We start from the raw sequence: 57,671 nt of genomic DNA on the forward strand, positions 1-57,671 counted from the left end.
GGGGCTCCTTTTGTTGAGTTCTTGCAAACGAAAGAAGATCCGCGGCTACGGTACATCGCCGTAAAGTATGAAAACCCGGTGAATCCCTTGGAAACGGCAGGGGCCGAAAACACAAACCCAGCCGAGCAGCAGGGGATGCCTTACGGTTTTGATGAAACGAACATCGCTACAGCACCTGGCTTCCCTGGTAAGATCGGCTCGGCCTTCGCTTACTCACAGCTAAACCGAAGAACAGTACTGCGGCTCGACAGACCGGAGTTTCTGGTTACTTATGCCCAAACGTCCCTACTCTTGGCTGAGGCTGCACACAGAGGCTACCTGCCGGGTGGTGAAGCAGCGGCCCAGGACTATTACGAGACGGGTGTGAAGGCGCACATGAAGCAGATGGAAGCTTATAGCGGAGAGACTGAAAGCTCCACTATAAACATCTCTTCTGAGCAAGTAAGCGCTTATCTGGCGCAGCCTGGCGTTGCCTATGATCCTGCCCATGCTTTGGAGCAGATAAACGAACAGTACTGGGTAGCTTCTTTTCTTCAGTTCCAGGAAGGGTGGTCTAACTTCCGCAGATCAGGTTTTCCAGGGCTAAAGCCAATTAACTACACCGGACAGGACCCTTCTGTAAACGCTACCGGAGGTGGTTTTATCCGCAGGTTAACTTACCCCCTCAGAGAGCGGTCAGTAAACACGGCCAACGTGGAGGCGGCCATTGCGCGCATGGGTGGTAATACCCTTGGCACCCGGATTTTCTGGGATGCCCAGTAAGAGCATGGCGCAGCTTAAGCCTTACAGGTGCTGATTTAAATATTTTGAGAAGGGCTTTGTTAAACGGAGGGTAGAGCAGTCAGAAACTGTTTTACTCTCTGTTTAAGGCCCTGTTTAGCCGCAAGTGCCGTGTTGCCTTTGAAACACCCCATAGCCACAGTTGTGGTTGTATCCCTGGTAAAAGTTATAGTATCTGTTGAAAGTATTGATAAATCTAAAACTGGACTATTGTATGATAAAGCTTTACTTGTGCGCTCTCTTCGTATTGCTATGGAGCACTTCTACTGTATCGGTGGCGCAACAGATTTCCCGGAACGAGCTCATCTTTCTGACCCCGGAGTGGAAAGGGGAGCGGTTTGCGGATGGCCGCCCGAAAGTGCCTGACGCTATCATCCAGCGAATGAAGCTGGTGACGCACGAAGAGGCCTGGGCGGTGATGAAAGGCGAAAACTATAAGTACCAGTATGCCGAGGGTTGGTTGGTGGTGAACCCTGACAGCGTGCTCGTAGGGCGGGCGCTCACGGCCACCTTTATGCCTGGTCGGCCCGACATCCATCGCGTGATAGACAAAAAAGGCCATGAGAAAGACGGCCGGATCAAATCACAGAATTCCTGGCCCATCGACATGCTGGTGAAGGGGGACGTGTACGTGGTAGACCAGTTCGGGGCACATGAAGACGGCCCAACCATTGGGGATAACCTGGCCAACTCTATCTATGCGAAGTCTGGGAACGGTATTGTTTATGAAGGCGCAGTCCGGGACATAGCCGGGTTAAAAGAGCTTGGCTCCTTCACCTCCTTTGTGAGAAGCTACCATCCGTCGCATCACCTGAATAATCCGGACGGAGAGCTTAACACGACCCTGGTCGGCATTAACACCCCCACCCGCATCGGCAAGGTGATGGTAATGCCCGGTGACATCGTGCTAGGGCGCGATGGCGGGGTCACCTTTATACCTCCCCATTTGGCCGAGAAGGTAGTCAAAACATCCGAAGTCGTCAGACTCAGGGACATGTTCGGCCACCAGCGCCTGCGTGAGCAGAAATACACGGCTGGCCAGATCGATACCCGTTGGTCGCCTGAGATAGAGAAAGACTTCTCTGCCTGGCTGAACGACCATATTAACGAGCTACCGGTTCCGAAAGAGCAAATCCAGGAACTGTTAAAAACCCGCACCTGGTAAGGGGCATTGTATCACTAAAAGATGAATAAAAGAAACATGGCAACGAAACAATCCAGACGTTCATTTCTGGCTAAAAGCAGCATGGCTGGCCTGGCTAGCTTTACGCTGATGTCCTCGTTCGGGCAAGGGTTAGAAACAGCAATTGATAAGGCGCCTCTGGCGTCAAGCCCCTCAGACCTGAAGATAACAGATATCAGATCGGCCTATATCCGAAACGGGCATAGTCTTTTTGTAAAGATACACACAAACCAGGGAATCTGGGGCTGTGGCGAAGCCGTGGATGCCACTCCCGGTACCTACCACCTGGTAAAGATGTTTGGGGAGCGCATTAAGGGCAAGAACCCGCTGAACGTGCACCGCATCTTTGAGGACGTACGGAAGGCAGGCTTTTTTGAAGGAGCACAGGGCGGCATGTACGTCGCGGTGCTGTCAGCGGTTGAAACCGCCTTATGGGACCTGGCTGGAAAATCCCTGGGGGTGCCCGTGTACCAGTTATTGGGCGGTAAGTTCAGGGACAAAATCAGGGTGTATTGCGACACCGCGGCTTACCGGGAGCGAAACCCAACACCAGAGATGTTTGGTGCCGCCGCCAAAGATGTGGTAAACAGAGGGTATACGGCCGTGAAGCTGGATATCGACGAGGCAAGCGATCCTAATAAATATGACCACTATAACTGGACCGCTAGTCCAGCAGAACTGGAGCGGATGTATAATCAGATTGCCGCAGTGCGAGAGGCGGTAGGGCCTCATATAGACATCTGCGTAGACATGCACGGGCGCTACGACGCAACTACCGGGCACCGGGTAGCTAAAATGATGGAGCCGCTTAACCTGATGTTTTTAGAGGAACCTGTTCCTGCAGAGAACGCAGACGCGCTCAAGCTCATTACCGATTCCACCAGTACCCCAATTTGCGTGGGCGAGAACCTCTACCTGGCACACGGCTTCCGCCGGTTGCTGGAGATTGGCGCCGCGGATATGATCATGCCGGACATACAAAAGGCTGGTGGGCTAGGGGAGGCGCAAAGAATAGCCAACCTGGCGAACCTGTACTATGTGCCGTTTTCCCCGCACATGGTGGGCTCTTATTTAGCCGCCATGGCGTCCTGCCATGTTTGTGCCTCGGTGCCAAACTTTGCTATCCTGGAGTGGCAGCTGTATTTCCACACAGACCCTATGTTTAAAGAAATTGTAACATTCGACGGTCCTATGACAGTGGACGGGCACATCATGCTCTCCAACAAGCCTGGTATCGGTGTGGAAATAAACGAGGAGGGGATGAAAAAGTACGCTACGAAAGGCTATCCCTTCTTTGCCTAGCTACCTTTCAAAAAAAGCCACCCAAGATCTAATGATATGTTGAAAGTAGATAGTGGATAGCCTCAGACTGAGGTTTCGTAACAGGGGGTGTAAGTTATCTGCGCGCAGATGTAGTGGTGCTATTTGTAGTAACGATAGCACTGCAGGTGTAAAGCCAGGAGCTGACGGCAGGCATCTCACCTGATGGAAAACGGACATCTGCTGTTTGATCTGCAGGCAGGGATGTATAGGTAGGCTGTGTTCTGCTTATTGTTCAAATTGAATCATGTAAAATAATAAGTACTAAAAGCTTTAGATCCTTATGAAAAGCATCATCAACCAAATTACAGAGAAGTTTAAAGCAGAGGAAAAAGCAGAGGCAGCTGCTATGCAGGCAGAAATGCAGAACCCCTCTACGGGTGAGGACCGGCGCAACTTTCTTAAGAAGGCAGCCCTGGGCGGGCTTGCTCTGGGCGGGCTTATGTCTGCCCCTATAGAAGATGTTATGGCCCACACCACCTCCAGGGTTAACCGTAACTCAAAGCCTTCTGAGCTTAAAATTACGGATATGCGGGTAGCTGTACTAAACGTGACAGGTCGCCAGCCCGTGATCCGGATTGATACTAACCAGGGCATTTACGGCTTAGGTGACGTCCGCGATGGAGGTGACGAGCGCTATGCGCTTATGCTCAAGAGCCGCCTCTTGGGCGAAAACCCCTGTAACGTGGAAATGCTTTGGAAGAAGATCCGGCAGTTTGGCTATCACGGCCGGCAGGGAGGTGGAGTGTGTGCTGTAGAAATGGCCCTTTGGGACCTGGCAGGTAAGGCTTACGGAGTACCTGCCTGGCAGCTGCTCGGTGGCAGGTACCGCGATAAAATACGGTTATATGCCGATACGCCGGGAGCTAGGAATCCTGAAGAATTTGCCAAGACCATGGACAAAAGGGTGAAGGACCAAGGGTTTACCTGGCTAAAAATGGACCTGGGCATACATGTGGTTGCTGAGCAACCAGGTGCAATAGTTAACAGCAAGTTCTGGTCGGGTGAGGATGGAAAGATGAAGGGGCAATATGACACAAGAGACTACATGAGTTATGGCAGCACCCTGCATCCTTTTACGCAGGTGCAGATTACCGAAAAAGGGCTGGAAGGTCTGGCTGAGTATGTGGAGCAGGTGCGTAATGCGGTAGGTTATGAAATACCGCTATCATCTGATCACTTCGGACACTTTGATGTAAATAACTCTATTCGCTTTGCCAGAAAAATGGAGCCTTACCGATTGGCTTGGGTAGAAGATATGGTGCCATGGTTCAACACAGAGCAATGGAAGGTTGTGACGCAGGCTATTGAAACGCCTACCATCACAGGGGAGGACATTTTCTCACTGAAAGGGTTCAAGCCACTTATTGATGCACAGGCAGTAGATCTGATCCACCCTGATTTGGGAACCTCCGGTGGTCTTTTGGAGACAAAAAGAATTGGAGATTATGCCGAAGAGAATGGAATAGCCATGGCGATGCACCAGGCTGGTTCTCCAATCACGTTCATGGCTAACGTGCATTGTGCCGCCGCTACCCAGAACTTCCTGTCCTTAGAACACCATTCCGTAGATGATCCGTGGTGGGAAAAACTGGTGAAGCCAACAGGCAAGCAACCGCTGATAACCAAAGGTTTTGCAAACGTTCCACTGGATGCTCCGGGCTTGGGTATTGAACTGAATGATGAGGTGATGAAGCAGCACCTACACCCAACTGCGAAGGGCTATTTTGAGCCTACCCCTGAGTGGAATGAGAAGCGTTCGCACGACAGGCTCTGGAGCTAAGCTTACAGGGGAAGCGTCGTAGCGTGCAAGCATGCGACGGAGCTTTCTTTTCTCCTGATTGATGGTAAATCATGATTTCTTACAGGTGTGGAGGGAGCCTTATGTAAGCTTCGCTCCGCTCCAGGCCTGCTACTACTTCTTATTCGGAAATAAAACGGTAATATCATGAGGAAGAATGCCCTGTTACTTATTGCCTTCATCTTTTGCGGGCTTGCTGCCCATGCCCAGCGTGTGGGGGCCTCGCCTGATTATGTTAAAACGCTGACTTCGCAATGGCAAGGAGAGCGGTTCGCGGACGGCAGGCCCAAAGTACCTGACATCGTGCTGGAGCGACTGCAAAATGCGACGCTGGAGCAGATTTGGGGATACCTGGGGAACAGAGGGTACCGCAACCAGGTGGCCAAAGACTGGGTGATCCTGAATCCGGGGCAAACCATGGTGGGCCGGGTGGTAACGGCGCAGTTCATGCCTTCCAGGCCGGACCTTGACAGCCTGGTAAGGGCCCAGGGCAAAGCGGAAGGCCGTTCCCAGAAGGGCGGGATAAACATTTGGCCGATTGACGTCCTGACCCAGGGCGACATTTATGTGGCAGACGGGTACGGCAAGGTGAAAGACGGAACCCTGATCGGCTCGAGCCTGGGCAACGCCATTTACGGTAAAACAGGCAAAGGTGTGATTTTCTACGGCTCAGTAAGAGACATGCAGGAGCTGAAAGACACCGAGGGCTTCAATGCCTGGGTGAAAGGGCATGACCCTTCCTACATAAAAGACATGACACCCACCTCCATTAACGCTCCCATCCGCATTGGTGAGGTGACCGTGTTTCCCGGTGACGTCGTTTTTGCGAATGAGTACGGCGTGGTCTTTATTCCGGCTCACCTGGTGGAGGGGCTTGTGTCTGCCTCTGAAATGACGGCCCTGCGTGATGAGTTTGAGCGGCTGCTCTTGCAGCAGGGGAAATACCCCTCCGGAGAGATTCACGGCACCTGGTCCGACAAGATCAAGAATGAGTTCAGGGCATGGGTTGGCAAGTATCCCAAGAAACTGGCCATAACCTCTAAAGACGTGGAAGCTTACCTGGCAAAACAAGATCATTAATTCCGCCTTTAGCTTGTCGGGCAGGTGCCTGCACCTGCTGCTTCAGGCGTTTAGATAGCGCTAATCCCTTTAAAACCACAGACAATGAAATTTAATATTGCAGCACTTTTACCTCTTTTCTTCTGCCTTAGCTACAACACTCCTTCGTTTGCGCAGACGATCCCAAAAGAGGAGTTGATCTTCCTCACTTCTGAGTGGAAAGGAGAACGCTTCCCGGACGGGCGCCCTAAAATCCCTGACGCGCTACTCGAAAGGGCTAAGAGAATCGGCATCGATGATGCCTGGACAGTCCTGAAGAACGAGGGCTATACCAATCAGTTTGCCGGAGAGTGGAAAATGGTGAAGGAGGACGTGCCGGTGGTTGGCCGTGCCGTTACCGCCATGTTTTTGCCCAGCCGCCCAGACGTGGAGAAGAATGTCAAGGAGCGTGGGATCACCAAGCAGGGCCGGAAGGGCAACACAAATGCCTGGCCCATCGAGGTGCTGACGAAAGGGGACGTTTACGTGGCCGATGGCTTTGGAAAGATTGGCGGAGGCACACTCATGGGGGCAACCCTGGCAAACTCCATCTACAGCAAGTCGGGCAACGGCGTGGTGTTTAACGGCAGCGCAAGAGACCTGCAGGAAATACAGAATATTGAAGGTTTTAATGCTTTTGTGCGTGACTTTCACCCTTCTTTCTTAGAGGAAATGGTACTCATGGGGCTTAACACCCCTATCCGGATCGGGAGCGCCATTGTGCTGCCCGGAGACCTGGTGATTGCGCAAAGAGAGGGAGTCCTTTTTGTGCCGGCGCACCTGGCAGAGCAGGTCGTTGGCACGGCAGAGTTCGTGACGCGGAAGGACAAGTTCGGCTTTGAGATGGTCAAGTCCGGGCGCTACACCACGGGCCAGATCGACAGCCAGTGGAACGACCAGCTGAAAACTGAATTTCTTGACTGGCTAGGCAAGCACCCAGAGCTAGGACCCATGACGAGGGCTGAGCTTGACAAGGTCATGAGCAAGAGAACCTGGTAGTTAGATTAAAATTTGGCTGTATAGTTTCATCGTTGAAAAAGAAGATCATGAAGAGTATTCTGCAACAAATCTCTGAGAAGTTCAGAGCACAGGAAAAAGAAGATACCGCTGCTATACAGGCAGAGATCAGCAATCCGGCAACCAGTAACGACCGGCGAAACTTCCTTAAAAAAACGGCCCTGGGCGGAATAGCCCTGGGTGGCTTTATGGGAATGTCACTGGAAGACACGCTGGCCCAGACGACATCCAAGGTTAGCAGGGCCTCCAGTCCTGCGGATCTGAAGATAACGGACATGCGCTATGCTGTAGCGTTCATCAAAAATGAACCTGCTGCCAAGGGGAGCACCTCCGGGCAGTGTGCCATTATCCGTATCGACACGAACCAGGGTATTTATGGTTTAGGCGAGGTGAGAGACGGCGCAGACGTACGCTATGCGCTCATGCTTAAAAGCCGGCTTTTGGGCCAGAACCCCTGCAACGTAGAGCAAATATTTAAGTCTGTTAAGCAGTTTGGAGGGCATGGGCGTGCTGCCGGAGGTGTCTGTGGGGTGGAAATGGCGCTTTGGGATTTATGCGGGAAAGCCTACGGCGTGCCTGCCTGGCAGCTGCTAGGGGGCAGGTACCGGGACAAAGTACGCCTGTACGCCGACACGCCCGAGTCGACAGACGTTTCTGAAATGAAGGAGAAAGTCAGGGTGCGGCTCGAGGACCAGGGCTTTACCTGGCTCAAGATGGACCTGTCGATCCGGTCTTTGCAGAATATAAAGGGAGCTACTGTAAACACCGGGTTCTGGAATGCAGGAACGGCTTCGCAGTTCAATGATCCATCCATTACCTCTTATGCCAATACCCTGCATCCTTTTACCCAGATCCAGATCACTGATAAGGGGTTGGAGCACATGGCGAGCGTGGTGGAGAACGTCAGGAGCGTTATAGGCTATGAGGTTCCCCTTTCATCAGACCATTACGGGCATTTTGATGTAAACACTTCTATTCGCCTGGGCAGAGCAGTGGAGAAGTATAGGCTGGCGTGGTTGGAGGATATGGTGCCCTGGTTTTACACAGACCAGTGGATCACAGTTACGCAGGCACTTGAAACGCCTACCATTACCGGCGAGGACATTTTCCTGAAAGAGGAGTTCAAGAAGCTGGTCGACAAGCAAGCCGTCGATCTGATCCATCCTGACCTGGCCTCCTCCGGTGGGCTGCTCGAGACCAAAAGGATAGGGGACTATGCAGAAGAGGGAGGTGTTGCCATGGCCATGCACTTTGCCGGAACCCCGGTCTCTTTTATGGCTAACGTGCATTGTGCCGCTGCCACTCAAAATTTCTTGGCCCTGGAGCACCATTCGCCGGATGTGCCTTTCTGGGAGTCTCTGGTAAAAACCACCGATGGCCGAAAGTTATATGAGAAGGGTTTTGCGAAGGTGCCGGATATGGCTCCCGGCCTTGGCGTGGAGTTAAACGAAGAGGTCTTTAAGCAGCATTTACACCTGGCCGACAGGAGCTATTTCAGGCCTACTCCGGAGTGGGATGAGAAGCGCTCGCATGACAGACTGTGGAGCTGAGGCAGCTAAGAGCCTTGCTGGCCTTGTATTCCCTTGATCAACTTACCCTTTAGAATAAACATCAGACAGGATAGCTTATGAAAGATACCCGCTTACACTCACCTTAAGGGCTACACTTAAAGAACTTCTTTAGACCCTTAACGGGAGCCGAACCTGGAGGCGGCTAATTGAATTCTTCCTATCAAACTTAACTGAATAAACTGTGAGAGACATCAACGTTTATAAAATAGCCCTGGGCTTGGCTACAGTGTGCCTGGCAGCAGCCTTGTTTCTGGTCGTAACCGGAAACACAGGACAGGCAGGTCCTTTCTTTATCGCTTTCTTTGCTGCACTGGCCCTTGGCTTTAGGGGCTATGCCCACCTGAAAGGCTTTGCCTATACCGTCATGATTTTCGCTGCCGTGACAACGGCCCTTTATTACCCCGGCTACTTTGTGGAGGTAAACGGGGTTAACCTGGCCGTGCTTATTACGCCGCTTATTCAGTTGATCATGTTCGGGATGGGCACCTCTATGAGCGTGCAGGATTTTGTGGGGGTGGCCAAAATGCCCAAAGGCGTATTGATCGGTATTCTGTGCCAGTTCACGATCATGCCTTTTTTAGGTTTTACCCTCGCCAACCTGAGTGGGTTCTCTCCTGAAATAGCCGCGGGTATTATTCTGATTGGCTGCTCCCCCAGCGGCTTAGCTTCGAATGTGATGAATTACCTGGCGAAGGCCAACCTCGCTTTGTCGATCACTATCACGGCAATCACCACGTTACTGGCACCGCTCTTCACGCCGCTGCTGATGAAGTTGCTGGCCGGGGCAATGGTCGAGATACAGATCCTGGATATGATGTGGGACATCTTCAAAATGGTGATCATCCCCATTGGGGCCGGGCTTCTGTTTAACAAGTTGCTAAGCGGCAAAGCAAAGTGGCTGGATGATGCGATGCCTGTGGTCTCTATGCTCGGCATTGCCTTTATCATTGTCATCATCACAGCGGCAGGCAGAGACAGCCTCCTCGACATTGGCGCGATGCTCATACTTATTGTAATGGTGCACAACATCGCGGGCTATATCCTTGGGTACTGGGCCGGGAAGCTGTTCCGAATGGATGAACGCGATTGCCGTACGATCGCCATTGAGGTAGGCATGCAAAACGGAGGCCTGGCATCCGGAATTGCCAAGGGAATGGGAAAGATCGCCACAGTGGGGCTGGCTCCGGCGGTGTTTGGTCCGCTCATGAACATAACCGGCTCCATCCTGGCCTCTTACTGGCACCGCAGGCCGCCGGTAGGGGAACATGAGGAGAAAGTAGACAAGGATGCTGCCGAACTAGTGAAGCAGTAGCCTGTCGTCCCCGCTGCTATATCCTTGTCCTAACATAGGGCGCAAGCAGGAACTCCTGTCTCTGTAGTTAAACTATAAATATAAATAGTCATATGAAAAATTATATGTTTTATAGTCTCCTGTTTCTTCTGCTACCCGTAATTGGCGTTGCCCAATCCAAAGATGAAAGTGACGTGGCTGCCTTGGTCGAAAAGTTCAACCGGGCCATGGTAAGTGCCGACAGAGGGCAGTTGGAAGAGCTGACGGCTGAGGAGCTGAGTTATGGCCATTCCAGCGGAAAGGTGCAGGATAAGGCAGCGTTTGTAGATGACGTGGTAACGGGGCCTTTCGACTTCCTGACAATAGAGGTAGCGGAACAGTCTATCAGAATGGCAGGGGAAACAGCCATCGTGCGGCATGTGTTTTCATCAAAGGCTACAAATAACGGGGCTCTAACAGACATTAGGATCGGGAACGTGCTCGTGTGGCAGAAACAAAAGGGACAGTGGAAATTGATCGCCAGGCAGGCATTTAAGATGTAGTGTTATTCTTGGGGGCCTTGCTGTTTCTTGTTTCTTTATATAGTACAAGGTTTGTATGCTAGGCCCCTCCCCTTGAGGATAGCACCATGAACGGCAGAAGTCTGTTGCGACATTGAACAAAACAAGTAATTTATATAAAAATACTGCCTCGTAAAATTTTTTATTTCGAAATAAGAGGCTATTTTAGTATGTCTTCTGCAACAAGTGATTAATCACGAATTTAATGTGCCGTGCCAAAGCTTTAGGCTTTAAAGGATAGTTGTTTCTGTTTTTGTTAAAATTTTAAATGCCTATATGAAAAGACTTACTCAAAACTGGCAGAAGGCTTTCTGCGGGCTGGCTATAGTCAGCACATTTAATGTGGTTGCGGAAGCAGCTGTGTTAGATCTAAAAGAGCCGACATCATCTAAGGCCAGCCCCTTTAAGCTAAAGGATGCTGGATCATACTTTGATTGGCCGCTGACAGGAAGGGTTGTCTCTGCCTCGGGGGTCCCGCTACCCGGTGTAACAGTACTGGTAAAAGGAACGACCAGAGGGACAGCAACAGGCCCTGACGGCTCTTTCAGTATTGAGGCACCTGAGCAGGCAGGTACGCTGGTCTTTTCATTTATTGGTTTTACTACGGTAGAAAAGCCTTTTACAGGGCCAGGAGCCATCAACGTTACCATGACGGATGACACGAAAGCCCTGCAGGAGGTTGTGGTAGTGGGCTATGGCGTGCAGAAAAAAGAGGCTGTTACCGGTGCTATCACCTCCGTGTCTTCCAAGCAAATAGCCGAACTGCCGGTGCCAAGTGTGGCGCAGGCGATGCAAGGAAGGGCAGCAGGCGTAACAGTAGTGAACACCGGCACGCCCGGTACATCTCCTATTGTACGCATCAGGGGCATTGGTTCCGTTAACTTTAACGCGGAGCCCCTTTATGTGGTAGACGGTGTGCCTACTGGTGGCCTTAACGGTATCGACACGAAAGACATTGAGTCGGTGGAGGTGCTGAAAGATGCTGCTGCAACTGCTATTTATGGATCACGGGCAGCGAACGGCGTGGTGATCGTCACGACCAAGTCTGGAGGCAAAGACGGTAAAATGCGGGTGTCCATCGACTCGAACGTGGGTACACAGCACGCCACCAAGAGGCTCGACCTGTTAAACACAGAGCAGTACGTGCAGTATGCCACCATGCTGATCAAAAACTCGGATCCCAATGCGAACTTACCCGCCAGGTTAAGCCCGGCCGAGTTTAACAAGCCTATCTATGAGGGAGCCACGCAGACCTACGCCCAAACCAATACCGACTGGCAGGACGAGCTCTTTACCTCGGGCATCATCACACAGAACAACATTACCTTGTCGGGCGGCAACGAGCGGTCTCAGTTCTTTACGAATGCCGGCTACTTTAAGCAGGATGGCATCATGCATGGCGTTGGTTTCGAGCGTTACAGCCTGAGAATCAACTCAAGCCACGTCTTAGGGAAGATCTTTACGGTAGGGCAAAACCTGATGGGCTCTTTCGGGGATCAACGCTATGACAATGCCGGTAACAGAAGCAAGCTGGTCAACGCGATCCGTTCCCAGCCTTATATACCGGTTTATGACCCAACCAAACTTGGCGGTTTCAGAGAGTCCGACGCCCTGGATAGCTCTGACCCCACTAACCCGGTGCGGGAAGCGATCATGGACGAGTACTACAACCGCAATGTGAAGATATTGGGTAACGTCTTTTTAGAGGCGAAGCTTACCGACTGGCTGCGTTTCCGGTCGACAGGCGGTATAGACTACTACAATAACCTGAATGCCGTTTACCTGCCCATCTACAACACAGGGGGCTTGGTTTCAAGACCGAACGCAACCATTCAGAACAACAGAGTTACAGGCCGCTCTTTGCTGATCACAAACCAGCTGACTTTTGACAAGACCTTTGGCGACCATTACGTGAACGCCATCGCCGTGCAGGAGCGCCAGGGCTTTAAGAACATCTTCGAAAACATGTCTGGCAGCCAGCCAAACAACACTGTAAAGACCCTGACAAACGCCGCTAACCTGGCTGTGAACGGAGGCTACGAGGAAAGCCTGATCATCTCCTACCTGAGCCGTGTTAACTACGAGTACAAGAGCAAGTATTTGCTTAGCGCCTCCATGCGATACGACGGTTCTTCTAAGTTTGCGCCAGGAAACAAGTGGGGCGCTTTCCCGGGTGCCTCTGTTGGCTGGCGTCTGACAGAAGAGGAGTTTATGAAGGGCATTACACCCCTGTCTGAGCTTAAGCTAAGAGCGAGCTACGGTAAAGTAGGCTTTAACGGCTTGGGTAACTACCCTTGGATGGTGCTGGCACAGGTGAACGCCGCGGCTTATCCATTCACTTCGGACGGTAACCCTGTGTTAGGCTCTTTCTATTCTGGCATAGCGAACCGGGACCTGAAATGGGAGATTACCAGCATGGTCAACGGTGGTATCGACGTGGGTTTGTTCAACAATAGAGTCACCTTCTCTGCAGAGTATTTTGAACGAACCACGGATGACCAGTATGGCCTGATTCTGAGTGTGCCTACTCCTAACTCCTTCGGTTTTGGTGGCGCCGGTGTGTTTGCCAACGTGGGTACCATGAAAAACAAAGGGTTCGAGTTCCAGGCGGGCTATAACGAAAGCGAGAAAGAGTTTAAGTGGAGCGTGAACGCGAACCTAAGCCGAATCAGAAACGAGGTGGTAAAGCTAACCGCTGCGAGTGCCGTGATAGATGCCGGGGGTAACCAGGACTTCGGGTCTAACCAGATTACCCGCACCATGGCCGGCCAACCGATACAGTCGTTCTACGGCTGGCAGGTAGACCGCTTGTTCCAGAGTGATGACGATGTCGCCAACTCACCGAAGCAGGAGAACGGTACAAAGGCCGGGGACATCAAGTTCAAGGACCTTAACAACGACGGTGTCATCAACGATGCGGACAGAACGTTTTTGGGAAGCTACCTGCCCAACTTCAGCTATGGCCTTAATGCCACTGCGGGTTACAGAAACTTTGACTTAACCCTGTTCTTTCAGGGGGTGCAGGGGAATGAGATCTATAACGCCAGCCGGGTAATTATTGAAGGAGGACAGCGCTTGTTTAACGCCGGCACGCAGGTACTGGATGCCTGGACCCCTACCAACACTGATACAGACATTCCCCGCATGGTCGCAGGTGACCCTAACCGCAACAACCGCGTATCCGACAGGTTTATCGAGGATGGCTCTTACCTGAGGTTAAAGAACCTGGTGATCGGTTATACGATTCCGCAGGAGACGCTTAGCGCGTTTACAGGAGGAAGAGTAAGCGGTGTAAGGGTATACTTCACGTCTCAGAACCTGTTCACCATTACCAAATACAGTGGCTTAGATCCGGAAGTTGGAACCCTGCAGGGCGGGTTGCTAACAAACGGTATCGACTTTGGCCAGTATCCGACCCCTAGAACCTTGATGGGTGGCATTCAGATCACTTTATAGTTTCTTGTTCAAGACATCAGAAATAGCCTTTTAATTTAACCTAAACTGATAATGAGAAAAATATATATATCCGCATGCTTGCTGGGGGCCTTTTTCCTGACAAACTGCCACGACGAGTTAGACAAGGTGAACCCTAACTACCTAACCACCGAGTCCTACTTTAAAACTGTAGAGGAATTAGATAAAGGGGTAGTTGGTATTTATTCTGTTGCCCACTCTAACCTCCTGGTCGCAAGAGAGTGGTTCTTTACGCACGTGTTGCGAAGCCCCGACTTTGCCACAGGAGGTGCCCAGTTGGAGGCACCCAGAGCCCAGATCCTAAACGGGGGCACCTCCCCCGATAACTCCGTGGTGGGCTCTATCTGGACGGGGTTCTATACCCTCATCCACAGGGCAAACACTGTGATTCTTAACGGCCCCAACGCCAGCGGCGATGCTGCCAAAAGAGACCTGATAGTGGCCGAGGCGAAGTTTTTAAGAGCCTGGGCCTACTATGAGCTTGTGAACTTCTTTGGTCCTGTTCCGCTGTATACAGAGCCGGTAAACACCGTGGACGGCTTTAAGCCGAGGACAGCCGTTGCCGACATTTACAGCCTGATTATGGCGGATCTGAAGGTGGCGCAGGAAACTTTGCCAGCCACGCGCGATGGCGCTGAACAAGGCCGGGCTACTTCTGGTGCCGCCACTTTCTTGATGGGAAAGGCTTACATGCAGCAGGGGGACTATGCAACTGCAAAAGCTGAGTTGGAAAAGCTGCTGGGCAGGTATACCCTCACCGACAACTACCTCGACAACTTTATGGAAGAAACAGAATATAATTCTGAGTCTATTTGGGAGATAGGTTTTCAAGGCAGGAGTGACAACGGGTATAACTGGGGTAACGGAGACGGACCTACAGCACCACAGGCCTCTGTGCGCAACCAGGAGATCAACCCGATTTCGTGGCGTAACCTGATCCCCTCAAACGACTTCCTGAACGAGTTCGAGACACCGGAGAACGGTGCCGCTAAGCGGGATCCGCGTTTAGACTATACGGTTTACTTCCCGGGCGACACGTTCAACAACGGCAACAGTGTGCTGACAGAAGCCATGCAGGGGGGAGCCGGCTCGTCTATAATAAACGGGACGCCCATTAAAGTTAGCTGGCAGAAATACACCAACCTCTACAAGTCTGACTTAGGGTACCAGCCAGGCGGCATCAACACCAGAATCTTCCGTTTTGCCGAAGCGCTGTTATTGTTGGCTGAGTGTGAGAACCACTTAGGGAACCAGGAAAAAGCCGTGGAGTACCTGAACATGATCCGCGACCGGGCAGACGTGATGATGCCGCACTATCCTACTGCCCAGTACCCAACAGGAACCAAAGAGCAGGTGTTTGCGGCTATCATGCACGAAAGCCAGGTAGAGCGTGGCGGTGAAGAAGGACGCGATATTGACATATTGCGCTGGATAAAAGAAGGAAAAGCTTCGCCTCCGTACACGACCTATACCTTTAACCCTGCCCGGGATTTTGTGCTGCCCATTCCGCAGGACGAGATAAGCCGGAATCCGCAACTTGGCGCGGGGGGGATCAGCCAGCAAAATCCTAACTATTAAGTTATAGGCTACAAGAGCCCCTGACGCGAGTCGGTCAGGGGCTCTTGTACAATGTGCTCTGTTCTGTTTATGGTTTTAAATGAATGTAGAGCCGCAGCCAAACCCTGGAAGCTGGCTCTTACGCACTTCCCAAAAGCATCCTTTAACTAAAACAGAGGCTTCTTCGCTATGTGTTCCTGTGATGCTGTTGCTAAAAACAGGGCAGGTTTAGCGTGTAGCCCTTGGTTTTAGGGAAAGGCCTTTTTCATGATTGAACTCTTGCATGATGAAAGTAAAGTACCTGTTGTTTTTTTCTCTATCTATCTTCCTGTTGCCTGGCTGTAGCATGCTTCAGCAAGAAGAGCCCTTGTTTTCTTTGCTGGAGCCGGACACCACTGGTATTGCCTTCTCGAACTCCATCACAGAAACAGACTCTTTTAATGTGCTTACCTATGGCTATATCTACAACGGAGGTGGGGTTGCGGTGGGTGACGTTAACAACGATGGCCTGCAGGACCTGTACTTTTCCGGCAACATGGTCTCAAGTAAGCTGTACCTGAACAAAGGAGACTTCCGGTTTGAAGATGTTACCCTTACGTCCGGAACAGGAACCAGCGTTTGGGCAAATGGGGTGACCATGGTAGACATCAACCAGGATGGACTGCTGGACATTTATGTCTGCACCGTGAATCCGGTTCTGGGTCAGCCTCAAACAGCAAATTTGTTGTTTATTAACAAAGGCGTGGGGAAAAATGGGCTTCCCACCTTTAGAGAAGAAGCGCAGGCGTATGGCCTGGGGGAAGTGGGATTTAGTACACAGGCCGCTTTTTTTGATTACGATAAGGACGGAGACCTGGATGCCTACCTCTTACGCAATGCCCCTGATAAAAATTTAAACCCCAACATCTCACGGCCCAAGATTACCGACGGCACCTCGCCCAGTACCGATAAGCTGTTCCGGAACAATGGCGACGGGACCTTTTCAGACGTATCGGGTGAAGCAGGGATACTGATCGAAGGCAGGGGGCTTGGGCTGGCCATCAGTGACGTAAACCAGGATGGTTGGCCGGACGTGTACGCCTCAAACGACTTTTTAAGCAATGACCTGCTTTGGATAAATAACGGGAATGGCACTTTTACGAACAAAATAGCCCAGTACCTGAAACACCAGACCTACAACGGGATGGGAACAGATATTGGCGATTATAACAATGACGGGCTACCGGATATCATAGAAGTAGACATGATGCCCGAGGACAACGCGCGGCAGAAAACGACGATGGAGTCTCCCAATTATGACCGCTTTCGCCTGAACCGCCGCTTAGGGTACGAAGATCAGTATGTGCGCAATACCCTGCAGTTAAACAACGGCGACGGCACCTTCAGCGAAGTGGGGCAGCTGGCTGGCGTGTATGCCACCGACTGGAGCTGGAGTGCCCTTTTCGGGGATTACGATAACGATGGCTGGCGCGACCTGTTTATTACCAATGGCTATCTGAAAGACATGATTGACCTAGACTATGTGCGCTATAACTCGGAAGCATCTATGTTCGGTACGGAGGAAGACGTAGAGCAAAAGATACAGGAGGAGTTTAAAAAGTTAAAGAGCATTGTTGTCCCGAACTATATCTACCAGAACCAGAAGGACCTGACCTTTAAGAACAAAGCACAGGAGTGGGGCCTGGAAGAGCCGACAACCTCTAACGGCGCGGCTTACGTGGACCTGGACAATGACGGGGACCTGGACCTGGTCGTAAACAATATCAACAGCCTTGCTTCTGTTTATCAGAACAACGCCGATAAGCTTCTTAAGCAAAATAACTACCTGCAAGTAAAGCTAAAAGGCCAGGCCCCTAACCGGAGCGGTATTGGCGCTACTATCAGGATTAGAAAAGACGGAGCGCAGCAGTTTTACGAGTATTACCTAACGCGCGGCTTTCAGTCGTCGGTTGACCAGACCCTCCATTTTGGGCTAGGGCGGGCAACTGTCGTGGACTCTGTGGAAGTTACCTGGCCAGATGGCAAGTATCAGCTGCTGACCAATATCAGTAGTAACCAGCTTTTGCAGGTAGACTACAAAAATGCAGTTGAGCAAAAGGCAAGCCCGGCCCCTGGCCCCGGACCCTTGCTGCGGGAGGTAGCCGGGGAGTATAACATAGCCTATATGCACGAGGAGGACGATTACGTCGATTTCAAGAACCAGCCCTTGTTGCCTCATAAGCTCTCGCAAAATGGCCCTGGACTGGCTGTAGGAGATGTGAACGGCGACGGCCTGGACGACTTTTACGTAGGGGCATCCGCCAGGCGCACCGGATCCGTTTTTATACAGAACAGGATGGGGAAGTTCAGCCGGCAGCCGCTGGGAGAGGAACCGAACAGAGAAGATGACATGGGCGCCCTGTTCTTTGACGCTGACGGGGATGGAGATCAGGACCTCTACATCGCAACAGGTGGAAACGAGTATGTTGCGGAGTCGGAAAATTACCGGCACCGGCTTTACAAGAATGACGGGAACGGAAACTTTAGGCTCGATGAGCAGGCTTTACCTGCTCTCGTCTCCAGCAGTTCCTGTGTTGTTGCAGCAGACTACGACCAGGACGGGGACCTGGATTTATTCATCGGGGGCAGAAACACACCCAGAAAATACCCAATGCCCGGGCAAAGCGCAATGCTGCGTAACGACGGGGGCACCTTTACCAATGTAACGAAATCGGTTTGCCCTGAGCTGGAGCAGATCGGTATGGTTACCTCGGCTATCTGGACCGACTTTGATAACGACAGCCAGGCGGATTTAATACTTGTAGGGGAATGGATGCCTATCAGCTTTTTCAGAAATGAGAAAGGAAAGCTGACAAACGTTACTTCCTCCATCGGGCTCACGCACACAAATGGCTGGTGGAACAGCATCATTGCAGGCGATTTCGACAATGACGGCGACATGGATTACGTGGCCGGTAATCTGGGCTTAAACTCACGTTTTAAGGCTTCTGTAGAGGAACCCACCAGTATTTATGCGAAGGACTTTGACAGGGACGGAAACATAGACCCGGTGATCGGATACTACCTACATGGGAAAAGCTATCCTGCTGCAGGCCGGGATGCCCTCGTTGATCAGATGGTTTCCATGCGGCGCAGGTTTACAAGCTACGCTGACTATGCCAAAGTAACGCTCGAAGAGTTATTCAGCGAAGACGAGTTGAAGGATGCCTATGCAGGCTATAGCTACACGTTTAGCAGCAGCTACTTGGAAAACCTGGGGAACGGGAAGTTCTCTATGATGGCTTTGCCCATGCAAGCGCAGTTTGCCCCAACCTTCGGGATGCTAACCGCAGACATGAATCAGGACAGTAACCTCGACCTGGTGCTGGTCGGTAACTCTTACGCTACCGAAACAGGCACGGGGTATTATGACGCCTCTTACGGCACGGTGCTCTTTGGCAATGGCAGGGGGGGCTTTGTGCCTGCCTCCTGTAAAACAACAGGTTTTTCGGTGGGAGGAGACGCGAAGGGGATCACACGCCTTATGGCAGCAGGAGACAGACTCTTGCTACTGGTTAGCAGAAATTCGGACCGTCTGAAAGTATTTGAAGAAGTCAGTGCTGTAAGCCACCAGGCAGTGCCCTTGCAGCCTGCCGATGCTTTTGCTGAGCTCTACTACAAGAGCGGCAAAAAGAGAAGAGAGGAGTTTAACTACGGGGCAGCTTACCTGTCTCAGTCCTCCCGCACGCTTCTTCTCAACCCCAAGACAATAAAAGAAGCGTTTGTTACCGACTGGCAGGGAAACAGGAGAAAACTACAGCTAGGGCAGGACCTGCTTGTTGTGAGGTAACAGGCGAGCTAGTAACGCAGGGGGCTGTAGGCAGAAACAAAAGGAAGGGCCTTAGAAAAGCCCTTTGCCAGGAGGTATTAGGGGTATTTCGCTCAAGTGATGTTACAAAAAGGTAGTCTCATGAGAATAAACCAGAACATGTTAATCCTGCTTTCCCTGGCTGTTGTGTTGCCTTTAACTGCTCAACGTCCTGTTGCTAATAGCGTGGTGTCTGACCAGGAGGCGGTAAGAGCTAAGCTGGCCGCGGTAATTGAGAACTCCATCAAAAGCGAGATGCTCAACAAATGGTACCCGCAGGTAGTGGACAAGCAATATGGAGGCTTTACCAGTACGTACACCCATGACTGGAAGCCAACGGGCACACAGGATAAAATGATCGTGACGCAGGCCCGCCACATCTGGTCAAATGCCAAGGCAGCTCAGCTGTACCCGGAGGTGTCGCACTACCTGAGCAGTGCCCGGCATGGTTTTGCCTTTTTACGAGACAAGATGTGGGACAAGCAGCATGGCGGCTTCTACACCTTGGTTGATCAGCAGGGAAATGTGAGGGCGCAGGCTGGCCGGCATGGCTATGCCGGTGCTGCCAAAACTGCTTACGGGAATGCCTTTGCCATTTATGGCCTTGCCGCCTATTACCAGGCCTCCGGAGACACAAGCGCCCTGGGCCTTGCCCAAAAAACATTCCGCTGGCTGGAGGAGCACAGCCACGACCCGGTGCACAAAGGCTATTACCAGGCGCTGGAGGAGAATGGCACACCGATACAGCGAACAGCGCAAATGCCTGCCGACTCAAACGTGGGGTATAAGGACCAGAACAGCTCCATCCACTTACTGGAGGCGTTCACAGAGCTGTACCAGGTATGGCCCGATCCCTTGGTGCGGGAACGCCTGCAGGAAATGCTGGTGGTAGTCCGCGATACCATCGTGGCGGACAAGGACTATCTAACCCTGTTCCTGACACCGGATTGGCGAGCTGTTTCTTTCCGCGACTCTACAGAAGAGGTAATCCGAAAGAATTACCACCTCGACGAAGTGTCCTTTGGGCATGACATCGAAACAGCTTACCTGATGCTGGAGGCGTCCCACGTGCTGGGCCTGGAGGATGACAGCAAAACCATGCAGGTGGCCAAAAGGATGGCAGACCATACGGTCAGAACGGGTTTTGACAGGACTGTCGGCGGCTTTTATGATGGCGGCTATTATTTCAAGGGTAAAAACGACATCACCATTATCAGGGATACCAAGAACTGGTGGGCACAGGCAGAAGGACTCAACACCCTGCTATTGATGGCTGACCACTTCCCGGAGGATGAGTTGCGTTACTTCGACCTGTTTCAAAAGCAGTGGGACTACATAGACAAGTACATCATCGACCATGAGCATGGCGACTGGTACCCCGGTGGCCTGGACAAGGAGCCGCAGCAGAAAACTGCTCTCAAGGCGCAGATATGGAAAGCCTCTTATCACCAGTTCCGGGCACTTGCCAATGTGGTGCAACGCTTAACCCCTGATACAGCTGTACCCTCTACACCACAGAACCTGAGGGCAAGTACCAACAAAGGCACACTAGTTCTGCAATGGGACAAGGCAACAGACAATAGAAACATGCTGGGTTACAACCTGTACCTGGACGGTGCGAAAGTCGGCTTCACCCCGCGGACAAACTTCTCTCTCCCTGCCGTTGCCAGACTGAAGGGGAAAAAGCTTACGGTGCGGGCTGTGGATTTACAAGGCAATCTGTCTGCTTTCAGCAAGGTGCTCTCCATTTAAGAGCGTCTTAAAAAAACCTTTTTGTTGCCTCCTGGGCTTGCTGCCCAGGGGCTATGTCTTCTCCTAATAAGAAACAATTTATGAACCGGACGCTAAAGTATCTTATCGTGTGCCTGTTACTAATAGGGAGTTGTAAATCACTGGAAAAAGAAGAGGAAACGCACATTCAGGAGCTGGACTGGCCAGCCTATGGAGGCAATACCGCGGGCAACCGCTATTCGCCCTTAACGCAAATTAATAAAGACAACGTACAGCAGTTACAGGTAGCCTGGACCTACGACACAGGAGAGAACAACAATCCGGAAGAAAGAGGCATCAACATACAGTGCCAGCCTATCATGGCCAACGGCATGGTGTATGCCACAAGCCCTAAGCTGAAGCTTTTCGCGGTGCGGGCCACCACCGGTGAGGAGGTGTGGAAGTTTGACCCTTTCAAGGACAAGACTGCGAAGTACCATCCCAACCGGGGTGTGCTGTACTGGGAGGATGGGGATGACAGGCGGATTCTGTTTACTGCCGGTCCAACTCTTTACGCGCTCAATGCCACGACAGGGGAACTGGTGCCAAGCTTTGGCGTGCATGGGGAGGTAGATCTGCACGAAGGCCTGGGAGATGTAGAGACCCTGGGGCATGATGTAAAGCAGTTGACGGTGGATGTCACTACCCCTGGCGTTATTTACAAAGACATACTGATTATTGGCTCCCGGGTATCAGAGTACGGGGATGCGGCTCCCGGCTATATCCGGGCTTTTGATGTGCGTACAGGTAAGTTGAAGTGGGTGTTCCATACCATTCCGCAGCCCGGTGAATACGGCTACGAAACCTGGCCCAAAGATGCTTACAAGCGCGTAGGAGGAGCCAATGCCTGGGGTGGGTTGGTGGCCGACCTGGAGCGGGGCGTGGTGTATACTGGTACTGGTTCAGCTTCCTTTGACTTCTATGGTGGTAACCGGCACGGGGAAAACCTTTTTGCCAACTGCATCTTAGCGCTGGATGCCGAAACGGGCAAGCGCTTGTGGCATTTCCAGACGCAGCACCATGATATCTGGGACCGCGACCTGCCATGCCCGCCAAACCTGGTAACCGTAACCCACAACGGCAAAAAGATAGATGCCTTAGTGGCTGCTACCAAAGACGGGCTGGTGTTTGTGCTCAACCGCGATACCGGCGAACCTCTGTTCCCCGTGGAAGAAGTGCCTGTAACCACAGAAGGAGCTTTGCCTGGCGAACAGCCCTGGCCCACGCAGCCTATCCCGACAAAGCCGGCCCCGCTTTCCCGGCAGGAGATAACACTGGATGATTTGACGGACATCTCTCCGGAAGCGCATGCTTATGTAAAAGAAAGGTTCCTGGCCAGCCGCTACGGCAGCAAGTACATTCCCCCAAGCGAGCAGGGCACTTTTTACGTAGGTATTGGAGGAGGGGCTGAGTGGGGAGGTAACGCCACGACCCCGGATGGGATACTGATACAAAATGCGAATGAGACCCCTTACGACCTGAAGATGTCGTCCACGGCCTTGGCAGACGGAAGCGATTCACCGGGCAAAGCCCTTTTTGCTACCACCTGTGCCCCTTGCCATGGGGCTGATAAAAAGGGAAGTGAAGCCTTCCCGAGCTTAGTGGATGTGGGCAAGCGGCTTACACGGGATCAGATCACGGCTGTCGTGAAAACCGGGCGAGGCAGAATGCCCTCTTTTCAGCACATGCCCGACCATGACCGCGAGACGATAGTAAACTTCCTGATGGAAACGGAGCCTCGGGCACCAGTCGCCGCTTTAACAGATTTCCACAGTGCAGTCCCCACTGCTAAGGCAAAGCCAGACACCGATTTCCCGTATACGCCGCCTTACATTAACAACGGTTACAAAAAGTTTCTGGACTCAAACGGATATCCTGCTGTAAAGCCACCTTGGGGTACGCTAAATGCCATCGACCTGAATACAGGAGAGTACCTGTGGCGGGTGCCGTTGGGTGAGTATCCGGAGTTAACAGCGAAAGGAATTCCCCAAACAGGTACAGAAAGCTATGGCGGTCCTGTTGTAACAGCCAGTGGCTTGATTTTTATTGCCGGAACTTATGACGAGAAAATAAGGGCCTTTGACCGGCACACAGGCAAAGTGATGTGGGAGTACAAGCTGCCGGCAGGAGGATTTGCCACCCCCATTACCTATATGGCTAGCGGTAAACAGTACGTTGTGATTGCGGCAGGAGGAAGCAGGAATGGTTTGAAGCCAGGAGGTTCTTATGTAGCCTTTGCCTTGCCCTAGGTATAAATACAACATAAGACTGATTGAATAGGCAAAGGCTGTAAAGGGAATAAAGTGTCTGAAGAGGCTATACTTTAGGGCTGTTACCTTTGGGAAGTCAAGGAGCTTGGTAGTTATTCCCCATGTGGAAAGGCATCCTTATCCTTATACCACACTCCGGAGGCTTGTCTTCATTGCCAAATGTTTTTAAATTGATGTACCGGCGGCTAAGAGAGTCGCAGAGGTTAAAATCTGAAACATGCCGCTTCGCCCTTCTGTTAATACCCTTCTAAAATTACTCTTATACTGCACGTTGGCGCTTCTTTCCCTAGGCTGCGCTAACGAAAAAGTGAACCGTGTCCTTGTTTTTTCGAAAAACAGTCAAAACCAGTTGACCGCTGATGAGGCCGCCACTGCTTTGGCTGCTTATGTTTCGAGCAATAACATAGAGGTAGACACTACTACCAATCCCGCTTATTTTGTGGAGGACTCGCTGAAGCGGTACGGCACTGTTGTTTTTCTGAGCACATCGCAGGACGTGCTGGCAGTGCGGCACCAGAATGAGATAGAACGCTTTGTACAGGCAGGGGGTGGCTTTGTAGGCGTGCATGCAGCAGGCAGTTCCCGGTACCAGTGGCCCTGGTACAATAGCATGCTCGGTGCGAGTTTTGAAAAGCAGCCAGACAGTTTGGTAAGTGTTGTGGATGTACAGATGCAATTGGTAGGAGAGGACAAGATGTTGACAGAGGGCCTGTCCAAAAGCTGGCAGCAGCAGGATGCGCCCTTTAAGCTCGCCTCTTTTGATCCTGGTGCCACTGTGCTGGTAGAGTCGGAGCAGGGTGAGCCGATTTCCTGGTACCGCGCGTACGACGGCGGACGCACTTTCTATACCATAGCCGGAGGAACAACTGAAAGTTACGAGAACGAGGACTTTCTGCGCCATGTGCTGGGCGGCATCCGCTATACCTTGCAGGGACCTGAGCTCGACTATGGCAAGGCCTACACACAGCAGGTGCCGGAAGATAATCGGTTTCTACCAGTGGTACTGGATACTTACCTGCACGAGCCGATCGAGATGGAGGTGATGAGCGATGGCCGTGTGTTGTTTATTGAGCGCCTGGGGAATGTAAAACTGTACGATCCGGAGCAAAAAGAGACGAGGGTACTGGCCAAACTGGATGTGCACACCGAAGGCAATTACGAGGACGGTCTCCTGGGGCTGGAGTTAGACCCTGACTTTGACCGCAACAACTATATTTACCTCTACTACTCGCCTGTTGGCGACAAGGCCGTACAGAACCTATCACGGTTTAAGTTGCTAGGTGGCGACAGCCTGATCATGCGTTCAGAAAAAGTGGTACTGGAGGTGCCTGTACAGCGGGAAACCTGCTGCCACTCTGCCGGCAACGTATACTTCGGGCCTGACGGCTACCTCTACCTGACCACCGGCGATAACACCAGTTCGAAAGAATCAGACGGTTTTACGCCAATTGATGAGCGCCCGGGAAGAGCCCCTTTTGATGCACAGAAGTCTTCGGGCAATACCCATGACCTGCGCGGCAAGATCCTGCGCATAAAAGTAAACCCTGATGGCACTTACGCTATCCCCGACGGTAATCTGTTCCCAAAAGACGGGTCGGAAGGAAGACCGGAGATCTATGTGATGGGTGCCCGCAACCCTTACCGCATGACAGTAGACAAGCGTGGCTATGTGTATTGGGGCGATGTAGGTCCTGACGGGGGAATCGCTACAGAACGTGGCCCCCTGAGCCAGGACGAGTGGAACCAGGCCCGAAGGCCGGGGAATTATGGCTGGCCTTATTTTGTGGGAGATAACAAGGCCTACGCCGACTTCAACTTCGCCACGAACGAGGTAGGGCCGAAGTTTAACCCAAGGCGCCCTGTCAACGAGTCGCCAAATAACTACGGTTCCAGGGTGCTCCCTCCGGCGCAAAATGCTATGATCTGGTATCCGTATGGAGAGTCGGAGGAGTTTCCGATGCTGGGCACTGGCTCACGCTCTGCTATGGCGGGTCCTTTCTATTACTTCGGCGATTACCAGAAGTCCCGTAGCAAGTTCCCTAAGTACTACGACAACAAGATGTTCATCTATGAATGGGCGCGCGACTGGATGAAAGTGCTGACCTTTGACGAGAAAGGAAACCTGCAGAAAATAGAGCCTTTCCTGCCAAGCCAGGAGTTTGCCCATCCGATTGATGTGAAGTTCGGGCGCGACGGGGCGATGTATGTGCTGCAATATGGCGCCAACTACTTTGCCCGTAACCCTGATGCTTCGCTTATCAGAATCGAATATGCAGAAGGAAACAGGCAGCCTGTCGCCCAGATAGAGGCAGAAAAAACAGTGGGGGCAGCGCCATTCAAAGTAACTCTTTCCGGCAAAAAGTCTTTCGACTATGACAAAGGAGATGCGTTACGCTACACCTGGGAGTCAGGGGCAGGTGAGGAGTCGGAAGAGGCAAGCCCTACCTTCACGTATAGCAAACCCGGCGTTTACCGGCCTAAGCTAACCGTAACGGATAAAGAAGGCGACAAGGCCACTGCTGAACTAGAGCTAAAAGTTGGCAACGATGTGCCCCAGGTAACGATTGCCATGGCAGGTAACCGCAGCTTCTACTTCGATAATAGAACTTTAAACTATAGGGTGCAGGTGCAGGACAAAGAAGACGGGCAACTATACAAAGGTATCCCGGCCAATCAGGTAAACTTTAGCGTTGATTACCTTCCGGAAGGAAAAGACCTGGCCCTGCTAACATCCAACAGCCAGAATGCAGAAGCAGGGTCTGTGAAGTTCCTGAGAGGGAAAACCCTGATAGCCGGAAGCGACTGTAAGTCCTGCCATGCTATTGATAAAAAGTCCATTGGGCCGACGTATAAGGCCATTGCCGCCCGCTATGCCGGTAAGAAGGGGGCAGTACCGCAGCTGGTGAAGAAAATCATAGCCGGGGGTAACGGCAACTGGGGCACGGCCATGATGGCAGCACATCCGCAGTTATCAGAAGAGGAAACAACAGCCATGGTGCAATATATTCTGTCTCTTACTGATGGCGCACAAGCCTCTCTGCCTCTGGCCGGCACCTACCCACTGAAAGAGCATAAAGGGGTTGGCGAAGCTGGTAGTTATGTAATTTCTGCCAGTTATACTGACACTGGGGACAAGATAACAGGACCCTTAACCGGACGGGAACTTGTTGTTTTGCGCCACCCACGGGTGCAGGCCGAAGACTTTGACTCGTTCCGCAATGTGGGGCGCCAGCAGCCACACGGCGATGGCCCTTCGGTAATTAGTGATATCAAAGATGGCTCCTACATATCCTTTAAGAACATTGACCTGACAGGTATTAAAGAGTTGGTGTTTCAGGTCGCCTCCGGAACAGATGGCGGCACAATTGAGGTACGTGCAGGCTCTCCGACCGGGAAGTTGGTGGGCACAGCCAATGTAAACCCCGGCATAGACAATTCAAGCTGGCGAGAGTGGAAGACTGTGACCGCTCCGGTTATTAACAACCCAGGGGAAACGGACGAGTTGTTCTTTGTATTCCGAAACAAAGTGGCAAAGGACAGAGCCTTTATGCTCCTGGATTGGATTTATTTTTATGATGGCGCCGGCCAGGGTGTCGCGACTAAATGAGTATGATTTACAAAAACAGAAGGGCTTCCTGTGTAGCAGGAAGCCCTTCTGTTTTTGTAAATGTTTTACTTAAGTAGACTAGCTTAGCAGACCAGTCAGGTTTTATAGCTTGTGGCGATACTTGCCAGTGGGTCACCTGGGGTTACATCCTGTTCCACAAAGAAGCACTGCACACCGGCAAGCGCTGCCTTCGTTTGCCTACAAGATGTTCTTTAGCTATAGCAACCCTATGCCGAGATTAATCCCAAAAAGGCTTGCCGGATGGTATCATGGCGATGTGCAAGCTGGCCAGATTACTTTACCACAGTGGCAATAACACGCTGGTAGCGGGTTAACCTGGGAGACCCGGCATCGCTTACTTCCAGAATAAGGTGTATCGTGTCGCCGTTTTTCGCATCTGCCGGAACGGTGAAAGCTGCTCTCTGTTTGTTTGCATCCTGAATAGCTACTTTCCCTTTGTATGAGTCTACCTCTTCGTACTGCCACCACCTGTAGTTGAGGGCATCTCCGTCTGGATCACTGGCCGTACCCTTCAGCTTTACTTTCTTCCCCGGCTTCACCACAATGTCCTGTGGGTGGCTAAGTTTGACAAGGGGAGCATGGTTGGCTTCCTCATAACTCATAACAGACCAATCGGCCCGCGCGGCAAAGCCGTTTTGCAATACATCTATCCACCGCGTCTGCGGATAGGTAGTATCTTGTTTCTTGGTGTAAGGGTTATAGTCTGTCACGTGCTGGCCATCTTCCCAGCGGTTAGGGTTTTTCTCGGATTGTACCATGCGTCCGCCCCAGCCACCGTAAGAGGCATCCTCCATGCTTCGCAGGCCAACATCTAACAGGTAAAAGAAAGCGGGAGAGTCGCCTTCTGAGATAAAGTCGTGTTGGTTACGTTCGTACTTTATCGCTTCCTGCATGTCCCCGTGTGTGTGCTCCGGGTCTCCTGCTATTTGTTTGCCATCGCCCCAGAGGTAGTACCCCTCCAGCAGGGGACCGTGATTAAACCGGATGTTCTCAGCAAACCAGGGACCACTCAGGTAGGGCTGCAGCGCTGTAGGCACCACTTTGGGCCAGAGATAGGCAAAGCTCCAGAACTGGTCGGAGTTGTACAGCACCTTTATCTCCGGCCAGTTAGGTGCCACATACTTCTGGTAGGTAGCGTCCTGGTCCAGGACAGCATAAATGATCGCTTTGTCAGACACTTTTCTGTAGATAGCAGGCCACTGTGGGGTCCCCTTATACTCCTCCTCAATGGATTTGAGTGCACGGGCTACAGTGTTGGTGCCTCCCCATATCTGCAGGTATACCGGGCTGGCATTGCCGTCTAACAGGATTTGCTTGATGAAATCAGACCCTTCTGTGTCCTTTTCCATGTCACCCTCAAACTCTATGTTGCCTACCCGCACAAGGCTTTGTAAATAGTCCGGGGAAGGATAGCCGGTGGCATGCTGCTTCAGGTTGTCATACATCTTGCCGTACTCCTGATGTAGTGCTGCATCCAGGTAGTGCCGGGTCAGCGAAGCTCTGACCGCTCACCATAACGTTCTGCTGTGTTAGACATCTCCGATATAAAACGAGTCCCCTTTCCGTCGCCAGCATAGTGCCACTGCGAACTGCTGTATACCAGCCCTACAATGTCAAACTCGTTTGAATACAGGAGCAGCCGGATAAAAGAATCCACGTCGTCTACCTCACCATCTGTGGTGATGATCGTGCGGGGTTTGCCTGTCGTTGCCTGCGCCTTAGCGGCAGAGCTACCGTAGGCTAGCATGAGCAGCATTGTGAAGAGCACTAAACTTAATTGTCGCATATACTAGTCCCATTTTACAGCTATCCGGTAAGAAGCTGTTGCTAATACTTTAACTGAAAAGCGTTTACTACTGATAGCGCAGTCCATACCCGAACTTATAGAGCGGGTCTTTTGAGTCGTAAGGTACGTCCTCTTTCTGGTTGCGTACCGCCTCCATCGACGAGGGTAGCTCGAAAGGCAGGTTGCCTTCCGGCTTTGCCACACCGAAGATCACGTCCATCACAGCTGTGTCGCTGGCACCGAAGTCGGCTAGTAGGGCTTTGGCGTTCTGGCTGATCTCGGGTATCACAGCCGGACGGTCGAGGTAAATATCCACCACCGTAGGCACTGTCTTCAATAACTGCAGGATCTCTTCTTTTTCCTTGCCTTTGAAATCCAGGTCACCGTGATGGAAGCTTTTCGCAAAAGGGTTCTTTGTCTCTACCGGATACCAGGGAGCCTTTAGGCGGATGATCGCCATATCAGCCTCTTTTGGGTTGTCTACCACCGTGCCATACTGTGCAGCCACCTTCGGATCCACGTTCTTCACATACAGCTTTAACCGGCCCTGCTGTAGTGGCAGCACTTGCGTGTCGTTCTTTAGCAGTGTCATGGCGCGGCGCTGGGAGGCTTCGCCTGCTGCTTTAAAGGCCGGGTTGCTGAGTACTTTTACGGCGTTTTCTACATCCACATAAGGATTATCGAACAAGCCCAGCTGAAATTTCTGGCGCAGTAGTCTACGCACTGATTCATCGATACGGGCTTCTGTTAATTTGCCGTCCTGCACCAGCTTTACGACCAGTTCCGGCACGCTTTCCCCGCCAAACTGATCCACGCCTGCATCAACTATTTTCTTTACCCTGTCTTCCTCGCTCAGGTGCTCTACCCCCCAGGCGCGGGCCGGCCAAATCGTCGTGCCCATGTTCACGTCGGTGATCAGGCCCCAGTCGGTGCACACTACGCCGTCGTACTTATACTTGTCGCGCAACAGGCCTGTGATAATGGCTTTGTTGTAGGCGAAGGCCACGTTTTCATCCGTCTGATCCACCGGTACGCCATAATATGGCATGATAGCAGCCGTATTGGCTTCAAAGGCAGCCTCGAAAGGGATCAGGTGGTAGTCGAAGTTATTGCCGGGGTATACCTGTCCTTTCTGAAACTCGAAGTGGGGGTCAAGGCCTTCTTTCTGGGGACCTCCTCCGGAAAAGTGCTTCGTCATACAGGCGACGCTGTTGGGTCCCAGCTCCTCAGCCTGAAAGCCGAGGATGTAGGCCTTGGCCATGCGGGCCGATAGCTGCGCATCCTCACCGAAAGTGCCGCCAATACGTGCCCAGCGAGGTTCGGTTGCCAGGTCCACCTGTGGGTGCAGGGCCTCTCGCAGACCAACGGCGATGTATTCCTGGCGGGCAATGTCTGCAAACTGCCGGGTAAGCTCCTCATCACCGATGGCGGCGAGGCCGAGCGGCTCACACCACTGAGAAAAGCCGCTGGCAGCCATGGAAAAAATGCTCTCGCTAAAGTGGTTGCGTGGGTCCGAGGCAATGGTGACCGGTATGCCTAAGCGGGTGTTCTCCGCTTCCTGCTGTATCGCATTATAGCCCATGGCCAGCGCCCGGGTGTCTGGTGCTTCCCAGAAGTTGAAGTGGTTCATGTACTTCCCCGTGATTGACTCCCCGGCTGTAGGTAGCCTGGCGGCCATGCCTTTGGTATCCGGCTTCTTCACGATGGTGCCATCGTCGTTGATGAAGGTGCCGTAAATGAACATCATGCCCGCTTTTTCCTGTAGCGTCATTTGGGAAAGCAGGTCATTTACGCGGGCTTCGATTGGCTGTGACCTGTCTTCGTACGGGTCCATTCGGCCGTTCTTATTCAGATCGCGGTAACTAACCTTCGCTGTTGTTACCGCTTCGCTGCCGCTTCCGGGCTGGGTGCTGTTGCAGGCCATACCCGCCAGCAGCAGCGCCAGCGGTAAATGCCTTATCAACCGGTTGGACTGATTTCTTTTCATTGTATGAATCTAAGGTGGGTGAAAAGTCTGTGTGTCGCTGTAACACAATGTAAAAATTTTTCTGTTAATTTTATCTTTTCTCCTGTTTTATTTCTTTACTTAAAAATGGAAACAACTTACCCTGTGGAAGACAAAGTAGGAAGCATGCTGCAAAAAGGAGGAGAGCACTTTCATCCGGGCCTTTCTGTAGACTGCGTGATATTCGGGTTTCATGACAACCAGTTGAAAGTGTTGCTGCTGAAAATGAAGCATGCTGATAAGTGGGCCTTGCCAGGAGGCTTCGTCTACAAAGAGGAGGACGTGGAGCACGCTGCGGTTCGGGTGCTGGAGTCCCGTACCGGGCTCAGCGATATCTTCCTTCGGCAATACCATACCTTTGGTGCCCCCGCACGATCAGACAGAAAGCTAAACAGGGAGCTGTTGGAGTCAGTTGGAATGGAGCCACACGAGGGGCATTGGTTTCTGCAGCGTTTTATAACCGTGGGGTACTATGCGCTGGTGGACTTTTCGAGTGCGGTGCCGCGGCCAGACGAAATTTCGGAGGCCTGTGCCTGGTGGGACCTGCAGGAGATTCCCCTTTTAACGATGGACCACAACCACATCCTGCAGAAAGCATTGGAGACGCTGCGGAAACAGCTTAACGACCAGCCGATCGGCTATAACCTGCTACCTGAAAAGTTTACTATGCCGGAACTGCAAAGGTTGTATGAAACCATCCTGGGCAAACGGCTGGATCGCCGTAATTTTCAGCGAAAGATGCTGGGCTATGGCATCCTAAACAGGCTGGAGGAACGCAAGCAAGGAGTAGCGCACAAAGCCCCCTTCCTTTACTCTTTCAACCAAGAGCGGTACGGGGCGGCGCTGCAGGACGGTTTACAGCAAGGCTGGTAGAGCGTTTAAAATCAGATGGCGCACCTGCATCAGGTGCAGCGTTTACCGCTGTAGTCACTTAAAAGCTTGTTTGTAATTAGTCTGGCGAGCTTAGGCTGGGACATTTGCGGGGCCTGTGAAGCTGCGAACAATCCGAGTTGTTAGCGGAGCAGCACCTGTATAAATGCCTGCTCCGCTCAGTGGTTTACTCGTACAAATCGTCCAGCCGGGCATTCGCCAGGTCTACAAACAACTTACTCATTTTGTCAGTGACAGCCTGGAAGAAGCGGGCGCCCTTTTCCGGGGTGGCTTGCTTCGGGTTGCCCACCCCTGTGTCCTCTGTCACCTGCGACCACTTGCGCTCGGCCCATGCCCAACCCTCTCGGAAAGCTTTGATTTTCGGTTTCCTGTCATGTCCTTCGCCAGCCTCCTCTAAAGGCCGGACCAGGTCAGGGCGTAAGTGCAGGATCAGGCTTGTTTCCATCTCGTCTGCGTGATCGCCGGGGTAGTCGAAGAACTCGCTCTTGTTCATTGCCTGAAACCAATTGCAGCTGGAGATAAACATCTTCGGATACTTTAGTCCCAGTTCCCGGATCATGGTTTTGAAGTCGTTGCCGCCGTGGCTGTTCACGATAAGCAGCTTGTAAATCCCCTGCCTGTTCAGCACCTCCAGTACGTCGTTCAGCACAGCGGCCTGTGTGCTGGGGCTCATGTTGATGTCTAAGAGGATGTCGGCCTGCCCCGTGTTGACGCCAAACGGAATTGTGGGTAATACAATCACTTTTGCGCCAGCTTCCCAGGCCTTTCGCGCCGCTTCTGCCGCTATGTTGTCGGCTTCAATGATGTCGGTCGCATAGGGGAGGTGGTAGTTGTGTGCTTCGGTGGCGCCCCACGGCAGGATCGCCACTTCGAACTGCTCGTCCTTGATGGCCTTCCAGTTTGTTTCTGCCAGAATGTATGGTCTCATATGGTGGTAATTTTTTTCGATTATAAACAGTTTCTTACTCTCTTAAACAGAAGGTGATGTTATAGTAGCTCGCCGATCAAGGAGAAACGAAGGCACAGCAGGCGAGGCGAAAAGCTAGAAAAGAGCCCAAAAGCCCAAGTCGCTACATGGCTCTTGGAAACATATACCCTGGTTACCTTTCTCAACACTAGCAGACAAGCTGTGTTTTACATCGGCAAGAAACACTTTTATGAAAATATAAGAAAAGGTTACTCATAAACATAAAAGTTTTATATATTACTTAAGTATTTCGCTTTGGTCATTTACTAATACTCAGGCTTATGAGGCTATTCGTCATCCTGCTGCTGTTTGCCAGCAGTGCCTTCGCACAAGATATTCCCTCCCGCTGGGACGAACTGACAGCAAGCGACTGGCCGAAGGCGCTCGAGAAATCAGCCCGCACCTGTATTCTGCCGATTGGTATTCTGGAAAAGCACGGGCCGCATGCTCCCCTTGGCTCTGACCTGATCCACGTGCGGGAATGGGCGGCACGGGCAACTAAGAACGAGTACGCGGTGGTGTTTCCCGATTACTTTTATGGGCAGGTATATGAGGCTCAGCAGCAGCCCGGCACTTTTGCCCTGCCAAGCCGCTTGGTGTGGGACCTGCTGGATGCCACGGTGGAAGAGATTGCCCGGAATGGCTTCGATAAAATTGTTATCGTAAACGGACATGGGGGGAGTCCTCAGTTGCTGCGTTACTTCGTGCAGTCGCAACTGGAGAAGCGCCGTGACTATGTCGTGTATTTCTTTGATCCGGTACAGGACCCTGCCTTTACTGCTAAAGTGAACAAAATGCGTAAAACAGACCCTGCCGGCGACCAACATGCGGGCGAGCGGGAAACCTCTACTCTGCTTTACCTACGACCGGACTTAGTGAAGCAGGAGCGGGCAACGCAGGAATCAGGGGAAAACCTGAAGCGGTTGGACCTGCCCAACCTCTACACTGGTATTTGGTGGTATGCCAGCTATCCGAATCATTATGCCGGGGAAGGGGCGAAGGCAAAACGGGAACTAGGCAAGCTTTTAACAGAGAATCAGGTAGAGGCCCTGACACAAGCCCTGAAAGTAGTGAAGGCCGATACCAAAACGCTGGAGATCCAGAAGGAATACTTCGACAGGGTAGACCAATTGGGAGAAGAAAACTAAACCTTCCGGTTCTGCTCCTGGAATCACTGACCGCTTACCCGCTACATGGCCTTTGCGAAGGCTTCATTCAAACAGGAACCATATCCTTTCGCTATAACCCGCTTCTATGAATCAAGTCTTTACTACTGATAAGGCCACGGACAAGGGCCTGTTACAGGAAATGCCCCGGCAGCGCTACCTGGCCTTAGATGTGCTGCGCGGTATGACCATTGCGCTGATGATCGTGGTGAACACGCCCGGTAGTTGGCAAACCATTTATCCCCCTTTCCGGCATGCAGCCTGGCATGGTTTCACGATCACGGATCTTGTTTTTCCTACTTTCCTCTTTGTGGTAGGGAATGCCATGAGCTTTAGCATGCGCAAGTTTGAGGGGCAGGATGACAGCACTTTTTTGAAAAAGGTGTTCAAAAGAACAGCCCTGATCTTTCTGTTAGGCCTCTTGCTGCATTTCTTCCCTTTCGTGACCCGCAACGAGGCTGATGAGCTAGTGCTTTTTAACTTCGCAAACATGCGCATTATGGGGGTGTTGCAACGCATAGCACTTTGCTATGGCATGGCGGCCCTGGTGATCCATTATTTTAAGGTGCGGGGAGCTGTGGTATTTAGCGCCATTGCGCTGCTGTCTTACTGGGCGATCATGTATTTTGTAGGCGAACAGCCTGATCCCTATAGCCTGGAGGGAAACGCGGCACTGAAGTTTGATTTGCTGCTGATCCCGGCCCAGAACCTCTACAAGGGGTTTGGGATTCCTTTTGACCCTGAGGGACTACTTAGCACCTTGCCGGCGGTGGTCAACGTGATTGGAGGTTTTCTGGCTGGCTTGTACATACAGCGAAATGGCAACAACATGGGGACTGTGTTTAAGCTAGCTTTGGGGGCGGCGGCCTTTATTGTGGTGGCCCTGGCGTGGGACCTGGTTTTCCCCATTAACAAACCAATCTGGACAAGCTCTTATGTAGTGTACACTATTGGCCTGGATTTGCTTATCCTATCTGTGCTGATGCTGGTCATCGAGGTGGCAGGCTACAAGGGTTGGACCTACTTCTTTGAGGTATTCGGCAAAAACCCGCTGTTCATTTACATCTTGTCCGGAGCGATCATCAAAGTCATGAGCCTCTCCAGGATAGGGGGCATGAGCGTGAATGGTTGGCTGTATCAAAATGTTTACCTGGCCCTGCTGGAAGGGGAGAACGCTTCTCTACTCTTTGCTATCAGCTATATGCTACTCTTGTGGTGCATTGGCTACTGGATGGACAGGAAAAAGGTATACATCAAGGTGTAACCAAACGCAATGCCTTTGGTAGCGCGATATAAGTAGAAGAGGGGTAGCCAGGTGTTACCCCTCTTCTGTTTTTTAGCTTAAAGTAAAAGATATCTCCAGCAGAGTGACTGACAGTACCTGATTGCCGGCCAGGGGATGTTGCTGGGCCGAGTAAGTGTTTGGGAAGTAGTAAACATAAAGAAGGGCAAGTACAAATGCATCCGCAAGCAAGATATCTTTTAAGGCAGGTACAACAGGATACTTTTACACTTTTTCCTGGGCACCTGCTTTCTCCTGTTGTAGCCAGACAGGCTTGGTTTCTGACTGGTGGTCTGCGCCTAGTATATCCCGGTAAAGCGCCGGCTTCCGGGCGTTGCGGTAGCGGTAGCCACCAGCCAACTGAAGTTTGTCTTCCGTAATGGTGGCGATGGTAATGGCATTATCAAAGCTTTTGACTTCCGAAAGCACTTCACCATAAGGGTCCAGGATCATGGCGTTGCCGTTTTTAAGGTGTTCGCCATCATACCCAATAGGGTTGGTGAAAGCATAATACACCCCGTTGTCATAAGCCCTGGCGGGTAGCCAGCGCATCAGCCATCGGCGCCCTTTCGGACCGTCGAATTCCAGCCGAAGGGGCACAGGGTCGGTGTGCCGGGCCTGCCACAGGCTGTCGGCCACATAGCCCCGCCCGGGCATTGCGGAGGGTGTGCAGCCGGTAACGTGTGGGGCGAAAATAAGCTCGGCACCCAGCAGGGTAGTGGCTCTCACGTTCTCTACTACATTGTTGTCATAGCAGATCAGGATGCCACACTTCCATCCTTTCAGGTCAAATACCACGTACTCGGTGCCCGCCTCCAGGTACTTGCTGATAAAGGGGTGGATCTTGCGGTACTTGGCTAGCAACTCTCCCTGATCTACGCACACATAAGTATTGTAGAGCTTACCCGCTTCTACTTCAACCAGACCGGCCAGAATGGCAATGCTATACTTTAAGGATAGCTCCTGAAGCTTTTGCAAGCTCGGCCCTCCCGGAACGTCTTCCGCTATTGCCAGTAGCTCCTCATGCGTCAAATCTTTCAGGAAAGTATAGGCGGTGATGGAGAGCTCGTGAAAGCTGATTACCTCCGCGCCGCCTGCCTTCGCTTTAGCGGTTAGTTCTTCTATAACAGCCAGGTTATAGGCCTTATCGCCGTCTTTGGGTTCGAACTGCGCAACCGCCACGCTTAGATTTCTCATGCTACTTGTTTTTATCTTTTGTATTTATGCCTGTGTTAGAGGTAACTTCTTAAGGAAAACTGTCATGAGGCTTTTACCCTCCACAACGATTACGGAGCCTGCGTAAGCGGAGGCTGCATGTTGCTAAACCCTTTGGTCTGAATAAGGTCAGCATAGTTCATGAGCCGGAACTTCCGGTCTACCAATTTCCTGAATTCAGGAGAAACAAGCATGTTTAGCTCTGTTTGCCGGTGTTGGCTGGCTCTTGGTTTCCCATCCGCTGCATTCATAAGGGCGCTGTTCATATCCACCAGAACGTCCATCTCCGGAGAACTCTGGGCCACGTGCAGTTCTACTACATTCAGGCTTCCTGGCTTTAGGTTGCTGGCAAAGTCCATAAACTCTTTCGCCTTGGTCTCTACGGATACAGGCCACATGCTTTTGTAGGTTTCGCCAAAGTAGCTCGATATACCCAGTTTATACTTTCGGGCTAGTTTCATGGTAATGGCCTGCAGTTCAGGTGTGGCAACAGCCATGCCCATGTGCGGGTCCACGTAACTAACTTTCAGGCCTGACTTTAATGCCCTTTCTATCTGAGCGGTCAGTTCTTTCTCTACTTCATCGAGTTTATAGTCGCTCTTCAGGAAAGCCTCGATAGAGGGCGGAAAGTATCCAAGGCTGTCCACGAGGCTTGGCACAGCGGAATGACCAGCTACAGGCCCCCACCTATAGTTCTTCCACTCTGCGTTCAGGGTTAGGTGCACGCCCACTGCCACGTTCGGATGCTCTTTCAGGATCTCTACCGCCTCCTGGTACCAGGGGCAGGCAAACATCACAGAAGCAGAGAGGGGCATGCCCGTTTCCGCTAACTGTTTCACGCCCATGTTCACCGCATGGTTCATGCCGATGTCGTCCACCCGTAGCAGCAGGGTAGGGGGCGCTGTTTTTTGTGCCAGCGCCAGCTGCACCGGAAACACATTCATTAGCAGCACAGTAACTACAAGCGTGTAAAGCTTTTTCATCCTTCCTGGGGTTTTTACGTTTCTAAACCTTGTACTTATGTTCTTGCTTTAAGATAACATTAAATAGAATAAGTTGATACTCTTTTGCCTTAGGCCAACTAAAAGTTTCTCGTCTTAAATATTACAAGGCAACAGGTTAAAAGTACCCCTGTCCTGCGAGTGCGAAAGGGAATGTTTGAGGCCGGAAAAAATAGTTCTGCTTTTGTCTATAAAATCGATAGAGTTTATATTTATTTGCAGGGGCAAGCAAGCAGAAGCCTTAGAAGCTGCTGTTTCTTTTAAAGATTGATTAAACTATTTGCGCCATAAAGGCAGGATTTAACACAGGTACACTTAAAACAGAAAAAGTATGAGAGCAATTTACTGGTATGGAGCTGGCTTAACAGTGGTTGCTGCTTATATACTCTTTGTCACAGGAGTGTATCAGTTGCTGTTAAATGCCATGCCACAGGCTATCAGCGAGCAGATTACGTCTGAAATCTTCCTGTACATGCTGGCAGGTTTTGTCGCTCAGATGATAGACGGTGCCTTGGGGATGGCCTATGGGGTAAGCTCTACCACTTTCCTGATGGCCATGGGGGTACCGGCCGCTGCTGCAAGTGCCAGCGTGCATACCTCCGAAATTTTCACCAGCGGCGTGTCGGGCCTCATGCACCTGAAATTCGGCAATGTAAACCGAAAGCTGTTCCAGACGCTGCTGCTGCCGGGCATAGTCGGGGCTGCCCTGGGGGCCTATGTGCTTTCCTCACTGGAAGAGTACGATTACATCATCAAGCCAATTGTATCTACTTATACCCTGGTGCTGGGTGTGCTCATTCTCCGGAAAGCTTACCAGTTAAGGAAAGAAGGGGTGGAAGTGAAGAACGTAGCGCCTCTGGCTATCTTCGGCGGCTTTATGGACTCCATTGGCGGAGGCGGCTGGGGCCCGATCGTGTCGTCTACCCTGATGGCGCGTGGCCATTCGCCCCGCTTTACCATAGGTTCTGTTAACCTGGCCGAGTTTTTCGTGGCGCTGGCCTCCTCGCTTACCTTCTTCACCATGATCGGCCTTGTACACTGGCAGGTAATTCTGGGGCTGATACTGGGAGGGATCTTTGCCGCCCCTGTAGCTGCCTCGCTTACAAAACGCCTCCCTGTTAAAACCATCATGCTGATCGTAGGCGTCGTGGTGATCCTCATCAGCCTGAAAACAATTATAACGGCTACATTAAAGCTGATATAATTTCCTCTTAAGTAGGGCCCTGTCTTATGCCTACCCAGGGTTTGCTGTGTACTCCTCGTCTTCCGATACCATCGCCGAAATAGCGTCGAGGCTGCTGAGAAAGGTGTTGTCCAGGATCTCGGCTGTGGCATCGCGCACCTTCTTCATCACGATGCGGATTTCGCAGGTCGCCTCGTCCGTGCACTCGTCACACTTGCGGTAGTACAAATGGCTGACGCAGGGGATAGGCGCCAGGGGGCCGTCTATCATTCGGATCACGTTACCGACAGAAATTTCAGCGGGGTTCTTAGCGAGGTAGTACCCTCCGTTCTTCCCTCTGACACTCTGTAACACTCCATTGGTCTTCAGGTCCACCAAGATCGCCTCCAGGAACTTTCGCGGGATGCGCTCTTTTTCCGCGATGTCCGATATAATGACTAGTCCTTTATCGTACTGGCGGGTAAGGTGAAGAAGTGCTTTAAGCGCATATTTTGCTTTTTTTGAAAGCATGGAGTGCCGGTGTTTAGTTAAGCCAAAGTTACTTTTTTAGAAGGTAAAGTGAAAAGATAAAGTTCCTGTCGGCATGCGGGTAAACGGGCTGCGCCCGGCCTATGCTATTGGAAGCACTAGTAAGCAGGGACGAGGGGCGCAACCGAAAGAAGTGGGCGTGGCCGTGTTGGTTGTGCCGCTAAAGATTGCTAACTTAAAAACAGGAAAACCGGGGCCGCCTGCCAGGGGCGTGACCGTGTTCTTACAAAACTGCCTTCAAAAGCCTAAACGAAACCAAGACCTATGAACAATCCGATCTGGATCATGACCTCCGCGTTCGATCAGCTTAATTTAGACCAGGTAATCGCAAAGGCGCAGGAAGCAGGAGTGCAGGGCCTGGACCTGTGCGTGTTCCGGCGGGACGGCACGCGGGATGACTTTGTGGCCACGCACCTGGACTATGAGAGCTTTGGTTTGGAAGAGGCGAAGCGCCTGCTGGAGAAATTCAATAAAGCCAGGTTACAGCTTTCGGTAGGGGCTTTTGAGAACCTGATCGGGGGTGACCCGGAACAGCGGGTGAAAAACCAGAACCACCTACTCCGGCTTATTCGCATGGTGCACCTGTTGGGCGGCGACGCTAACGGCGTGAAGGTAGGCACTTTTGTCGGCTACAACCATGAGCTGGGCAACCAGGAGCAGGGCTTTCAGAAAAACCTGGAGGCGTATGCCCGTGTCTTTACCCCCATCATTAAGTATGCCGAGGACCTGGGGGTGACGGTGCTGTACGAAAACTGCCCGATGGAAGGCTGGCGCTCAGCTAGCTACACGAGCACATTCAATAACCTGACAGGCGTGCTGGCAGCACGTAAGCTCATGTACGAGCTGATTCCCAGCAAAGCACACGGCGAGATTTATGACCCTTCGCATGATGTGTGGCAGCACCTGAATCCAAGCGAGGTGATCCGGCACACTGATATGGCACGCCTGCACCGCATCCACGTGAAAGCTACCCGCAACAAGGGCAACGTGTACTGGGGCAACATGTACCCCATGCAGTTGGTGGATGCGGACCTGGCCAGGCGAGCAGGGGTCCCAACCTGTAAGAACGACTGGGACCGCCATAATTACGAGGCAATGCTGCCGGGTTTCGGGGGCTCCGATAGTATGGACTGGCGCGCCTTTGTGAACACTTTGGAGGAGCGTGACTTTACCGGTCCTTTTGAAATCGAAAACGAGGCAGCCCTGTCGAAAGGGACCGGAAATATGGGGGCCATTATGCAAGGCTTTAAAGCAACTACCTTAAACCTGGCCCCCATGCTGTGGGAACTCTCGGAAGATGGATACCAGTATAACCCAAAAGGCTACAGAGAGCTGCAGGTAACTGCCAGCAAAGACATTCCGGTCGTAACGATGAAAGAGTTGGGCTTTAGGGAGTAAGCTCCCCTGCTTTTAAAGCGATCGCCTGCTTACTGACCTGGGTAGAGTCGGGTACGTTCTTTTGCTGGAAGTTGATACCCTGCTCCAGGTAAGGCTCCAGGATCGGCGCCATTCCCTCCAGCACCTGTACAGGTAGGGACGAGGTGAAGTGGAAGTCCGCTGATTCCCGACCCGGTACGAAGGCGGTTAGGGTACCAAAATGATGATCGCCGAGGAAGAACACAAAGGTGGCCGTACGGTTAAGCGCTTTAGAGGCCACACGCCGCCCTCCTGCGGTAAGCGTAAAAATGCGGTTATCCCCGGTTCCGGTTTTACCCCCCACATGCAAGGGTTCTCCGTCTGGCCGGGTGAAACCTCCCCGCAGGCGGCGTGCCGTTCCTTCGTCCACCACCTCAGATAAATTTGCCCGCACAAGGGCAGCCACTTCCGGTGCCATCACCTGTTCCCCCACTTTGGGCGACCACTTGAGGGCGGTTTCATAAGGCGTGTGGGCGGCGAAGTGTAGTTCCTCAATGCGGAGCGTTCGCTGGCGCTCTCCGTTGTTCATGATAATGCCCATTAGCTCTGCCAGTGCCTCCGGCCGGTCGCCAGAGGAGCCCAGGGCCGTCGCTAAGGAAGGCACCAGTTCATCAAAAGGATAGCCAAGCCGCTTCCAGCGTTGCTGTATGTCCTGAAAGGCGGCTAACTCCAGCATGGTGCGGATACGGGAATCCCGGGCACTCTTATAGCGCGTACGGAACAGCCATTTGTAAACGTCCTGACGTTCATCCTTGCTTGCCTCCACCACATCTTTCCATCCAGCACCTGGTTCTTGCAGCATGTAACTGAGTAACCATAGCTCCAGCGGGTGCACACTGGCAATGTAACCCTGGTCCGAGAGGTTATAAGCGTCGGGGCCATACTGGCGGTACAGTTCTCCAACCCGCTCATCTGTGAGCTCTTGCTGCGGCAGGCGCTCACGCAGAAACTTACCAAAGCTAACAGAATCAGTTTCAGGGTACAGGAAGCGGTGCACGAGGGCAAACTGCACCGGGTGTTGCCGTATGTTTCCCAGTATCTTGTTCAGCCGCTCCTCTTCCGACTTGCCTTCATACTTCTGCCAGAAGCGTAGCAGGAACTTTTGCCCTTCCCGGTCCGCAAACTGCATCAGGTATTCCCGGCGGCGCGGGTCGTTATCATCCGCCAAAAGCTTTGCCCTGTCGCCTATTGCCTGGTAATTGCTATAATATACCAGGTCCCGCATCAGGCGCACAAAAGGCAGGTTAATAGACTTGAGCAACGCCTCTTGTACGGTAGGGTGCAGTCCGTTTTGGTTGCTGCTGAAGTTACGGAAAGTGTGCATGCCGCCTCCCGTAAAGAAGGCTTCGTATGGGTTAGCCGAATAGCGGCGCTGCAGGGCCGCCTGCAGCATAGGAGCAAGGGTCTTGTCATCCGTGCTGATCAGGTAGTGCAGTGCCCACCGCGACAAGTTGTCCTGTGGTTCACGTAAAGCCTGGTGTAAACTCTGGACGGGCTGGTCAGCATAGCGTTCGTGTATCTCAGCCATTATTTCCAGGTAGGTGATGAACACGCGCAGCTTGGCAGTGGAGCCCAACTCCAGTTTGCTGTCTTCGTTAATGTCGAAAGGCTGGTCTGTGTTGTCGGTCTGCACCCGCACCAGGTTGCCGTGTGGCGTGCGCTCAAACAAAGTAAAGCTATAGCGTACGCCCTTTGTTCGGTTCGGGGACAACAGGCGCTCGCCTATCAGACCAACCGTACTGGCGAACTCCGGGTCGTTCAGGCGGTTGAGGTAGGAGCTCACCTGTTCCTGCAGGTCGCCCTGTAGGGTGGTGGTGGCAGCAAGGTCCAGGCGGTCCAGGTCGTACAGCGATTTGTTCAGCAAGACAGAAAGCCGGGTACGGGCCATAAGGGCCCCCTTGTCCGTCTCCATGGGCTCAACAGCGGGATTCTCCTTGAAATTACGGAACACTATTTCCTGCGCAAGGCTGGCATCCCGCAATTCGGGACTGATGCGCCCGTGGTCTGCCATCAGGCGCAGGTAGCCTGCTGTCAGGTCGCTTAGCTCTGCATGTCCTTCGGAGCCCAGGTAATAGGAGGGGCGGCGCTGGGCAATCATCAGGGAAAGCACCTGGCGCAAGGCCCTGCCCTGAGCCAGGAGGGTGTCTCCTTGGGGGTTCCGGATTCTGAGCAGTTCGTTCACCTGATCCAGGTCCGAGCCAAACCAGACCCAGAGGCCATCTCCCAGGCCGTGTACCTCCCCGTAGCCCGGCGCACCCGAGAGGGGTACCGTGTTCACGTAAGAAAGTACGACTGCCTGACGGGCTGGGAAGGTTTCCGGCCCTGCCTGGTAGGTGCGCACGCTCGCGGAGATCATCTGCCGCAGCTTTTCCTGCGCATTGCTGGTTATACCTTCCGGAGAATGGCGGAACTTCTCGATTTGCGTAGACAAGGTGCTGCCGCCTATCACCCGGTAGTTCAGGCCAATGGCTTGGGCCGCCTGATGCATGATCGCCTTTGTAAAGCGGCCCCAGTCTACGGCAGGATTCATGTAGGGCCTGTTCATGTCCAGCAACTCCCGGTTCTCGATAAACAGCAGAGATTGTACTATCACTGGAGGGATGGAATCATAACTGGCGTAAATGCGCCTGGGGTATGGCGAGGCATACACTGTTTCGCCCCGGCAGTCGCCAATGTGCAGGCCTGCCTGGCTTTTCTCTGGATAAGGAATGTAAAATCCCTTGGAGGCGTACTCCATTAAGGCCGGTGAAAACCGGGTCTGTTGCTTTATCTCCATGCCCCTGGAACGCAAGCGCTCGAGGAGTTGCGGTAGCTGTGCATAGCCCAGGCGTGTGTCGAAAGGGCCGCTTTTCGGATATATTACTTTATCGCTGGGTCCATCATCCAGATGATAGGTTAAAGTAGTCGCATAGCTAGATAGTTCCTGTGCCTGGAACCGGGAGGTATGCATTTCATACCCCAGAAAAGCGATGACAGCTACCAACCCCAGGAGCAGAATGCCGAAGAAGGTCCACTTGAGAATGGACGCATGCTTCTTTTCTTTCCTATCCAAGCTCAAAGGACGGTAGTTGTTTATGGTCATTGTTGTACTTTTTTCTGTTTGTAAAAGGCAGGTTTCTCTGTTTTTTTACGGCTAGTTGCTACTTAGGGTGCCTAAAACAAGTAAAAACATTGCAGCAGAGTAAAAGATCAGCGGCCCCACGGCAAGTAGAGAAGATCAGGGGGAGGAGCATGTGCGAGATGTGTTACCGTCAGTAAGCCAGTATGTTATAAATAAGGTGCTATAGGGCGGGACCCGATGGCGGAAGGATAGCAACGGAAGGTACAGGAACATGACAAACTGTAGGCACAAACGAGAATGCTGGCAGGACAGCAAGGGCAAGCCTGCCATAAGCGTGAGGGCAAGGAATATTACTTGCTTTAGGTTGCCACAGGCTACTCCCGCTCCCACACTTCGCTTATTTCCTTGCCGCTGCTGCTTTGGCCGCTAGCCTGTCTTCACCTGTTGGCCAAAAGGGCCTACAGGCACCTACCGCCCGATAAGGTGGAGCTCATAGGTCTGCAGGCGGGTCAGAATCTTCTTCAGGTGCTTCGTGATGCGGTGGTTTTCCAGGCTGCTGCTGATATTGAAAAATCTCCCCATTGCCCGTTTACTACGCTGTCCGACACGTAACCCTATAAGGATCCGGCCTGACCGTTCTCCGGGGCTGCCCGGTTGAAGACGCCGCAGCCTATTTCACATGATTCCGAAACTCTCATGGCGGTTGTGGTGTCCTTGCTTTCGGAGAGGGTAGTATTTCTTGTAGATCAACGGGTAATGTGATTGCAGTTGCATCAAAAAGCTGGTCCCGCCTTTTCCTGGCTGCCATAATAGAGGTGGTTTAGGTCGGCGGGAGCATCTTTTCCTACACTCCTTTTAAAGATAGTAAGCTTGCCGGCCTGGCACCCATGTAAAAACCATCAACCAATTCAACCTCAGGAAGACACGCTAAACGCTTATTAACTGAGGCCAGGCTTTACAGTAGGGAAATTTAATGTTATGGTTAACCAGAGCTGGAGCATCCTGACGGGCAAAACAATCACTTTTCTAATGTGACTTGCGCGTTTAAACTGGTGCTGTAATTAGAGGTTTAAAATGTGTAACTTGTACTTCAGCGTACATTTATACCCTTAGCTGGAATTAACCTCCATCTTATGAAACAACCTGCTCCACTGCCGGCGCAAGTGCTGAAAGCTTTTGAAAAAGTACCGGACCTGTACCTGATTCTGTCGCCGGAACTGGCTATACTTACTGCCTCGGATGCCTACCTGGCCGCCACCCTTACGAACTGTGAAGAGATAGTGGGCAGGCAGCTGTTTGACGTATTTCCGGACAACCCGATGGCAAAAGCAGCCCATGGTGTAAAGAACCTGAAACACTCGCTGCAGCAGGCGCTGGCAACAAAGCAGCCCCACCGCATGGCAATTCAGCAGTACGATGTGCCCTTGCCTGCTGCCCAGGGGGGCGGCTTTGCAGAAAAGTATTGGCTGCCGCTTAACACGCCTGTGCTGGATGAGCAGGGCCAGGTGCAGTACATTATTCATAAAGTAGAAGATGTAACCGAACAGGTGCTGCAGGAGAAGCAGGTAAGTACGCTGCATGAGGCCCTTACCGAAGAACGGGAGCTGCGCCGGAAACTGGCCGCCAGCCAGGAGCTTCACCGAATATCGGAGGAGGTGGCCAGCCTGGGCAGCTACGAAGCCGACATACAGGGCAGCGCCTTTTACTTTTCCGACGGCTTGTACCGGCTTTTCGGCGAAGAACCCCAGTCGTTTACCCCCACGCTAAGCTGGATAGATGCCCGCTCCAGCCCCGAAGATGCCGCGAAAGTGCGCCGGATACTGGAGCAGGCGGCCCAGAACAGGCAACCGTATTACTATACCCGCCGCATCCGGCGCCGCGACGGTGAGTGGCGTACGGTAGCATCGCACGGCAAAGTAATTTGCGGTGCGGATGGCCAGGCCCGTAAGTTTGTAGGCCTGGTACAGGACGTCACCGAAAAAGTATTGGCCGAGCAGGAGCTTAAAACTGCCCGGGAAAACTTGAAAGCAACATTGGATAGTTCCCCATACTTTATCCAGGCGTTTGAAGCCGTAAGAGATAAAGCCGGAAAGATCGTGGATTTTACCTGGATATTTACCAACCATACCTGGAAGGAGCATTATGGTGATATGACCGGTAGAAGCTTGTTGCAGCAAAATCCGGCTGTTCTGGCAACGGGTCTGTTCGAAAAATTTGTTGAAGTAACAGAAACAGGTATTAGCATAGACCACGAGCAATACTATTCGCACGAGCAGTTTCAGGACCAGTGGTTCCATCAGACCCTGGTAAAAATGGATGATGGCTTTGTGATGACTACCGAAGACATAACCGACCGGAAAAAAGCGGAGCAGGAAATCCTTCAACTGAAAGATGAAGTAGCACAAAGAGCCACCGATAAATACCAGGCACTTTTCAAAACGATTGATGAAGGGTTTGCAATACAGGAGGTGGTTACAGATAAGGCTAGAAACGTTACTGATGTAATTTGGCGGGAGGTAAATGCAGCTTTCGAACATATCACAGGGATGGAGGATGTGGTTGGCAAAAAGGTAAGCGAGTTTCTTCCCAATCTCGAGCAGGCCTGGCTCGATGCCTTAACACAGGTTTACAAAACAGGCGAGCCGTTGCGAGGCGAAAGCTATACTGCCGATTTGGGTCGCTGGATTACGTATCAGTATTCACGTATAGGCGAGGCAGGCAGTCCGTTTATTGCTGTCGTATTCAACGACATCACCGAACGTAAACGCCGAGAACAACAACAAACATTTCTACTTCATTTCTCTGACACGTTACGGACGTTGAAAGACGAACACACTATTGAAAATACAAGCTTACAATTACTATCTGAATTCCTAAGTTTGGATCGGGCTTACGTTTTCGTGTTGTATCCATTGGAAGATCGTGCCGTGGTAAGATCGGAACAACGAAGAGCAGACCTACTTTCCCTTTTAGGCGAAGTCAGGATGTCTGATTTTCCTGAAACAGTGCGGCAGATCGAAGACGAAACGCTGGTTATTAATGACATAGGTACTGACACAAGACTTTCTGTTTTAAATCGCGAATCGCTTGAAGCAGTAAACTTGCAGGCTTTTGTTTGCGCCAGTGTGCGCAAAGGGGAGAGCAACGTTATCTGGTCGCTTGCCGCAGCAACCACCACACCACGAATTTGGACAAAAGATGAAGTAGCGTTGATTGAAATCGTAGCGGAACGCACCTGGGCAGCCGTGGAGAGAGCCAAAGCAGAAGAAGCTCTAAAGGAGTCGGAACTAAAGTACCGCACCCTATTTGAGACCATGGACCAGGGCTTTGGCATAGGGCAGGTGCTGCCAGCAAATGAAGCAGCCGGAGGTAAGGTGGACTGGCAGTGGTTGGAAGTAAATCCGCAGTTCGAGCGCCTAACGGGCCTGTCGCGTGATGCAGTGCTGGGCAACACTATGCGCAAGCTGGTGCCCGGGCTAGAGGAAACCTGGTTTACGCAATATGCTAAGGTGGCGGCTACTGGCGAAACGATTACCTTCGAGGACTATTCGCCCGTGCTCGGCCGTTGGTTTGATGTGTACGTCTATGCTTTGGGTACACCGGAGGAACGCCGAGTGGCTGTGCTGTTCACCAACACTACCGAACGTAAACAGCGGGAGCAACAGCAGGAATATCTGCTTCGGCTGAATGATGCTTTGCGCCCTATTGCTGATCCGATGGAAGTTCAACGGGTCGCAATGCAAGTGTTAGGAGAGCATTTAAGTGTAGACCGGGCAATATATGCTGAGATAAACATTGATGAAGACTGGTTTGAAGCAACAGATAATTATACAAGCAAGTCCGTTCAAAAAATAACTGGTCGGTTTCCCTTTACTGCATTTGGACCTCCCGGCGAAAAACTCAAAAAAGGTGAAAGCCTCATCATACATGATGTAACTGCTGAGGCGGATGATGATTCAAAAAAGGCGTTTTATTCCATGGATGTGCGTGCTGCTGTTGCCGTACCACTCATAAAAAAAGGGAAGTTAGTAGCAGACCTCTCTGTCCACCAAACAAAGCCACGTCATTGGCTTGACCATGAAATTGCACTATTACTTGAAACTGCTGAACGAACATGGGCCGCGGTGGAAAGAGCCAGGGCCGAAGAAGCCTTACGTGAAAGTGAAGAGCGGCTGCAAAAGGTACTCTCTGTTGAGACCGTGGGGGTAATTTATCTTGATTTGGAGGGAGCTATCCACGATAGCAATGCTGCTTTTGAACGCATGAGCGGCTACTCGAAAGCTGACTTAACAAGCGGCCAGGTGCGGTGGGACGAGCTCATACCGCCTGAGTTTATCAAAGCCACCTTCAGCTCAAAAGAAGAGCTTATCACCCAGGGGCAAAGCACCCCTTACGAGAAGCAGTACATCCGCCCGGACGGCACCCGCTGGTGGGGCCTGTTTGCCGGCAAGCGCCTCAGCGACACTGAGTGCGTGGAGTTTGTAGTAGACATCACAGACCGAAAAGAGGCCGAAGAAAAGCTGCAGCAGTTTAATGTGCTGTTGGAACAGCAAATAGCCGAACGCACCTCTGAGCTAAAGAACACCACCGCAGAACTGCAAAAGAACCTGGCCAAACTACTGCAGGCCGAAGAAGTAGCCCGGATGGGCAGCTGGGAATATGATGTTGCCAGCTGCGAAATGAGCTGGAGTGCGGGCATGTACCGCCTGTTTGACTTGCCCGCCGGCAGCCCCGTGCAGCCGGAGATTTACCTGGAACATGCAGTAGAGGCCGATAAGCCCCTGGCGCAGCAGCTAGTAAAAAAATTGCGGGAAAGTTTTGAGCCCCTGGAGGAAACCCTTCGCCTGCACGTATCCGGCCAGGTACTTACCCTCCTGGTCAAGACCGTGGTGCAGCGCGACGAGCAAGGGGCGCCGGTTAAGATACGGGGCATCGATTTAAACATATCGGAGGTAAAACGGCTGGAAGCAGAAAACCTGCAGATGCGGCTGAACCAGCAAAAAGCCTTGTTGCTGGCTGTACTGGAAGCGCAGGAAGAAGAGCGCCGGCGCATATCCGAGGCGCTGCACAATGGCGTGGCCCAGATCCTGTACGCTGCCAAACTGAACCTGGAACAGGTAACGCAACAGGTGCCAGGAGAATTGATTCAGCCTGCCGATAAACTGCTTGGCGAAGCCATCAAAGAAACCAGAAGGGTCTCGCACGAGCTGACTCCTATCATCCTGAATGATTTTGGCCTGGAAAAAGCCGTGGAACATTTCTGCCGGCAGTACGAACAGAGCCCGGTCAAAGTCAACTGGGAGATAGACCTGGAAGGCCGGCTGGCATCTTTCCTGGAAACAGCCCTTTACCGCATCTGCCAGGAACTGTTGAATAACGTGATGAAACATGCCCAGGCTACTCAGGCCGATGTATTGCTGGTGCAGGAGGATGGCGAAGTTACCCTGAAAGTACGCGACAATGGCAAAGGAATAAGCGGGGAGCCAGGTGAAATGAAAGGCATCGGGCTGCGTACTATCACGGACCGGGTGCAGCTCCTCAACGGCACCTTTTCCATCACCACGCCCAGTACTGGTACAGGTACGCTGGTCACGGTAAAAATTCCGGTGACGGGGGGGGGGGACTAGCGGTAAGCCCAGGGTTTTCCTTCTAGCAAGGCTCATCAGGGCTGCCCTGGCCGGGGTTCCCCCTTTCAGGGAAACCCCGGAGTAAGGATGTGCCTGGTTGTGTCTCTACCCCTGCTTACCTTTTGCCGGACATGCGCTCACAACCGCTGCTCGATCCACTCTACTGCCTCACGGTAAGTCCTGAACTGGCGGACCTGGATGGAGTCGTTCAGCTCCGCCTTGGCTTCGCCTGCCAGCCTCCTGAACTTTTCCATGTTGGTTTCATCGGTGCTGATGCGGGCCAACCTGGTCAGGGAGGAAGCGGCCGCAACAGGCAGTAGCTCAGCAATAACAAACTCAAGCTCTTCCTCGCTCACCCTTCCCAGCTTTCCCGTGTCTTGTATCCAGAAAGCAATGTCTTTGCCACGCAGCAGCTCTGCCACGATTGTCGCCGCCTCTCTGTACTCTGCCCTGGCAGGCTTACGCACCCACTCAGAGTACAGCAGCTGCCCTGACACGAAAACAAGCTGCTGGCAAGGGCATCCTTTGCCAGCAGCTTGTTTTCGTGTCAGGGCAGCTGCTGTTGCCTTATCTCAGGTCATATGGCAGCAGGTTCTCCACGCGTCTGCCCAGCAGACTCTCCCGTCCCTGGCCTACCTGTAAGGGCAACGCCCGCTGCAGCACATCCTGCGGCGCAAGCAGCTCCTCTTCTTCTTTCACCAGTTCCTCAAACGTAACCTCACCCAGGTAAAGGTTAAACTGATCGGCTGTGGCCGGTGTCACTTGGTCCATCGGGTCTACGTCCATCGAGCGCAGGGTAGGCGAGATGCGCCTGCTGCTCTTCAGCTTCATGAGCTTAAACAAGGGGGAGATGCTTTGCCGTGCCACTAAGTTAACAACCAGGCCTCTGAAGCTATGCTGGTTGCTATGGAAGATCTCATTGGCCAGGTCTATGTCTGAGAGGTCAAAATTACCGGATGCCACCAGTTCCGCTTTGGCATTTCGGTGCGTGGAGATAAGCAGGGTACAACGGTCGGCATAGACGGCCTCTGTCACCACGGACCAGTTCTTGTCCCACTTGCCTTCTTTGTAGAGCCGGATAACCTCGCTCTGTACATGCGAGAGGTCCCTGATAGTGGGAGTGCTGGCGCCGTTGGCCCGGAAGATAATGGTGTTGTCCCTGCTGAAATCGATAATAAGCCCTGCTTTATCCTGCGGGATACTACTGCCCGGGATGGGGGATGCATCGGCTACCTTCGTTGTAATAGCAAAACCATTAGGGGAGCTATACTCCAGGATACCCGGCTGCTGGTCAGACTCCATTTCGAACCCGATGCCAAAGTCCTTCAACTCGCTCAGTCTGGTGAAGATGTTCTTCTTGAACACCCCCACTGAGCCCAGGATGATTTGCCTGGTCGGCTCCCAGGTAGGGATGTAGCCAAACTCCCTTCTCATCTCTCTTAAATAAACTTTGATTGGTGCTTTCATAGCTTTTAAGTTAAGTGGATATAAAACAGTTACTATAAAAAGGCCCTAAACCATAGGGGATTATACGGATAGAGCAGGTGCTTAACCGCAACTTAACTAAGTATAACTACTAGCATACTGGCTTTTAAAAGCTATTTGTAGTGTTGTAAGTACTTATATAGCAGTTGAATAAGTCATTACGGGTGAAAGCTATAAGCTATTCCCATGGAATGTAAAGCCGTTACCGGCACAGATTCTTTTCAAGGGGAGGGCTGCATGCCGGGTTTTTAGGATCTGCTCGTCATATTGATTTTAGAGCTGGCTGCCGCCCATCCCACTTATGGTTTCCGCAAGCTGCTGGCCTACCTGAAGAGAGCCGGCAAGCCTGGAACCACAGGCGGGTGTACCGAGTCTACAAGCTGCTCAGGCTCTGGTAAAAAGAGAACTTTTTTATAAACCCCGCAAGTTTTCGGCTGGATGCCTAAAAGGAAGAGGTGTGTGCAAATTGTGCACACATAAAAAAAGCCCCTCAGCGTGCTGCTAAGAGGCTTTTCGGTGGTCACGAAGGGAGTCGAACCCCTAACCTTCTGATTCGTAGTCAGATGCTCTATCCAGTTGAGCTACGAGACCGTTTTTCCGTTATTGTGATGCAAAGTAAAGGCCTTTTTCCTTTATACGCAAGCCCTCTGCAAGGTTTTCTTCAACTTTTTTCTGCCGCTTTCCGCAGCGAGCGCTTCAGGGCGCGGTCGAAAAGAAAGTACAGGCCACCTATCGAAATGATTATCAGGGCAATCACCAGGATCTGCCCGCCTGTGCCGGCATTGGGGTCCTGCAGGGCCGAGACAACATCGCGGGCCTGCGTGCCTACCCAAAAGAAGAAAGCGGTGCGCGGCAGCATACCGATAATGCTTGCCAGGAAGAACTTCTTCCGGTCTACCTGCAGCAGCGAGAGCACAAAATTCATCAGCGCAAAAGGCAGTACCGGCGAAATCCGCGTCAGGATGATCAGGCTCCAGCTCTGGTTGCGCAGCTCCTGCATGAGGATGCGGGCCTTCTCGAAGCGGTTCAGGAAGCTCATCATCTTGCCGTGGTCTACGAACTGCGCCAGGCTGTAGCCTAGCAGGGCCGCGATGCCGTAGGAAAGCACCACCCCTATAAAGGCGCTCCAGCCCAGGTAGAAGCCACTAACCAGGGCCACAAAAGTAGTAGGCGTAAGGGCCAGGGCCATCGTAACGGAGACCACAGCAAAGTAAGCCAGAAGCTGCCACCAGTTCAGGCCTTCTAACAGCTCCTGGTAGTTATACAACACGACCGCCAGCGTAGAGCTCACCACCACCGGCACTACGACGAGTAAGAGCATCGAGACAAAGGTGGAGGCATTTTCACGTATAAAGCTGCGCAGCAGGGGGAAAGACTTCATGAGCTTTTTGTATGGGTAGTATGAGCAAATAGACGAAAGACAAAGGACAAAAGATTTTGGCGGCTTTAAAAGCCTAATCTGCTCTGGTGCTTCCGGCGAATGGGGCCGCTGTTCTTTCCTTTAGGCTAATTCTTATAACTTGCAGTATACCAAACCTGCTAATAAATAGATAACAACTATGAAATTCGGAACAAAAGCAATACATGCTGGCGTAGAGCCAGATCCAAGCACGGGCGCCATCATGACGCCTATCTACCAGACCTCCACCTACGTGCAAACCTCCCCGGGGCAGCACAAGGGCTATGAATACTCCCGTACCCACAACCCCACGCGCACAGCTTTGCAGAATGCACTGGCGGCCCTCGAGAACGGCAAGCATGGGCTGTGTTTCTCTTCCGGGGTGGCGGCGGCAGATGCCATAATTAAACTGCTGAAGCCCGGCGATGAGGTGATCTCTACCAACGACCTGTACGGCGGCAGCTTCCGCATCTTCACCAAGGTTTTCCAGAACTACGGCATCAAGTTCCGCTTTACCAACATGCGCGACCTGAGCAAGGTGGAAGCACTGGTGAACGCGAACACAAAAATGATCTGGGTAGAGACCCCTACCAATCCGCTGCTAAATATCATCGATATTAAAGCTTGCGCCGGGATCGCCAAAAAGAACAACCTGCTGCTGGTAGTGGATAATACCTTTGCGACCCCTTACCTGCAAACACCGCTGGACCTGGGCGCAGACATCGTAACGCACTCCCTGACGAAGTACATGGGCGGGCACTCGGATGTGGTCATGGGGGCTGTGGTTGTGAAGGATGAGGACCTGGCACAACAGCTGGCCTTTATTCAAAATTCCTGCGGTGCGATACCGGGGCCACAGGATTGCTTCCTGGTACTGCGCGGTATCAAAACACTGCACCTGCGCATGGAGCGGCACTGCCAGAACGGCCGTAAAGTGGCTGAATTCCTGAAAGGGCACCCGAAAGTGGAGAAAGTATACTGGCCAGGCTTTGAGGAGCACGAAAACCACGAGGTGGCAAAAGAGCAGATGCGTGACTTCGGCGGCATGGTATCCTTTGTGCTGAAAGGCGACAGGGTAGAGGATGCGATCAGCGTACTGGAGAAGGTAAAGTATTTTACTTTGGCGGAGTCCTTGGGCGGCGTGGAGTCGCTTTGCGGCCACCCGGCCAGTATGACGCACGCCAGCATTCCGCGCGAAGACCGCATGAAAGCCGGCCTCCGAGATTCCCTTATCCGCCTGAGTGTAGGGGTAGAGGACGCGGAGGACCTTATTGCTGATCTGGAGCAGGCGATCGGGTAGTAGCACAAAGCCTGAACCTGATAAAAAAGCCAGTAACTGTAACAGTTGCCGGCTGTTTTACTTTCATCTGGTGCCTGGATGTTTTTTTAACGTAACAAACCTTACAACCTAAAAGAGTTTTAAGTCTACGCGTTCATCACTATTGCGAACATGGCAGGAAATCACAAAATACTTTACAGAGAACAACAGCGCTTCCGGCAGTTCTGGCTCTGGGTGGTGGTGTTGGGAGTGGCTGCTATCTTTTGGGCAGGGCTTGTCACCCAAGTCATGTTTGGAGGGCAGTTTGGCGATAACCCTGTATCAGATGTAGAACTGGTGATTCTTTTTGTGGCGGTGGGACTTGGCCTTCCGTACTTCTTCTACAAGATGACGCTGACCACCGAAGTGCAGCCGGGGGTGCTGCAGGTGCGTTTCTGGCCTTTCCATTTACGGCCGGTGCGTATTCCGCTGCATACCGTCCGGGACTATGAGCAGGTTGTTTACAACCCGATCGGCGACTACGGTGGCTGGGGAATTCGGTGGAGTTTTAGAGGGAAGGCTTACAACATATCCGGGAACGAGGGGGTGCAACTGCTCTTTTACAACCGGAAGCCCCTGCTGATCGGCTCACAGAATCCGCAGCGATTGTTTGAAGCGATCCGGCAGGCTAAGGAAATGGGGTAAGCAAGCCAGGAGTAAGATGCAGGATAAAAAGGAAGATTAAAAACTTTTGGTGGCATGTACGAAAGCCCTTAAAAAAAGAAAAGCCGATGACCTGCTGGCCATCGGCTTCTGTGTGGGTGCTCCGCTTAAATTAAGCCTGGATACCCAGAATTTTGTATACGTCAGAGAAGTCTGGCGCCAGGATGATTTCTGTACGACGGTTCTTTGCTTTCGCATCAGCAGAACGGCCTGTGTCAACCGGCATGTAGAAAGAGCGGCCCGCAGCTGTTACTCTGTCAGGAGAAAGGCCTTTCTCAGTCATCATACGGGTGATTTCTGTGGCACGCAGTACGCTCAGGTCCCAGTTGTCAGTCAGGTATTTCATGCCGCTAGCTACGCTTACGTCATCTGTGTGGCCTTCTACCACTACACCCACTTGCTGGTTTTTCTTCAGCACCTCTACCAGTTGGTCGATCGCTTTTTTGCCGCTAGGGTTTACTTTGGTGCTACCTGTTGGGAACAACAGCTTGTCTGACAAAGAAACATATACTTTGCCATCTTTGATGTTAACGCTCAGGTCGCCCTGGTTAAAGCCCTTTAGTGCTGCGTTTACGTCGTTCTTCAGGTTGTCAAGGATCTTCTGCTGCTCGTTCAGCGCACGCTCAACGTCTGCAAGACGCTTTTCGCGGTCTCTCAGGGAGGCAGTCAGCTCATCAACTTTTTGCTGTGAGGCGGCTTTTTCACGCTCAAGGGCTTCTTTGCTCGCTTGCAGGTCTTCGTATTTCTTAGAAGATACGCATGATGCCATAAGCGTGGAGCACAGCGCAAGCGACAGGGAGGCTTTGAAGAAATTGAATTTCATGGGTGTTACTTAATTGTTGTTTGGTTAATGTTGAATTGGTTACGGTTTACAAATATGGTAAAAGATTAGGCTTTAAGCTAAAATTGCTTTACAAAAACATCCAGCATTCCCTATTTTAAGCTGGATAACGCTATCCGCTGTGTTATATTATGTTACAGCTATACTTTTCTGAACTAATATTTATTTTCCGCCGGTCATGTCGTCTCTTTTAGCAGCAAGCCCTTTAACCTGGGCTGTAAAAACCAGATGCCAAGAGGCAGGAACAGGAAGAGAAAGAAAGCACGCACATAAGCCCCTGTCTCCACCACGCCACCCTGCTCTATGCTTGCCAGGGAACGGCTTACAAAATACACGGCATACAGAAAGCAAAAGGTGGCGAGCAAGTGTAGCGGAACCAATAGGAACAGCATACCCAGGGGAAGCTTGCCGATGAAAACGCTTTCCCGTACGATGCTTATGGTATACAGCAGCAGGAGAGTGTACAGCAGAAAATAAAGCATGGCCAGGTGAAAGTAAATGCCCCGGATCTGAATGCTGCCGGGCAAGCGCCTGTATAGATAGGTGCCAATCAACCAAAGCCACATGGTGTAAAAAACGGAAGGCAGAGCATCGAGGCACACACGGACAAGCTCGTTTGAGGAGGTAACTAACTGCTCCAGGCCGTACTGCAACAGAAACGGAAGCACAAACACCAGCAGAAAGGCCTGCCAGGGTTTTAGGTTTAGTAGGAATTGGGGCATACAGCTAGTCAATCAAACCTTTCTGCTTTAAGTCGTCGAAGATCAGCTTGTCTACCGGCGATATTTTATCTCGGTCCTGATACCTTAGCCACACGACTTCTGCTATCTCTGCCGAGGCCAGGACTTCTCCCTGGTACCTGCCAGTATAACACTGCATCTTCACCATCACACCTTCCGGGTGCCCGTGGGCCTGGGCTTCGTGAACGCCAAAGAACTGCAGGCTTTCAGCGTCCAGGTTCACGTTCAGCTCCTCCTGTATTTCCCGTAGCAGGGCTTCCTGGTCCGACTCGCCAGCCTCCCGCTTGCCGCCGGGTATGTAATAGGTGTCTTTACCCTTGCTTCTTGTGCTCAGTATCTTTCTTTCGCGGATCTCTATCCAGGCGAGTTTGTCAATCAGTACCATGGCACGAAGATAAACGGGGAGCAGGGAAAATCCTGCGAGTAGCCCACTGCTGTAGCAACGCAGCCTTTCTGTTCTTTGGCACAAAAGCTGTATCTTTAAGTGCAACCGCGCCAGGAATGGCCCTGCTATTTGTATTTAATCACCTTCAAACAAACCATGAAAAAGAGTTTATACTTCCTCTGCCTCTTCCTGTTGGCAGGGTTTACGGGCCTTGCCCAGACCAAACCGGATTACAATAAGATTACCCTGGCGATACACGGGGGAGCCGGTACGATTACGCGGGCGAACATGACACCGGAAAAGGAGAAAGCTTACCGCGCCAAGCTGGAGGAGGCCTTGAAAACTGGCTATGCCGTGCTGGAAAAAGGCGGGAGTAGCCTGGATGCCGTGGAGGCCACCATCCATGTAATGGAAGACTCCCCGCTGTTTAATGCCGGTAAGGGCGCCGTGTTTACCAACGAGGGCAAGAACGAGATGGACGCCGCCATTATGGATGGCAAAACCTTAAATGCTGGATCTGTAGCTAGTGTTACAACGATTAAGAATCCGATTACCGCTGCCCGCGCCGTGATGGAGAAGTCGGAGCACGTGATGATGATCGGAGACGGTGCCGAGAAGTTCGCGAAGCTGCATGGGGTGGAGTTGGTCGATCCTTCCTACTTCTACACCGAGACACGTTTTAACCAACTGCAGCAGATCCGTGACAAGGAGAAGACGCAGCTGGACCATGACGGCGGCACCAGCAGCAACGAGAATATTTTTGTTGAAGGCAAGAAGTTCGGCACAGTCGGGGCCGTGGCACTCGATGCGTACGGCAACCTGGCAGCGGCTACCTCTACAGGCGGTATGACGAACAAGCGTTACGGACGGGTAGGCGATGCCCCTATTATCGGGGCCGGTACCTATGCCGACAACAACAGCTGTGCTGTATCGGCGACAGGCCATGGCGAGTATTTTATCCGGGCAGTAGTAGCCCATGATATTGCCTCTCTGATGAAGTACAAAGGCTACTCTGTTAAGAAAGCAGCAGAGGAGGTTGTGTTAAGGAAGCTGGTAGACTTCGGCGGTGAAGGTGGCGTGATTGCCCTTGACCGGAACGGCAACGTGGCCATGCCTTTTAACTCTGCCGGCATGTACCGCGGCTACATTAAGAACGGTAAGCCCCAGGTCTCTATTTACAAAGACTAAAAGAACTGGTTTATTTAAACAGCAAGAGGGCCTGTAGCTACAGGCCCTCTTGCTGTTTAAGGGGAATAAATCCGAGTTGCTTCGTTTACGAAAAACACTGCTTCCCCGACTATAAGGCCGACGCCTCCTGCTCAAACTCAATGGTTTTTAGCGTGATGATGTCGTTATTTGGCTTGTCCCGTTTCACGACAATAAAGTAAACATCATGCTTCCCGCTAGTCGGCGTTGTGATCTTGCCGGACACTTTTTTAGAGGTGTCCCAGGAGCCGGTCGCCTTATAAGGGGTTCTGCTGATCACGGGGCCTCCCTGCGAGTCGATGCGGACCTCTATCTCGCCGTCTTTGTCCAAGGATGAGT

The 57,671-nt window shown here is 52.1% G+C and carries 39 protein-coding genes and 1 tRNA gene (2 of these 40 cut by a window edge); 24 read left to right on the top strand and 16 right to left on the bottom strand.

Annotation, left to right across the window (positions count from 1 at the left end):
- The 15 genes from CHB92_RS01045 to CHB92_RS01115 all read left to right on the top strand — a co-directional run.
- On the top strand, positions 1 to 762 hold the final stretch of the coding sequence (locus CHB92_RS01045; protein WP_089317300.1) for a SusD/RagB family nutrient-binding outer membrane lipoprotein. 813 nt of this gene lie to the left of the window's left edge; only the last 762 of its 1,575 coding nucleotides appear in the window; its start codon lies beyond the left edge, outside the window; it ends in the stop codon at positions 760 to 762.
- A gap of 232 nt (positions 763 to 994) precedes the next feature.
- The gene (locus CHB92_RS01050; protein WP_089317301.1) at positions 995 to 1,945 is read left to right on the top strand and encodes an RraA family protein; all 951 of its coding nucleotides are present in this window, start codon (positions 995 to 997) and stop codon (positions 1,943 to 1,945) included.
- Positions 1,946 to 1,981: 36 nt separating this feature from the next.
- Complete coding sequence (locus tag CHB92_RS01055) at positions 1,982 to 3,265, top strand: mandelate racemase/muconate lactonizing enzyme family protein (RefSeq protein WP_089317485.1); 1,284 nt, start codon at positions 1,982 to 1,984, stop codon at positions 3,263 to 3,265.
- A 301-nt stretch (positions 3,266 to 3,566) separates the two neighbouring features.
- Positions 3,567 to 5,066, top strand: coding sequence for a mandelate racemase/muconate lactonizing enzyme family protein (locus CHB92_RS01060; protein WP_089317302.1), 1,500 nt, complete (start codon positions 3,567 to 3,569; stop codon positions 5,064 to 5,066).
- A gap of 165 nt (positions 5,067 to 5,231) precedes the next feature.
- Positions 5,232 to 6,164, top strand: a complete 933-nt coding sequence (locus tag CHB92_RS01065; RefSeq protein WP_089317303.1) for an RraA family protein — start codon at positions 5,232 to 5,234, stop codon at positions 6,162 to 6,164.
- A gap of 84 nt (positions 6,165 to 6,248) precedes the next feature.
- The gene (locus tag CHB92_RS01070; RefSeq protein ID WP_089317304.1) at positions 6,249 to 7,181 is read left to right on the top strand and encodes an RraA family protein; all 933 of its coding nucleotides are present in this window, start codon (positions 6,249 to 6,251) and stop codon (positions 7,179 to 7,181) included.
- A gap of 47 nt (positions 7,182 to 7,228) precedes the next feature.
- Complete coding sequence (locus CHB92_RS01075; protein ID WP_089317305.1) at positions 7,229 to 8,749, top strand: mandelate racemase/muconate lactonizing enzyme family protein; 1,521 nt, start codon at positions 7,229 to 7,231, stop codon at positions 8,747 to 8,749.
- A 211-nt stretch (positions 8,750 to 8,960) separates the two neighbouring features.
- Positions 8,961 to 10,082: a bile acid:sodium symporter family protein gene (locus CHB92_RS01080; protein WP_089317486.1), complete on the top strand. Its 1,122-nt coding sequence runs from the start codon at positions 8,961 to 8,963 to the stop codon at positions 10,080 to 10,082.
- Positions 10,083 to 10,174: 92 nt separating this feature from the next.
- Positions 10,175 to 10,603 (top strand): nuclear transport factor 2 family protein, encoded by a 429-nt coding sequence (locus tag CHB92_RS01085; RefSeq protein WP_218824215.1) that lies wholly within the window; start codon positions 10,175 to 10,177, stop codon positions 10,601 to 10,603.
- A 294-nt stretch (positions 10,604 to 10,897) separates the two neighbouring features.
- Positions 10,898 to 14,077, top strand: coding sequence for a SusC/RagA family TonB-linked outer membrane protein (locus tag CHB92_RS01090; protein WP_089317306.1), 3,180 nt, complete (start codon positions 10,898 to 10,900; stop codon positions 14,075 to 14,077).
- 51 nt (positions 14,078 to 14,128) lie between these two features.
- The gene (locus CHB92_RS01095; RefSeq protein ID WP_089317307.1) at positions 14,129 to 15,673 is read left to right on the top strand and encodes a RagB/SusD family nutrient uptake outer membrane protein; all 1,545 of its coding nucleotides are present in this window, start codon (positions 14,129 to 14,131) and stop codon (positions 15,671 to 15,673) included.
- Positions 15,674 to 15,998: 325 nt separating this feature from the next.
- Positions 15,999 to 19,481, top strand: coding sequence for a VCBS repeat-containing protein (locus CHB92_RS01100; protein WP_179222921.1), 3,483 nt, complete (start codon positions 15,999 to 16,001; stop codon positions 19,479 to 19,481).
- A gap of 120 nt (positions 19,482 to 19,601) precedes the next feature.
- A complete protein-coding gene (locus CHB92_RS01105; protein WP_245842235.1) occupies positions 19,602 to 21,251 on the top strand; it encodes an AGE family epimerase/isomerase in 1,650 nt (549 codons plus the stop codon).
- A gap of 80 nt (positions 21,252 to 21,331) precedes the next feature.
- Positions 21,332 to 23,518 carry an outer membrane protein assembly factor BamB family protein gene (locus tag CHB92_RS01110; protein ID WP_089317310.1) on the top strand — a complete coding sequence of 729 codons (2,187 nt, stop codon included), beginning with the start codon at positions 21,332 to 21,334 and terminating at the stop codon, positions 23,516 to 23,518.
- Positions 23,519 to 23,756: 238 nt separating this feature from the next.
- Positions 23,757 to 27,146, top strand: a complete 3,390-nt coding sequence (locus CHB92_RS01115; RefSeq protein WP_089317311.1) for a ThuA domain-containing protein — start codon at positions 23,757 to 23,759, stop codon at positions 27,144 to 27,146.
- A gap of 293 nt (positions 27,147 to 27,439) precedes the next feature.
- Here the strand turns inward: CHB92_RS01115 and CHB92_RS01120 are convergent, their stop codons facing one another.
- The 3 genes from CHB92_RS01120 to CHB92_RS01125 form a co-directional block, all read right to left on the bottom strand.
- Complete coding sequence (locus CHB92_RS01120) at positions 27,440 to 28,612, bottom strand: DUF1593 domain-containing protein (RefSeq protein WP_245842236.1); 1,173 nt, start codon at positions 28,610 to 28,612, stop codon at positions 27,440 to 27,442.
- Positions 28,613 to 28,656: 44 nt separating this feature from the next.
- The gene (locus CHB92_RS26060) at positions 28,657 to 28,953 is read right to left on the bottom strand and encodes a nucleoside hydrolase-like domain-containing protein (protein ID WP_245842237.1); all 297 of its coding nucleotides are present in this window, start codon (positions 28,951 to 28,953) and stop codon (positions 28,657 to 28,659) included.
- A 67-nt stretch (positions 28,954 to 29,020) separates the two neighbouring features.
- On the bottom strand, positions 29,021 to 30,940 hold the full coding sequence (locus CHB92_RS01125) for a glycoside hydrolase family 3 protein (RefSeq protein ID WP_218824216.1): 1,920 nt from the start codon (positions 30,938 to 30,940) through the stop codon (positions 29,021 to 29,023).
- A 105-nt stretch (positions 30,941 to 31,045) separates the two neighbouring features.
- On the opposite strand from CHB92_RS01125, the gene CHB92_RS01130 reads away from it, so the two are divergent.
- Positions 31,046 to 31,831, top strand: coding sequence for an NUDIX hydrolase (locus CHB92_RS01130; protein ID WP_245842238.1), 786 nt, complete (start codon positions 31,046 to 31,048; stop codon positions 31,829 to 31,831).
- Between the two features lie 184 nt (positions 31,832 to 32,015).
- On the opposite strand, the gene CHB92_RS01135 is transcribed toward CHB92_RS01130, so the two are convergent.
- Positions 32,016 to 32,777 (bottom strand): creatininase family protein, encoded by a 762-nt coding sequence (locus tag CHB92_RS01135; protein WP_089317312.1) that lies wholly within the window; start codon positions 32,775 to 32,777, stop codon positions 32,016 to 32,018.
- 320 nt (positions 32,778 to 33,097) lie between these two features.
- On the opposite strand from CHB92_RS01135, the gene CHB92_RS01140 reads away from it, so the two are divergent.
- Positions 33,098 to 33,964 carry a creatininase family protein gene (locus CHB92_RS01140; protein ID WP_089317313.1) on the top strand — a complete coding sequence of 289 codons (867 nt, stop codon included), beginning with the start codon at positions 33,098 to 33,100 and terminating at the stop codon, positions 33,962 to 33,964.
- Between the two features lie 106 nt (positions 33,965 to 34,070).
- Entirely contained in the window at positions 34,071 to 35,246 is a 1,176-nt protein-coding gene (locus CHB92_RS01145) for an acyltransferase family protein (RefSeq protein WP_218824217.1), read from the top strand.
- Positions 35,247 to 35,489: 243 nt separating this feature from the next.
- On the opposite strand, the gene CHB92_RS01150 is transcribed toward CHB92_RS01145, so the two are convergent.
- Both CHB92_RS01150 and CHB92_RS01155 read right to left on the bottom strand, forming a co-directional pair.
- The gene (locus CHB92_RS01150; RefSeq protein ID WP_089317314.1) at positions 35,490 to 36,461 is read right to left on the bottom strand and encodes a nitrilase family protein; all 972 of its coding nucleotides are present in this window, start codon (positions 36,459 to 36,461) and stop codon (positions 35,490 to 35,492) included.
- An 89-nt stretch (positions 36,462 to 36,550) separates the two neighbouring features.
- On the bottom strand, positions 36,551 to 37,462 hold the full coding sequence (locus CHB92_RS01155) for a ChbG/HpnK family deacetylase (protein WP_089317315.1): 912 nt from the start codon (positions 37,460 to 37,462) through the stop codon (positions 36,551 to 36,553).
- Positions 37,463 to 37,811: 349 nt separating this feature from the next.
- Here CHB92_RS01155 and CHB92_RS01160 point away from each other — a divergent pair, with 349 nt between their 5' ends.
- Complete coding sequence (locus CHB92_RS01160; RefSeq protein WP_089317316.1) at positions 37,812 to 38,684, top strand: sulfite exporter TauE/SafE family protein; 873 nt, start codon at positions 37,812 to 37,814, stop codon at positions 38,682 to 38,684.
- Between the two features lie 30 nt (positions 38,685 to 38,714).
- On the opposite strand, the gene CHB92_RS01165 is transcribed toward CHB92_RS01160, so the two are convergent.
- Complete coding sequence (locus CHB92_RS01165; protein WP_089317317.1) at positions 38,715 to 39,173, bottom strand: RrF2 family transcriptional regulator; 459 nt, start codon at positions 39,171 to 39,173, stop codon at positions 38,715 to 38,717.
- A 282-nt stretch (positions 39,174 to 39,455) separates the two neighbouring features.
- On the opposite strand from CHB92_RS01165, the gene CHB92_RS01175 reads away from it, so the two are divergent.
- Positions 39,456 to 40,589, top strand: coding sequence for a sugar phosphate isomerase/epimerase family protein (locus tag CHB92_RS01175; RefSeq protein WP_089317319.1), 1,134 nt, complete (start codon positions 39,456 to 39,458; stop codon positions 40,587 to 40,589).
- Here CHB92_RS01175 and CHB92_RS01180 read toward each other — a convergent pair.
- Positions 40,579 to 43,689, bottom strand: coding sequence for a transglycosylase domain-containing protein (locus tag CHB92_RS01180; protein ID WP_089317320.1), 3,111 nt, complete (start codon positions 43,687 to 43,689; stop codon positions 40,579 to 40,581). The genes CHB92_RS01175 and CHB92_RS01180 overlap by 11 nt on opposite strands.
- A gap of 1,112 nt (positions 43,690 to 44,801) precedes the next feature.
- Here CHB92_RS01180 and CHB92_RS01185 point away from each other — a divergent pair.
- Positions 44,802 to 49,295, top strand: a complete 4,494-nt coding sequence (locus CHB92_RS01185; protein ID WP_089317321.1) for a PAS domain S-box protein — start codon at positions 44,802 to 44,804, stop codon at positions 49,293 to 49,295.
- A gap of 137 nt (positions 49,296 to 49,432) precedes the next feature.
- Here the strand turns inward: CHB92_RS01185 and CHB92_RS01190 are convergent, their stop codons facing one another.
- From CHB92_RS01190 to CHB92_RS01205, 4 genes are all read right to left on the bottom strand, one after another.
- On the bottom strand, positions 49,433 to 49,792 hold the full coding sequence (locus tag CHB92_RS01190) for a hypothetical protein (protein WP_089317322.1): 360 nt from the start codon (positions 49,790 to 49,792) through the stop codon (positions 49,433 to 49,435).
- A gap of 70 nt (positions 49,793 to 49,862) precedes the next feature.
- Positions 49,863 to 50,762, bottom strand: a complete 900-nt coding sequence (locus CHB92_RS01195) for a hypothetical protein (RefSeq protein WP_089317323.1) — start codon at positions 50,760 to 50,762, stop codon at positions 49,863 to 49,865.
- 535 nt (positions 50,763 to 51,297) lie between these two features.
- Positions 51,298 to 51,371 (bottom strand) — tRNA-Arg (locus CHB92_RS01200).
- Between the two features lie 70 nt (positions 51,372 to 51,441).
- Positions 51,442 to 52,161, bottom strand: a complete 720-nt coding sequence (locus CHB92_RS01205) for a TVP38/TMEM64 family protein (RefSeq protein ID WP_089317324.1) — start codon at positions 52,159 to 52,161, stop codon at positions 51,442 to 51,444.
- A 178-nt stretch (positions 52,162 to 52,339) separates the two neighbouring features.
- On the opposite strand from CHB92_RS01205, the gene CHB92_RS01210 reads away from it, so the two are divergent.
- Entirely contained in the window at positions 52,340 to 53,479 is a 1,140-nt protein-coding gene (locus tag CHB92_RS01210) for a cystathionine gamma-synthase (protein WP_089317325.1), read from the top strand.
- 150 nt (positions 53,480 to 53,629) lie between these two features.
- A complete protein-coding gene (locus CHB92_RS01215) occupies positions 53,630 to 54,142 on the top strand; it encodes a DUF6141 family protein (protein WP_089317326.1) in 513 nt (170 codons plus the stop codon).
- A 130-nt stretch (positions 54,143 to 54,272) separates the two neighbouring features.
- Here CHB92_RS01215 and CHB92_RS01220 read toward each other — a convergent pair whose 3' ends face one another.
- From CHB92_RS01220 to CHB92_RS01230, 3 genes are all read right to left on the bottom strand, one after another.
- Positions 54,273 to 54,983, bottom strand: a complete 711-nt coding sequence (locus CHB92_RS01220; protein WP_089317327.1) for an OmpA family protein — start codon at positions 54,981 to 54,983, stop codon at positions 54,273 to 54,275.
- Between the two features lie 194 nt (positions 54,984 to 55,177).
- The gene (locus CHB92_RS01225; protein ID WP_089317328.1) at positions 55,178 to 55,723 is read right to left on the bottom strand and encodes a hypothetical protein; all 546 of its coding nucleotides are present in this window, start codon (positions 55,721 to 55,723) and stop codon (positions 55,178 to 55,180) included.
- Positions 55,724 to 55,727: 4 nt separating this feature from the next.
- Complete coding sequence (locus CHB92_RS01230) at positions 55,728 to 56,126, bottom strand: NUDIX hydrolase (protein ID WP_089317329.1); 399 nt, start codon at positions 56,124 to 56,126, stop codon at positions 55,728 to 55,730.
- A 156-nt stretch (positions 56,127 to 56,282) separates the two neighbouring features.
- Between CHB92_RS01230 and CHB92_RS01235 the strand changes: the two genes are divergently transcribed.
- On the top strand, positions 56,283 to 57,314 hold the full coding sequence (locus tag CHB92_RS01235; RefSeq protein ID WP_089317330.1) for an isoaspartyl peptidase/L-asparaginase family protein: 1,032 nt from the start codon (positions 56,283 to 56,285) through the stop codon (positions 57,312 to 57,314).
- Between the two features lie 109 nt (positions 57,315 to 57,423).
- Here the strand turns inward: CHB92_RS01235 and CHB92_RS01240 are convergent, their stop codons facing one another.
- On the bottom strand, positions 57,424 to 57,671 hold the end of the coding sequence (locus CHB92_RS01240; protein WP_089317331.1) for a ThuA domain-containing protein. 3,247 nt of this gene lie beyond the right edge of the window; only the last 248 of its 3,495 coding nucleotides appear in the window; the start codon falls outside the window, past its right edge — the gene reads right to left on this strand; its stop codon occupies positions 57,424 to 57,426.

This window comes from Pontibacter ummariensis (assembly GCF_900188175.1).
In the GTDB taxonomy this organism is placed as follows: domain Bacteria; phylum Bacteroidota; class Bacteroidia; order Cytophagales; family Hymenobacteraceae; genus Pontibacter; species Pontibacter ummariensis.

Coding starts and splice junctions, on each gene's coding strand:
- CHB92_RS01050 (WP_089317301.1), top strand. CDS start 995: ATGATAAAGCTTTACTTGTGCGCTCTCTTCGTATTGCTATGGAGCACT.
- CHB92_RS01055 (WP_089317485.1), top strand. CDS start 1,982: ATGGCAACGAAACAATCCAGACGTTCATTTCTGGCTAAAAGCAGCATG.
- CHB92_RS01060 (WP_089317302.1), top strand. CDS start 3,567: ATGAAAAGCATCATCAACCAAATTACAGAGAAGTTTAAAGCAGAGGAA.
- CHB92_RS01065 (WP_089317303.1), top strand. CDS start 5,232: ATGAGGAAGAATGCCCTGTTACTTATTGCCTTCATCTTTTGCGGGCTT.
- CHB92_RS01070 (WP_089317304.1), top strand. CDS start 6,249: ATGAAATTTAATATTGCAGCACTTTTACCTCTTTTCTTCTGCCTTAGC.
- CHB92_RS01075 (WP_089317305.1), top strand. CDS start 7,229: ATGAAGAGTATTCTGCAACAAATCTCTGAGAAGTTCAGAGCACAGGAA.
- CHB92_RS01085 (WP_218824215.1), top strand. CDS start 10,175: ATGAAAAATTATATGTTTTATAGTCTCCTGTTTCTTCTGCTACCCGTA.
- CHB92_RS01090 (WP_089317306.1), top strand. CDS start 10,898: ATGAAAAGACTTACTCAAAACTGGCAGAAGGCTTTCTGCGGGCTGGCT.
- CHB92_RS01095 (WP_089317307.1), top strand. CDS start 14,129: ATGAGAAAAATATATATATCCGCATGCTTGCTGGGGGCCTTTTTCCTG.
- CHB92_RS01100 (WP_179222921.1), top strand. CDS start 15,999: ATGCTTCAGCAAGAAGAGCCCTTGTTTTCTTTGCTGGAGCCGGACACC.
- CHB92_RS01105 (WP_245842235.1), top strand. CDS start 19,602: ATGAGAATAAACCAGAACATGTTAATCCTGCTTTCCCTGGCTGTTGTG.
- CHB92_RS01110 (WP_089317310.1), top strand. CDS start 21,332: ATGAACCGGACGCTAAAGTATCTTATCGTGTGCCTGTTACTAATAGGG.
- CHB92_RS01115 (WP_089317311.1), top strand. CDS start 23,757: ATGCCGCTTCGCCCTTCTGTTAATACCCTTCTAAAATTACTCTTATAC.
- CHB92_RS01120 (WP_245842236.1), bottom strand. CDS start 28,612: ATGTATGACAACCTGAAGCAGCATGCCACCGGCTATCCTTCCCCGGAC.
- CHB92_RS26060 (WP_245842237.1), bottom strand. CDS start 28,953: ATGCGACAATTAAGTTTAGTGCTCTTCACAATGCTGCTCATGCTAGCC.
- CHB92_RS01125 (WP_218824216.1), bottom strand. CDS start 30,940: ATGAAAAGAAATCAGTCCAACCGGTTGATAAGGCATTTACCGCTGGCG.
- CHB92_RS01130 (WP_245842238.1), top strand. CDS start 31,046: ATGGAAACAACTTACCCTGTGGAAGACAAAGTAGGAAGCATGCTGCAA.
- CHB92_RS01135 (WP_089317312.1), bottom strand. CDS start 32,777: ATGAGACCATACATTCTGGCAGAAACAAACTGGAAGGCCATCAAGGAC.
- CHB92_RS01140 (WP_089317313.1), top strand. CDS start 33,098: ATGAGGCTATTCGTCATCCTGCTGCTGTTTGCCAGCAGTGCCTTCGCA.
- CHB92_RS01145 (WP_218824217.1), top strand. CDS start 34,071: ATGAATCAAGTCTTTACTACTGATAAGGCCACGGACAAGGGCCTGTTA.
- CHB92_RS01150 (WP_089317314.1), bottom strand. CDS start 36,461: ATGAGAAATCTAAGCGTGGCGGTTGCGCAGTTCGAACCCAAAGACGGC.
- CHB92_RS01155 (WP_089317315.1), bottom strand. CDS start 37,462: ATGAAAAAGCTTTACACGCTTGTAGTTACTGTGCTGCTAATGAATGTG.
- CHB92_RS01160 (WP_089317316.1), top strand. CDS start 37,812: ATGAGAGCAATTTACTGGTATGGAGCTGGCTTAACAGTGGTTGCTGCT.
- CHB92_RS01165 (WP_089317317.1), bottom strand. CDS start 39,173: ATGCTTTCAAAAAAAGCAAAATATGCGCTTAAAGCACTTCTTCACCTT.
- CHB92_RS01175 (WP_089317319.1), top strand. CDS start 39,456: ATGAACAATCCGATCTGGATCATGACCTCCGCGTTCGATCAGCTTAAT.
- CHB92_RS01180 (WP_089317320.1), bottom strand. CDS start 43,689: ATGACCATAAACAACTACCGTCCTTTGAGCTTGGATAGGAAAGAAAAG.
- CHB92_RS01185 (WP_089317321.1), top strand. CDS start 44,802: ATGAAACAACCTGCTCCACTGCCGGCGCAAGTGCTGAAAGCTTTTGAA.
- CHB92_RS01195 (WP_089317323.1), bottom strand. CDS start 50,762: ATGAAAGCACCAATCAAAGTTTATTTAAGAGAGATGAGAAGGGAGTTT.
- CHB92_RS01205 (WP_089317324.1), bottom strand. CDS start 52,161: ATGAAGTCTTTCCCCCTGCTGCGCAGCTTTATACGTGAAAATGCCTCC.
- CHB92_RS01210 (WP_089317325.1), top strand. CDS start 52,340: ATGAAATTCGGAACAAAAGCAATACATGCTGGCGTAGAGCCAGATCCA.
- CHB92_RS01215 (WP_089317326.1), top strand. CDS start 53,630: ATGGCAGGAAATCACAAAATACTTTACAGAGAACAACAGCGCTTCCGG.
- CHB92_RS01220 (WP_089317327.1), bottom strand. CDS start 54,983: ATGAAATTCAATTTCTTCAAAGCCTCCCTGTCGCTTGCGCTGTGCTCC.
- CHB92_RS01225 (WP_089317328.1), bottom strand. CDS start 55,723: ATGCCCCAATTCCTACTAAACCTAAAACCCTGGCAGGCCTTTCTGCTG.
- CHB92_RS01230 (WP_089317329.1), bottom strand. CDS start 56,126: ATGGTACTGATTGACAAACTCGCCTGGATAGAGATCCGCGAAAGAAAG.
- CHB92_RS01235 (WP_089317330.1), top strand. CDS start 56,283: ATGAAAAAGAGTTTATACTTCCTCTGCCTCTTCCTGTTGGCAGGGTTT.